The organism is Peristeroidobacter agariperforans (assembly GCF_004138335.1).
In the GTDB taxonomy this organism is placed as follows: domain Bacteria; phylum Pseudomonadota; class Gammaproteobacteria; order Steroidobacterales; family Steroidobacteraceae; genus Steroidobacter; species Steroidobacter agariperforans.
This window is the reverse complement of sequence record NZ_RYFW01000001.1, coordinates 2,993,142-3,050,812: the sequence shown is the minus strand read 5'-3', so window position 1 is coordinate 3,050,812 and position 57,671 is coordinate 2,993,142. Positions and strand designations below refer to the sequence as shown.

The 57,671-nt window shown below is 62.4% G+C and carries 50 protein-coding genes and 2 pseudogenes; 21 read left to right on the top strand and 31 right to left on the bottom strand.

Features of this window, described 5'->3' with window-relative positions; genetic code table 11:
* Positions 1 to 36 precede the first annotated feature (36 nt).
* A complete protein-coding gene (locus tag EK373_RS13220) occupies positions 37 to 2,283 on the bottom strand; it encodes a TonB-dependent receptor (RefSeq protein ID WP_129643098.1) in 2,247 nt (748 codons plus the stop codon).
* A gap of 172 nt (positions 2,284 to 2,455) precedes the next feature.
* Here EK373_RS13220 and EK373_RS13215 point away from each other — a divergent pair, with 172 nt between their 5' ends.
* A complete protein-coding gene (locus EK373_RS13215; RefSeq protein WP_129643097.1) occupies positions 2,456 to 3,226 on the top strand; it encodes an SDR family NAD(P)-dependent oxidoreductase in 771 nt (256 codons plus the stop codon).
* A gap of 12 nt (positions 3,227 to 3,238) precedes the next feature.
* Here the strand turns inward: EK373_RS13215 and EK373_RS33995 are convergent, their stop codons facing one another.
* Together EK373_RS33995 and EK373_RS13210 are read right to left on the bottom strand one after the other, a co-directional pair.
* Positions 3,239 to 3,364, bottom strand: coding sequence for a hypothetical protein (locus tag EK373_RS33995; RefSeq protein WP_269813544.1), 126 nt, complete (start codon positions 3,362 to 3,364; stop codon positions 3,239 to 3,241).
* Between the two features lie 195 nt (positions 3,365 to 3,559).
* Positions 3,560 to 4,672: a glycoside hydrolase family 43 protein gene (locus tag EK373_RS13210; RefSeq protein ID WP_198683267.1), complete on the bottom strand. Its 1,113-nt coding sequence runs from the start codon at positions 4,670 to 4,672 to the stop codon at positions 3,560 to 3,562.
* Between the two features lies 1 nt (position 4,673).
* On the opposite strand from EK373_RS13210, the gene EK373_RS13205 reads away from it, so the two are divergent.
* Together EK373_RS13205 and EK373_RS13200 are read left to right on the top strand one after the other, a co-directional pair.
* Complete coding sequence (locus EK373_RS13205) at positions 4,674 to 7,400, top strand: TonB-dependent receptor (RefSeq protein WP_198683266.1); 2,727 nt, start codon at positions 4,674 to 4,676, stop codon at positions 7,398 to 7,400.
* 79 nt (positions 7,401 to 7,479) lie between these two features.
* On the top strand, positions 7,480 to 8,895 hold the full coding sequence (locus EK373_RS13200) for a sulfatase family protein (RefSeq protein ID WP_129643094.1): 1,416 nt from the start codon (positions 7,480 to 7,482) through the stop codon (positions 8,893 to 8,895).
* Between the two features lie 49 nt (positions 8,896 to 8,944).
* On the opposite strand, the gene EK373_RS13195 is transcribed toward EK373_RS13200, so the two are convergent.
* On the bottom strand, positions 8,945 to 10,384 hold the full coding sequence (locus tag EK373_RS13195) for a sulfatase family protein (RefSeq protein WP_129643093.1): 1,440 nt from the start codon (positions 10,382 to 10,384) through the stop codon (positions 8,945 to 8,947).
* 99 nt (positions 10,385 to 10,483) lie between these two features.
* Here EK373_RS13195 and EK373_RS13190 point away from each other — a divergent pair, with 99 nt between their 5' ends.
* Positions 10,484 to 11,518: a glycoside hydrolase family 43 protein gene (locus EK373_RS13190; RefSeq protein WP_129643092.1), complete on the top strand. Its 1,035-nt coding sequence runs from the start codon at positions 10,484 to 10,486 to the stop codon at positions 11,516 to 11,518.
* On the opposite strand, the gene EK373_RS13185 is transcribed toward EK373_RS13190, so the two are convergent.
* Together EK373_RS13185 and EK373_RS13180 are read right to left on the bottom strand one after the other, a co-directional pair.
* Positions 11,519 to 12,304 (bottom strand): LytR/AlgR family response regulator transcription factor, encoded by a 786-nt coding sequence (locus tag EK373_RS13185; protein WP_129643091.1) that lies wholly within the window; start codon positions 12,302 to 12,304, stop codon positions 11,519 to 11,521.
* Positions 12,301 to 13,386 carry a sensor histidine kinase gene (locus tag EK373_RS13180; RefSeq protein ID WP_198683265.1) on the bottom strand — a complete coding sequence of 362 codons (1,086 nt, stop codon included), beginning with the start codon at positions 13,384 to 13,386 and terminating at the stop codon, positions 12,301 to 12,303. Before EK373_RS13180 ends, EK373_RS13185 begins: the two co-directional genes overlap by 4 nt.
* Positions 13,387 to 13,706: 320 nt before the next feature.
* Here EK373_RS13180 and EK373_RS13175 point away from each other — a divergent pair, with 320 nt between their 5' ends.
* Positions 13,707 to 14,777, top strand: a complete 1,071-nt coding sequence (locus EK373_RS13175; RefSeq protein ID WP_129643716.1) for an NAD(P)-dependent alcohol dehydrogenase — start codon at positions 13,707 to 13,709, stop codon at positions 14,775 to 14,777.
* On the opposite strand, the gene EK373_RS13170 is transcribed toward EK373_RS13175, so the two are convergent.
* The 7 genes from EK373_RS13170 to kdpF form a co-directional block, all read right to left on the bottom strand.
* Positions 14,696 to 15,316: a porin family protein gene (locus EK373_RS13170; protein ID WP_157994349.1), complete on the bottom strand. Its 621-nt coding sequence runs from the start codon at positions 15,314 to 15,316 to the stop codon at positions 14,696 to 14,698. The genes EK373_RS13175 and EK373_RS13170 overlap by 82 nt on opposite strands.
* A 175-nt stretch (positions 15,317 to 15,491) precedes the next feature.
* Positions 15,492 to 16,190 (bottom strand): response regulator, encoded by a 699-nt coding sequence (locus EK373_RS13165; protein WP_129643089.1) that lies wholly within the window; start codon positions 16,188 to 16,190, stop codon positions 15,492 to 15,494.
* Complete coding sequence (locus tag EK373_RS13160; protein WP_129643088.1) at positions 16,187 to 18,883, bottom strand: DUF4118 domain-containing protein; 2,697 nt, start codon at positions 18,881 to 18,883, stop codon at positions 16,187 to 16,189. Before EK373_RS13160 ends, EK373_RS13165 begins: the two co-directional genes overlap by 4 nt.
* A 14-nt stretch (positions 18,884 to 18,897) precedes the next feature.
* Positions 18,898 to 19,476 carry a potassium-transporting ATPase subunit KdpC gene (kdpC, locus tag EK373_RS13155; RefSeq protein ID WP_129643087.1) on the bottom strand — a complete coding sequence of 193 codons (579 nt, stop codon included), beginning with the start codon at positions 19,474 to 19,476 and terminating at the stop codon, positions 18,898 to 18,900.
* Positions 19,477 to 19,483: 7 nt separating this feature from the next.
* Positions 19,484 to 21,532 carry a potassium-transporting ATPase subunit KdpB gene (gene kdpB / locus EK373_RS13150; protein ID WP_129643086.1) on the bottom strand — a complete coding sequence of 683 codons (2,049 nt, stop codon included), beginning with the start codon at positions 21,530 to 21,532 and terminating at the stop codon, positions 19,484 to 19,486.
* Positions 21,533 to 21,537: 5 nt separating this feature from the next.
* Positions 21,538 to 23,283 (bottom strand): potassium-transporting ATPase subunit KdpA, encoded by a 1,746-nt coding sequence (kdpA, locus tag EK373_RS13145; RefSeq protein ID WP_129643085.1) that lies wholly within the window; start codon positions 23,281 to 23,283, stop codon positions 21,538 to 21,540.
* A complete protein-coding gene (gene kdpF / locus EK373_RS13140; RefSeq protein WP_129643084.1) occupies positions 23,280 to 23,372 on the bottom strand; it encodes a K(+)-transporting ATPase subunit F in 93 nt (30 codons plus the stop codon). Before kdpF ends, kdpA begins: the two co-directional genes overlap by 4 nt.
* A gap of 264 nt (positions 23,373 to 23,636) precedes the next feature.
* On the opposite strand from kdpF, the gene EK373_RS13135 reads away from it, so the two are divergent.
* From EK373_RS13135 to EK373_RS13120, 4 genes are all read left to right on the top strand, one after another.
* Entirely contained in the window at positions 23,637 to 23,957 is a 321-nt protein-coding gene (locus EK373_RS13135; protein ID WP_129643083.1) for an EthD family reductase, read from the top strand.
* A 112-nt stretch (positions 23,958 to 24,069) separates the two neighbouring features.
* Positions 24,070 to 24,546 (top strand): carboxymuconolactone decarboxylase family protein, encoded by a 477-nt coding sequence (locus tag EK373_RS13130; protein WP_129643082.1) that lies wholly within the window; start codon positions 24,070 to 24,072, stop codon positions 24,544 to 24,546.
* Positions 24,547 to 24,640: 94 nt separating this feature from the next.
* Complete coding sequence (locus EK373_RS13125) at positions 24,641 to 25,357, top strand: alpha/beta fold hydrolase (protein WP_407676195.1); 717 nt, start codon at positions 24,641 to 24,643, stop codon at positions 25,355 to 25,357.
* A gap of 75 nt (positions 25,358 to 25,432) precedes the next feature.
* Positions 25,433 to 28,360, top strand: a complete 2,928-nt coding sequence (locus EK373_RS13120; RefSeq protein ID WP_129643080.1) for an ATP-binding protein — start codon at positions 25,433 to 25,435, stop codon at positions 28,358 to 28,360.
* On the opposite strand, the gene EK373_RS13115 is transcribed toward EK373_RS13120, so the two are convergent.
* Positions 28,308 to 29,324: an SMP-30/gluconolactonase/LRE family protein gene (locus EK373_RS13115; RefSeq protein WP_129643079.1), complete on the bottom strand. Its 1,017-nt coding sequence runs from the start codon at positions 29,322 to 29,324 to the stop codon at positions 28,308 to 28,310. The genes EK373_RS13120 and EK373_RS13115 overlap by 53 nt on opposite strands.
* 122 nt (positions 29,325 to 29,446) lie before the next feature.
* Between EK373_RS13115 and EK373_RS13110 the strand changes: the two genes are divergently transcribed.
* The 3 genes from EK373_RS13110 (at position 29,447) to pdxR (ending at position 32,943) form a co-directional block, all read left to right on the top strand.
* Positions 29,447 to 29,977 carry a DUF488 domain-containing protein gene (locus tag EK373_RS13110; protein ID WP_198683262.1) on the top strand — a complete coding sequence of 177 codons (531 nt, stop codon included), beginning with the start codon at positions 29,447 to 29,449 and terminating at the stop codon, positions 29,975 to 29,977.
* A 128-nt stretch (positions 29,978 to 30,105) separates the two neighbouring features.
* Positions 30,106 to 31,383: a GDSL-type esterase/lipase family protein gene (locus EK373_RS13105; protein WP_129643077.1), complete on the top strand. Its 1,278-nt coding sequence runs from the start codon at positions 30,106 to 30,108 to the stop codon at positions 31,381 to 31,383.
* A gap of 87 nt (positions 31,384 to 31,470) precedes the next feature.
* Entirely contained in the window at positions 31,471 to 32,943 is a 1,473-nt protein-coding gene (gene pdxR / locus EK373_RS13100; RefSeq protein ID WP_198683261.1) for a MocR-like pyridoxine biosynthesis transcription factor PdxR, read from the top strand.
* A 25-nt stretch (positions 32,944 to 32,968) separates the two neighbouring features.
* Here pdxR and EK373_RS13095 read toward each other — a convergent pair whose 3' ends face one another.
* Positions 32,969 to 34,282: an MFS transporter gene (locus EK373_RS13095; RefSeq protein ID WP_129643075.1), complete on the bottom strand. Its 1,314-nt coding sequence runs from the start codon at positions 34,280 to 34,282 to the stop codon at positions 32,969 to 32,971.
* 471 nt (positions 34,283 to 34,753) lie between these two features.
* On the opposite strand from EK373_RS13095, the gene EK373_RS13090 reads away from it, so the two are divergent.
* Positions 34,754 to 35,011 carry a hypothetical protein gene (locus EK373_RS13090; RefSeq protein WP_129643074.1) on the top strand — a complete coding sequence of 86 codons (258 nt, stop codon included), beginning with the start codon at positions 34,754 to 34,756 and terminating at the stop codon, positions 35,009 to 35,011.
* Positions 35,012 to 35,194, top strand: a complete 183-nt coding sequence (locus EK373_RS34260) for a helix-turn-helix domain-containing protein (RefSeq protein ID WP_129643073.1) — start codon at positions 35,012 to 35,014, stop codon at positions 35,192 to 35,194.
* Here the strand turns inward: EK373_RS34260 and EK373_RS13080 are convergent.
* The 14 genes and pseudogenes from EK373_RS13080 to EK373_RS13020 all read right to left on the bottom strand — a co-directional run bounded on the left by EK373_RS13080 (position 35,151) and on the right by EK373_RS13020 (position 45,065).
* A pseudogene (locus EK373_RS13080) lies at positions 35,151 to 35,617 on the bottom strand (hypothetical protein). The gene EK373_RS34260 and the pseudogene EK373_RS13080 overlap by 44 nt on opposite strands.
* A 478-nt stretch (positions 35,618 to 36,095) precedes the next feature.
* A pseudogene (locus EK373_RS34255) lies at positions 36,096 to 36,313 on the bottom strand (DODA-type extradiol aromatic ring-opening family dioxygenase); the annotation flags it as partial.
* A 127-nt stretch (positions 36,314 to 36,440) separates the two neighbouring features.
* Positions 36,441 to 36,731 (bottom strand): EF-hand domain-containing protein, encoded by a 291-nt coding sequence (locus tag EK373_RS13075; protein ID WP_129643072.1) that lies wholly within the window; start codon positions 36,729 to 36,731, stop codon positions 36,441 to 36,443.
* Between the two features lie 34 nt (positions 36,732 to 36,765).
* Positions 36,766 to 37,215 (bottom strand): CBS domain-containing protein, encoded by a 450-nt coding sequence (locus tag EK373_RS13070; protein WP_129643071.1) that lies wholly within the window; start codon positions 37,213 to 37,215, stop codon positions 36,766 to 36,768.
* Between the two features lie 81 nt (positions 37,216 to 37,296).
* On the bottom strand, positions 37,297 to 38,256 hold the full coding sequence (locus EK373_RS13065) for an SRPBCC family protein (protein ID WP_129643070.1): 960 nt from the start codon (positions 38,254 to 38,256) through the stop codon (positions 37,297 to 37,299).
* A 2-nt stretch (positions 38,257 to 38,258) separates the two neighbouring features.
* The gene (locus EK373_RS13060; protein ID WP_129643069.1) at positions 38,259 to 38,852 is read right to left on the bottom strand and encodes a hypothetical protein; all 594 of its coding nucleotides are present in this window, start codon (positions 38,850 to 38,852) and stop codon (positions 38,259 to 38,261) included.
* A 46-nt stretch (positions 38,853 to 38,898) separates the two neighbouring features.
* A complete protein-coding gene (locus EK373_RS13055) occupies positions 38,899 to 39,330 on the bottom strand; it encodes a lysozyme inhibitor LprI family protein (protein WP_129643068.1) in 432 nt (143 codons plus the stop codon).
* Between the two features lie 3 nt (positions 39,331 to 39,333).
* Positions 39,334 to 39,873, bottom strand: a complete 540-nt coding sequence (locus tag EK373_RS13050) for a hypothetical protein (protein ID WP_129643067.1) — start codon at positions 39,871 to 39,873, stop codon at positions 39,334 to 39,336.
* Positions 39,870 to 40,217, bottom strand: coding sequence for a hypothetical protein (locus EK373_RS13045; RefSeq protein WP_129643066.1), 348 nt, complete (start codon positions 40,215 to 40,217; stop codon positions 39,870 to 39,872). Before EK373_RS13045 ends, EK373_RS13050 begins: the two co-directional genes overlap by 4 nt.
* A 175-nt stretch (positions 40,218 to 40,392) precedes the next feature.
* Entirely contained in the window at positions 40,393 to 41,025 is a 633-nt protein-coding gene (locus EK373_RS13040; RefSeq protein ID WP_129643065.1) for a 2-dehydro-3-deoxy-6-phosphogalactonate aldolase, read from the bottom strand.
* Positions 41,022 to 42,254 carry an MFS transporter gene (locus tag EK373_RS13035; RefSeq protein ID WP_129643064.1) on the bottom strand — a complete coding sequence of 411 codons (1,233 nt, stop codon included), beginning with the start codon at positions 42,252 to 42,254 and terminating at the stop codon, positions 41,022 to 41,024. The genes EK373_RS13040 and EK373_RS13035 overlap by 4 nt, the downstream gene beginning before the upstream one ends.
* Before the next feature lie 2 nt (positions 42,255 to 42,256).
* Complete coding sequence (locus EK373_RS13030; RefSeq protein ID WP_129643063.1) at positions 42,257 to 42,979, bottom strand: IclR family transcriptional regulator; 723 nt, start codon at positions 42,977 to 42,979, stop codon at positions 42,257 to 42,259.
* 5 nt (positions 42,980 to 42,984) lie between these two features.
* A complete protein-coding gene (locus EK373_RS13025; protein WP_129643062.1) occupies positions 42,985 to 44,157 on the bottom strand; it encodes a mandelate racemase/muconate lactonizing enzyme family protein in 1,173 nt (390 codons plus the stop codon).
* The gene (locus EK373_RS13020) at positions 44,154 to 45,065 is read right to left on the bottom strand and encodes a dihydrodipicolinate synthase family protein (protein WP_129643061.1); all 912 of its coding nucleotides are present in this window, start codon (positions 45,063 to 45,065) and stop codon (positions 44,154 to 44,156) included. Before EK373_RS13020 ends, EK373_RS13025 begins: the two co-directional genes overlap by 4 nt.
* Before the next feature lie 230 nt (positions 45,066 to 45,295).
* Here EK373_RS13020 and EK373_RS13015 point away from each other — a divergent pair, with 230 nt between their 5' ends.
* The 7 genes from EK373_RS13015 to EK373_RS12985 are packed head-to-tail and all read left to right on the top strand — an operon-like array spanning position 45,296 to position 55,521.
* Entirely contained in the window at positions 45,296 to 47,941 is a 2,646-nt protein-coding gene (locus EK373_RS13015) for a TonB-dependent receptor (protein WP_157994348.1), read from the top strand.
* Positions 47,942 to 47,953: 12 nt separating this feature from the next.
* Positions 47,954 to 48,685: an SDR family NAD(P)-dependent oxidoreductase gene (locus EK373_RS13010; RefSeq protein WP_129643059.1), complete on the top strand. Its 732-nt coding sequence runs from the start codon at positions 47,954 to 47,956 to the stop codon at positions 48,683 to 48,685.
* A complete protein-coding gene (locus EK373_RS13005; protein WP_157994347.1) occupies positions 48,669 to 49,583 on the top strand; it encodes a 2-dehydro-3-deoxygalactonokinase in 915 nt (304 codons plus the stop codon). The genes EK373_RS13010 and EK373_RS13005 overlap by 17 nt, the downstream gene beginning before the upstream one ends.
* A complete protein-coding gene (locus EK373_RS13000; protein ID WP_157994346.1) occupies positions 49,576 to 50,508 on the top strand; it encodes an SMP-30/gluconolactonase/LRE family protein in 933 nt (310 codons plus the stop codon). Before EK373_RS13005 ends, EK373_RS13000 begins: the two co-directional genes overlap by 8 nt.
* Positions 50,505 to 51,488, top strand: a complete 984-nt coding sequence (locus tag EK373_RS12995) for a glycoside hydrolase family 88 protein (RefSeq protein ID WP_129643056.1) — start codon at positions 50,505 to 50,507, stop codon at positions 51,486 to 51,488. The genes EK373_RS13000 and EK373_RS12995 overlap by 4 nt, the downstream gene beginning before the upstream one ends.
* On the top strand, positions 51,485 to 52,690 hold the full coding sequence (locus tag EK373_RS12990; protein WP_129643055.1) for a mandelate racemase/muconate lactonizing enzyme family protein: 1,206 nt from the start codon (positions 51,485 to 51,487) through the stop codon (positions 52,688 to 52,690). The genes EK373_RS12995 and EK373_RS12990 overlap by 4 nt, the downstream gene beginning before the upstream one ends.
* Before the next feature lie 11 nt (positions 52,691 to 52,701).
* Positions 52,702 to 55,521, top strand: coding sequence for a glycoside hydrolase family 88 protein (locus EK373_RS12985; protein WP_129643054.1), 2,820 nt, complete (start codon positions 52,702 to 52,704; stop codon positions 55,519 to 55,521).
* Between the two features lie 13 nt (positions 55,522 to 55,534).
* Here EK373_RS12985 and EK373_RS12980 read toward each other — a convergent pair whose 3' ends face one another.
* On the bottom strand, positions 55,535 to 56,608 hold the full coding sequence (locus tag EK373_RS12980) for an alpha/beta fold hydrolase (protein ID WP_129643053.1): 1,074 nt from the start codon (positions 56,606 to 56,608) through the stop codon (positions 55,535 to 55,537).
* An 87-nt stretch (positions 56,609 to 56,695) separates the two neighbouring features.
* The gene (locus tag EK373_RS12975) at positions 56,696 to 57,523 is read right to left on the bottom strand and encodes an alpha/beta fold hydrolase (RefSeq protein WP_129643052.1); all 828 of its coding nucleotides are present in this window, start codon (positions 57,521 to 57,523) and stop codon (positions 56,696 to 56,698) included.
* Between the last annotated feature and the right edge of the window lie 148 nt (positions 57,524 to 57,671).

Below are 57,671 nucleotides of genomic sequence, written 5' to 3'. Positions count from 1 at the left end.
GGCCGCGCGGCTGCGGCGGTCGACAATGCTTATCTCCTACAGATCGTAGTTGACGCGCAGGCCGATCGTCCGCGGCCGCATGGTGCCGAAACGACTTGCCAGGAACGCTTCGGGATGGATGTAGGTGACCGAGTCGTCGTTGAACAGGTTCTCGACGTACGTCGTCAACGTCAGCTGACCCAGGCTCGCACCGAGTGTCAGGTTCACGTTGTTATAACTATCCGTATATCCATACGTTGGCAGCACTCGATTCGGCGCGCCAGGAACCCGCGGGAACGAGCTCGGGAACGAGTCGACATGTTGGAAGGCCGCCCCAAAGAACCCACGCGCGCCAGCGGTGACATCAAACCCATAGTTCAGATACGCCGCACCTTGAAATTTTGGCGCGGCCAACCTGGCATCGGGCACCGCGCCGGAAACGGCAGCCTCTTGCGGCGTCAGCTTCGTCACGTGGGCTCGATTGAACGAGCCGCTCACGCCAATTTGCAGGCCTTGCAGCGGCAGCGCCGTGATCTCGAACTCAAAGCCCTTGCTGCGCGCTTCGCCGATGTTGGTGGCGAACTGCACCGAGTCCGACACTCGGTTGGCCTGCACCTGGATGTCGCTCCAATCGATCAGGTAGGCGGCGAGATTGGAGGTCAGGCGGCCGTTGAACCAGGTGCTCTTCGCGCCGATCTCATAGTTCTGGATCTTGTCGGTCTCGGCGCCGTTCGGAATGACCAGGTCATTGGGATCGACCACGCTCCTGCGGCCGGCAAAGCCATTGACCACGGGCGCGCGAAAGCCGGTCGAGACCGTTGCATAGGTCGTCACTTCCGGCACCGGCTGGAACGATGCGCTGACCTTGTACGAAGGCCGAGTCTCTTTCGCTTTCACACCCGTCGTGGCAGCGATCGGCACGACCACCAGCGGCCCGGAGAATCCGGGCGTCAGCGCCGCGCCGAGATAGTTGCTGTTGTAGCCGCCTTCGACGTATACCTGCGAATCCAGGCCGCCATAGCGCAAGCCGCCGGTCAACCAGACCCGATCGCTGATGTGATAAGTCAGCTCGCCGAAGCCGGCGATCTCGTGCGACAGCGCATGGTTGTATTGGCGCTGGTAGTACTCATCGGGCAGCCCGGTGATGCCACGCGCCGCCAGGTACTCGGGCGAGGAGCGATAGAAATAATCGACATCGTGACGCCGGTCGAGGAAGAAGCCGCCGATCACCCAGTCGAACTTGCCGCCAGGATCGGAGGCGACCCGCAGCTCTTCGACGAAGGTGTCCTGATAACCGTACGCGTCCAGGCCGAAGGCAATCGCGCCGTTGAACGTGCCGGCGAGATCGACGAAGAACTTCTGATCGAAGGTCGAATACGTCGAGGAGCTGGTGAGCAACGCGCCGTCGAACTGATATTCGATCGTTGCATTGAACGTGGTGAGCTCGCCGACGAACAGGTCCGGACGATCCGAGTTGCGCTTACGCTCGCCGAGCGCGGGGTTGGTGAGCGACGAATCCTTCGGATTGCTGTCTTCGTACGAAGCCAGCACGCGAACCGACAGTGCATCCGTAGGCTTCCACAACAGGATGGCGCGACCGCCCCAGTCGACCAGCGTGTTCGAGTTCTCGATGCCGGTGCCGATGTTGTCGAGATAACCCTCTTCGTCACGATAGAAGCCGACGACACGCAGCGCCAGCTTGTCATCGACCAGGGGCGCGTTCAGCATGCCGTTATAACGTTGCCGCAGCGAGCCGCCGTCGGTCACGCCGGTATCGACCATGGCGGCGGCGTCGAACGAGCTCAGATCCGGACTCTTGGTGAGAATGCGCAGCGCGCCGGACAACGAGCCCGATCCGAACAATGTGCCCTGCGGACCGCGCAGGAACTCGATGCGCTCCACATCGAACAGATTCGGATCGAGCACCGTGGTGTTGCCGATCGTCGAGATCGGCAACTCATCGATATAGATGGCCACGGTGTTCTGCAGATTCGCGCCGTAGCCGTTGGTGGCGATACCGCGCGCGGTGAAATTGTTGAAGTTGGCAGTGGGCTTGTTGAGCACGACGCCCGGGGTTTCACTCGCCAGTCCTTCGTAACCGACGATGCCTTTGGCGGTCAGATCGTCTTGTGAGAATGCGGTGATGCTGAGCGGCACATCCTGCAAACGTTCGCTGCGGCGGGTGGCAGTGACAATGATTTCTTCGAGCTGAGTCGCCCCCTCGCCCGAAGCCTGTGCCGCAGCCAGTGTCGGTATCACGAACAACGCGACCGCCGAGGCGGACGCCAGCAGACCAGACGCCATAGCTCCCCCTGCAAGAAACGCCGGTCTTGGTGCCAGCGCATGGCCAGGATCATGCTACCGGCCGCGCCTGTCGTCAATACTCACTCACTTGTGTGTGAATATCTTGAAGCGGTGCGCAGCCGCCGGGCGCTGTTGCGCCCCGCTCTTGCTGATTGAGCTACGATGTCGCCGTATGGCTAAAGTCTTCATCACCGGCTCGTCTCAAGGCCTCGGCCTGATGACCGGCCAGTTGCTGGCCGAGCAAGGACACTCGGTGGTACTCCACGCACGCAATCAAAGCCGCGCGAAAGAAACACTCGCCAAAGCGCCTCGCGCAGCCGGCGTCGTAGTCGGCGATGTTTCGACGCTCCAGGCAATGCGCAGCGTTGCTGAACAAGCGAACCAGTTCGGCTCGTTCGATGCGGTGATCCACAACGTTGGCATCGGCTATCGCGAGCCGCGTCGTGTCGAGACGGTAGACGGGCTTTCTCAGCTGTGGGCAGTGAACGTGCTCGCCCCTTATGTGCTCACCGCTCTCATGCCCAAGCCGCAGCGCTTGGTTTATCTCAGCTCTGGCATGCACCTCGGCGCCAGCGCCAAACTCGACGATATCCAGTGGTCCAAGCGCGGCTGGGATGGCAGCCAGGCTTACTCAGACACGAAGCTTCACGATGTTCTGCTCACGTTCGCAGTGGCGCGGCATTGGCCAGATGTTCTTGCGAACGCGGTGTCGCCGGGTTGGGTGCAGACTCGCATGGGCGGCCCCGACGCAAACGACGATCTGGATCAGGGCCATCTGACTCAAGCCTGGCTTGCGGTCAGCGATGATAAGGATGCGCGCGTCAGCGGCGGCTACTTCTATCACAGGCAGCCCGGCCGCTTGAATCCCATAACGAAGAATGCGTCCCTTCAGGATCAGTTGCTCGACTACTGTCGCAGCGTCTCCGGTTTGACTCTGACGTAACGAAGACACTCGTCACTTCGGCTCGGGATCGGGCGGCGCGGTCGTCGTCTGCTCCGTCGCGCTGTCCGTTGCGTACGGACGTTCCTTATCGGGCGTCGTCTCGGGCAGCGGTTCTCTCGCCGAGGGATTCGAGTCCATGGGGCGGCCTTCCCCGGGGCTTTCATTATTTCTCGTCGGATCATCGCCGGCCGGCTGTCCGCCCTTGCTGCATGCAGCGAGCGCGAGGAATGCCGCGGAAATGCAAAGGAGCTTACGCATACAGTTGCTCTCGGTTGAATGCGTATTCAACTGCGCGCTTCACGGCAAGTTCCGCACACCTCACGCCGACGATGCCTACGGTCGGCGCGTAGGACAGCGCCACTCCCCAGCGCGCTCGGCATCCAGTTCGATGGAGGGCTCACCCGCCGCGGTCCACTGGATTTCGCTGATATGCATCGCGCGGCAGCGGTCCCGTTTTCCGTCCGGCAACACGTTCCATGCGTGATAAGCAATGACCGTGCGCCCGCGAAGTTGGAGGAGCGACTGATGACCCGGACCGAACCAGCCGACAGGCTGCGCGGGCGTCTTCAACAAAGGCTGCGTGCTTGCATCCTTGCAAGGTCCTAACGGCCCGTCGCAGCGCGCGTAGCCGACCGCATAGTCCGGCTTGTCGTATGCATTTGCTGAATAAAACAAGTAGTACGCGCCCTCTCGCTCGAACATGGTTGGCGCCTCGATCACGTGGCCTTCCCAAGGTTGATCGTTGCTCACGCCAAGCCGTTTCGCTTCGCCGACCGTGGCGAGCCCGGTCGAGTCCAGCTCACGCGCGAAGATCCATGTCGGCCGGTCACAGCAGTTGCCGTCGTTTTTGTAATAGAGATAGAGACGGTTGCCATCGCGAAATGGACTCACGTCGATCACGCCTTCCGCGAATTCATCGCAGATCAACGGCGTATCGCGCGGAACGAAATCACGATCGGGCCGCGCACTGACGGCAGTACCGATGCACAGACGTCCGATCCCATCTGGCCGTGTGACCGATTTGGAACGTGCGCTGAAGTACAAAACGTAGTGCGAGTCCACCCGCAGCATTTCGGGCGCCCACACATCGGGCTTGATCGGATTTACCCATGCCGGCAGGCGCGCGAGCCCTTCCGTCGGCGCCGACCAATGCTCGAGATCGTCGGATGAGGACACCTGGACCCGGACGCCGTCGGAGTTTGTCGCATACGCATAGACGCGACCCTCAGCTTCCAGCAGAAACGGATCGGGGAAGTTCCGGCGCAGCACCGGACTGCTGTCCGCCAGGGCGGGCGGCGATGAGTAAATTCCTAGCAAAATCAGCGTGGTAAGTAGCCGACGTATCATTGGTATGATAAATCTTCTCAAAGGATTCTCTTTTATCATACTAATCAGTATATTCAACCCGCAGCCACGACGCTGCACCAGACCGATATCAGGGGGCACTGTGAAACGGAATGTCTTTTTTTACACGGCATCGGCCGTCGGCTTGCTGGGCGCACACTTCGCACACGCGCAGTCGACTCCGCCCGCGCAGACCGGCGAATTGGAAGAAGTTGTCGTCACCGGCATCCGCGGCAGCCTCGAAGCCGCCGCCGAAATCAAGCGCGAATCCGTGCAGGTCGTCGATTCGATCGTCGCCGAGGACATCGGTAAATTTCCCGATCCGACCACTGCCGCCGCGCTTCAGCGCGTGCCTGGCGTACAAGTGTCGATCGGCAACAACAACGAAATCGTCGGCGTGCTGATTCGCGGCTTGAGCGACATCCAGACGACGCTCGACGGCCGCGAGCTGTTCTCGGCGAACAGCCGCAACTTCCAGTTCCAGGACCTGCCGGCCGACGCGCTCGCGCGTGTCGATGTGATCAAGTCCACCACTGCGGATCTGATCGAAGGCGGCATCGCCGGCGTCACCGATCTGCGGCTTCACAAGCCGTTCAATTTCGATGAGCCCACCGCGGTGCTCGGCGCTCGCGCCAACTACTCGACCAACGTCGAAGAAGTGAATCCACAGCTGAGCGTGCTGTTGACGGATCGCTGGAACACAGGCATCGGCGAGCTCGGCGCGTTGCTCAACGTGTCATGGAGCGAAACCGACTACAGCCGCCCCGTCACCTACGCGCCGATTCGCCGTTCCACCGGCTTCCGCTTCAATCAGCCGGGCTTCATGGTTCAGAACGTGGCCGGCGGCGTGAACCACTACGGCACATTCGAGCGTCCGCAAGCCAACGCCGCGTTCCAGCTGCAAGCGACCGACGAGCTGCAGTTCTACGCGGACGCGGTCTTCACCGGCTACCGCTCCGAGAATCAGTCGGCGTTCGTGGAAACGCAGTTCTTCAATAGCCCCGCCACGGGCCTGCAGGCCCTCGGCGATCCGAGTGACTGCTTCCTCGCGCGCGTCGGGCCGGACGGCCTCAACCCCAATGCGGTCCAGCTGCAGGCCGGCAACTTTACGGTGCAGACCCTGTGCAACGTCAACAATGCGACGTTCACCAATGCCACCGCATTCTCCAGCGCGCAGTCGCGCGATCAGGAAACCAACAATTATCTCGGCGCACTGGGCGCTCGTTGGGAAGGCGAGCGCCTCGACCTGAAAGGCGAGGTATCGTTCCAGGATGCGAAGTTCGAGGAAGAGGTCTTCATCGTCGACATCGGCAAACGAATTCCCGTGACCAACGTGAATTCGAACTTCAACGAGGGCGGCCTGTACGATGCTCCCGGCAATCCGCTGGGCTCGGCCGACGGCATGTACTTCCGCAATGGCCTCAACCAGAACTTCAACAAGTCCAACGGCGACCTGCTCGCGGTACAGCTCGACGGCGGCTATCGTCTCGATTCCTTCATCACCAAGCTGCAGGCCGGCGTGCGCTACGCGGATCGCGGCGCCGAGTACGATCAGGCACGGGTCAACCGTGGCGCTCCCGGCGGAGATCTCGGCACGCTGGTCAGCTCGACCGGACTGGGCGATGAGTTTTATGCCTCCATGCCCGGCATTCCTCGAATCAATGGCGGCCAATCGATGTTGTTGCCGAACCCGGACTACCTGCGCACCGACGCGGGACGCGACCGCCTCCGGCAGATCTTCGGCTTCGGCCCCGGCGACCCGGCCTACTCGCCGGAGCGTCATTTCGAAGCGACCGAGAAAACCTACGCTGCGTATGTGCAGGCGAACTACGAGTTCAACGTCGGCGACTCGATCATCGATGGCGTGTTCGGCGCGCGCCCTACGCGCACCGAACGCACGATCACCGGCGCTCGCCCGTCAACGACCGGAGTGACGCCGCTGTCAGCGGACACGACCGATACCGAAGTATTGCCGAACTTCAGCGCACGCTGGGTGATCAATGAGGACTGGCAGGCCCGCTTCAACTATGCGAAGACCATGCGGCGCCCGAACTTCGACAGTCTCAATCCCGGCATCGACTACATCGTCGCGACCAACCCGAACGTCATCAATTCGGGCAACGCGGGCAATCCCGAGCTGAAGCCGCAGATCTCCGACAGCTTCGACGCCACGCTCGAGTACTACTTCAAGTCGGGCTTCGTGGCGGGCGGCGTGTATTACCGCGACATCAAGGACCGCGTCATCAACGCCGTCACCGCGGAGGTGATCGACAACATCACCTACAACATCTCCCGCCCGCGCAACGTGTCGGCAGCGGAATTGCAGGGCCTCGAGCTCAGTGGCCAGATGTTCTTCGACTTCCTGCCCGGCGCCTGGGCTGGCTTCGGCGTATTCGGCAACTACACGTGGGCCGACACGGAAGTGACCGGCGACGACCCGCTCAAGGGCTTCCCGCTGCAGGGTGTTTCGGAGCACAACTTCAACGCCGGCCTGTTGTACGAGCGCTCCGGACTGTCGGCACGCATGGTGTACACATATCGCTCGAAGTACTACGACGAGGACATCACGGGTGGCAACGGACTCCGTCCCATCGAAGCGGATCGTGTCAACGATCGCACGTATAACCCGGTATGGCTCGGCTATGTCCGCGCAGCAGGCCGTCTCGATATGAGCGTCGGCTACGACATCACCGAGAGCGTCCGCGTCGATCTCGGTGGCACCAACATCCTGGGCTCGAAGTATCGCAGCTACATGGGCGAGTCGTTCTTCAACCGCGACTACCGCTACGACGATTCGACCTACACCCTCGGCATGAGGGTGCGCTTCTGAGGTAGCAGCGCTCGTTCGGATAGTCACTCAGCCCTCCTCCGCTCACGCAAGGAGGGCTCTTTGTTTGTGAGATGCATCCATGATGGAAAATGTTTCTTTGCTTGCGCGGCGAGCACTTGCTATCGCCGCGCTGTTTTTCTGCGGCTTTGCCGGCGCCGCCGAGCGCCCGAACGTGGTGCTGTTCATCGCCGACGACCTGGGCTGGAGCGACATGGGCGCCTATGGGAACCGCGACGTTCGCACGCCCAACATCGACAAGCTCGCTACCGAGGGCACCCGGTTCAACCGAGCATTCGCGGCGTCGCCGACCTGCGCGCCCTCGCGCTCGGCGCTGTTCACCGGCCTGTACCCGATGCGTAACGGCGCACATGCCAATCACAGCATCATCGAGCCGAACGTTCGCACCTGGCCGCAGTACCTGTCCGAGCTCGGCTACCGGACGGTGATCGCCGGCAAGACTCACATCGGTCCGCGCGAGCAGTACCCTTTCGAATACTTGCCGAATTCCAACGTCAGCCCGCCGGGCAAGCCGGAGGTGCTCTACACCGATCTCGGCGTGCCGGCGATCGAAAACCTGTTGAAGACGCACGACAAGAAGCAGCCGCTGGCGCTGATCGTCGCGGCCCACTCGCCCCACGTGTATTGGCTCGAGAACCAGGGCTACGATCCCGCGAGCTTCACGCTGCCGCCGTATCTGGTCGACACACCGAAGACACGCGAGGCGATGGCCCGCTATTACACCGATGTTTCGCAGGCGGACAAGGAAGTCGGGCAGGTGCGCGCTGCGCTCGATCGCTACGGTTATGCGAAGAACACAGTCTTCATGTTCACTTCCGACCAGGGACCGCAGTTCCCGTTCGGCAAGTGGTCGCTGTATGAAGCCGGCATGCGCGTGCCGCTGATCGCTGTGTGGCCCGGCAAGACGGCACGGAACGCGACGAACGACGCCATCGTGTCGCTCGTCGATGTGCTGCCAACAGTGATCGAACTGGCCGGCGGCTCGGCTCCGACCAACATCGATGGCCGCAGTTTCGTGGATGTACTGCAGGGCCGCGCCACTCGTCATCTCGACGCTGCATTCGCGGCTCACACGGGCGACGGCAAGATGAATCGTGCGCCGATGCGAGCGATCCGCACCGATCGTTACAAGTACATCGTCAACCTGGCTCCCGAAATCCCCTACGGCAATCACATCAGCAATGCTAACGGCAAGGACGGCCGTGACTACTGGGACAGCTGGGTAGAGCTCGCCAAGACCGATCCGGCCGCGGCACGCATGGTTCAGCGCTTTCGCCAGCATCCGCCGGAGGAGCTATACGATCTCTCCAACGATCCTTTCGAGCTCACCAATCTTGCACAGGATGCCAACTACGCACACACGCTCGTGGAGCTGCGCGGCAAGCTCGATACCTGGCGGTTACAGCAGGGAGAACGTCTCGATTTCGTGCCGATGCCGGAAGATGCACGGCACGGCGAGCTGAAGTATCGGGAATAGAAAATCGAAGCCGGCGCGGAGTGGAACGTTCCACTCCGCGCCCGCGCCTTCATTGCGGCAATGTCTTGCGCCAGCGCACGACCTTCTCGGTGAGCGACTGGGCGATCTCCGGGTTATCTTTCGCGACGTTGCGCGACTCCGACGGATCGGTCGCGAGGTTATAGAGCTCGGCACCCGTTCCATCCCCACGCGCCAGCAACTTCCAGTCTCCCGAGCGAATTGCAAACGGGGGACTCACGTCGCGGTCGAGATGTGGCCGTGGCGACTTGCCGGGCACACCGAAGCCACCGTAGGCGTAGTAGAGATCCGGTCGTGACTCGATCGGCGAGCCGGTCCACGCAGTTGCGAGACTGACGCCATCGAGCCCAGCCGGCAACTTCGCGCCGCCGAGTTGTGCGAGCGTTGGAAACAAATCGACGCCGTTGGCGATGGTCGTCGAATCCTGCTTGCCGGGCGCGATGCCCTTCGGCCAATGAACGATCAACGGCTCCCGCACGCCGCCTTCGTACAGGCTGCCTTTGCGGCCGCGGAAATGGATCGCATCGCCCGGCGGCGTTGCGCCGTCCTTGTAGTACTGCCCGGCCCCGCTCGGACCGTTGTCGCCCGTCAGCACGATGAGCGTATCGTCCAGCTTGCCGCTCGCACGCAGCTCGTCGATGAGCCGACCGATCTGCGCGTCCATCGCTACGAGCACGGCAAAGAAACGTTCCTCGTCCGCGTCGTCGCCCTTGCCAGGCACCGCCTGCAACTGCACGTCGTCGGGATGCCACGGATCGTGCACGTCATCGAGCCAGAGCTGCACGAACCAGGGACGCTCGGCGCTGCGCTCGATGAAGTCGAGCGCCTTGGAGACATAGCGCTGCGTGAGCGTGGACTTCGGCGCCCACTCGATGGGGCCGTGCCCGAGCGCGGCGCTCTGCGATGCGAGCTTGGCGGTATCTTCTTTCATCAACACGCGCGGACCGAGGCCCTCGAACTGCGTGTAGCTTTCATCGAAGCCGTACTCGGTGATCGGGGGCGCTTCGCCGATGTCGCGTCCACCGCCCAGATGCCACTTGCCGATGTGAGCTGTCGCATAGCCCGCATCATGGAGGGCGCGAGGCAGCGTCGGCAGCTTCGGATCGAGCCAGTTCGCCTGGCCCATTTGCTCGTTGTGCTTGCGGCTGCTGATGAAGCTGACGATGCTGGTCTCGGCGGAGAACCTGCCAGTCATCAAGCCGGCGCGCGAGGCCGAACAGATCGGCGACGCGACTGTGAACTGCTGCATGAGCAAGCCTTGCTGCGCGAGGCTGTCGATGTTCGGGGTCTGGGCTTTGCGGTTGCCGGTGACGGAAAAATCGGCATAGCCCAGGTCGTCGACCAGGATGAAAAGGATGTTCTTGGGCCGCTGAACCTGCGCCTGCCGCTGCGGCGGCGGCGTGGCGCAACTCGCGAGTACCAGGCAACAGCACGCCAGTAGCGTGCGAACCGACGCATTCCGTCCAATCATCTCGTCTCCCCCGCTCGTAATCCCGGAATCTATCCTTGCACATTCCGACGGTAATTATAAGATAAATACGTCTTATGAACGGCTGAAAAGGGGTCGGCGATGACAGGATCGGGTTGGTACAAAGCGGCGGGCGTCCTCGCGCTGGCGGTGCTCGCAGGCTGCGCAACTCCGGTTATGGCGGCCTCGCCGAGCGCCACCACTTATACCAATCCGCTGTTGCCGTCTGGCCCCGATCCCTGGATCACGCAGGTCGATGGGGTTTATTACTACACGCACACGCTGGGCAATCGCATCGCCCTGTGGCGCACGGACAATATCGCCAGGCTTGCGGAAGCGAAGCCGGTCGTCGTCTGGACCGCGCCGAAAACGGGTCCCAACGCGCATTCCATCTGGGCGCCGGAACTGCATCGCATTGACGGCAAATGGTTCCTCTACTACTCCGCGACCGCGAGCGGCTTCACCGATGACACGCATCGGGGCGTGTTCGTGCTGGAGAACGGCAGCGCGGATCCAATGAACACCGACTGGATCGATCGTGGCCGCATCAACACGGCTCGCGCCGGCATCGATGGCACCGTGTTCTCTCACGGCGGCAAGCGCTACTTCGTGTATTCGCCGTACACCGAAACGGATACGTCCCTCGCGATCGCGGAGATGAAGAATCCGTGGACGCTGACCGGCAGCGAGACCATCATCGCGCGCCCCGACCAATCCTGGGAACAGCAGGGCGGGCGCAAGATCGTCGAAGGCCCGGAATTTCTGCCCGGCCCCAAGGGTGATTTGTTCCTGACCTATTCGGCGAGCGCTTGCTGGTCCGACGGCTATTCGCTCGGTCTGCTGCACGCGGCGCCGGGCTCCAATCCTCTCGACGCATCGGTCTGGAAAAAATCTCCTCAGCCCGCGCTCAAGGCCGCCAACGGCGTCTATGCGACCGGACACAACGGCTTCTTCGTCTCGCCCGACGGCAAAGAGAACTGGATCATCTATCACGCCAATCCCGGCCCGGACATGAAATGCACACCGAAGCGCGCGCCCCGCATCCAGCGCTTCGACTGGAGCAACGACGGATGGCCGCAGTTCGGCGAGCCAGTGGCCACGGGAGTGGCGCTGCCGGTGCCCTCGGGATCAAGGTAATTACATCTGACGAAACAGGTGCAGGTAGCTGCGACTGACTGGCAGCACCTCATCGCGCCCTTTCAAATGAATATCCGCGGTTTCGTTCGGGCCGCGGGTGACATGACTGATGGCGCGCAGGTTGACGACGACAGAGCGATGCACCTGCGCGAACTGCGCTGAATCGAGCTGAGGAATCAGCTCCTTGAGTGGCGTGCGGATCACCGCTTCGCGGGGCTGGCCCGCATCGTCACGCCACGCGACTTGCGCGTACTTCTCCTCCGAACGCAGATAATCGATATCGTCCACGGCGATCAATCGAACGGTTTGGCCTACGGACGCACGCAGCCAGCGCAGCGTCGCCGGTTGCTTTGTTCGATCGAGGCTGGCCGCGAGTTGCTGCAGCAAAGCTTCGGTGTTCATCGCCGGTTGCGCGGCGTGCAACCGCTCCTTCAAGCGCTCGACAGTTTCAGACAGACGCGCTGATTCAACTGGCTTCACCAGATAGTCAAGCACGCCCTGCGCAAACGCCTGCACGGCGTATTGATCGAATGCTGTGACAAACACCAGATGCGCGCGGCGGCCGATGTGCTGTGCCGCCTCCACACCGGTCTTGCCCGGCATCTGCACGTCCAGAAAACAAATATCCGGTCGATGCGCTTCGAACTGATCGATCGCCTCGCGCCCGTTGCGTGCCTGGGCCACAATTTTCAGCTCGGGCCAGAGTTGCAAGAGCATGCGCTCGAGCGCTTCCCGCAGCAGCGGCTCGTCATCGGCGATGAGGGCGGTCGGATGTTGAAGGCTCATGCAGGTCGGGCCGGGAAGCTCAATTCGGCGCTGACGCCCCGCGGCTGGATCTCCGTCAGGTTCAATTGCGCATCGCCGCCGAACGCGAGCTGCATTCGCTCACGCAACGTGGAGAGCCCTGTGCCGAGTCCGCTGCCCGGCGTTTTCAGCCCCACCCCCGTGTCGATGACGCGTACGAGGCAGCGGTCGTCGCGCAGCCAGACATCGACGTCGATGCGTCCGCCTTCTTCGCTCGGATCGATGCCATGCTGTAGGGAGTTCTCTACGAGCGTGAGCAGCGTCATCGGTGGACATTGCAACTTCGATGCGCCCGGATCGATGCGCAAAGCAAATTGCAGTCGATCGGGCATGCGCATCTGCATGAGCTCCAGATACGCGCGCACCAGTTCCACCTCCTCAGCCAGCGTCGTCATTGCCGCATGCATGCGCGGCACGGCGGCGCGAAGGTAAGTAATGAGATTCGCCAGCACCTGCGATGCTCGAGGCGAACCCGCATCTACCAGTGCCTGCACATTGGCCAGGGTGTTGAACAGGAAGTGAGGCTTTACCTGTGCCTGCAATAGTCGCATGCGTGTGTCGAGCACCTTGCGCTCGAACTCGCTGCGCTCCAGTTCGAACGCGAGCGCCTGATCGCGAGCAAAGATGTCTCGCTGTTGAAGCATGGCGGCGACCGCGACCCACGGCGCTATCAGCAGGCCTTCCACCATCAGCACCATGAGCCCCCTCATTTGAGGATCATCGTGCGCCGAATGAATATCGACCGCCATCGATACCGAGTGCGCCAGTAGCGCGCCGACGGGCACCGCGATCATGACACCGATGACCTGGAGCACCCAACGCGGCAGCCGCAACTGTGCCGGCCACTGTTCGAACAGTCCGAAAGCAAGCATAGCGGTCAACCCCACGGTCACCGCATGGGCAATCGTGACGAGAACCGGCGGCGCCGAGGACACCAGACTGTTCGCCGCACCAAACAAAATCGACAAGCCCAGCGTGAGCGACAGCCGGCGCCAGCCGAACGCGAGCGCCACGCCTCGCGGCCGATCCTGCATGACGCGTGGGTGTTCAAGGGCGGAAACCATGAGGCCACTATAAATCCTGAGCGATGCGCTCGCCCGCAATTTTCCCCGTCGGCGCCCCCCTCCCGCCGCCACTCGTCCATACCGATCGTCACTCGCCAGCCCGGGATCGTCACCCGTCGCATGCCACTCGTTTTCTCCGCAACGCGCTTTCATAGTCCGGCCGAAACCGACAGGGAGAACACCCCATGACTACGAAAAAGCGGATCTTCATTGGCCTGGCCGGCGTGCTCGCACTGGCCATCACGTCGCTCGCAATCCTGCTGAGCCATGACGCGGAGTGCCCGACGCCGACCAGCGCTGCTCGAGGCCCGCAACCTCTGATGAAGGCGGTCATGCAGCGTTGCTATGGCGCGCCTGAAATGCTGACGCTCGAGGACATTCCAAAGCCGACGCCGGCCGACAACGAGGTGCTGGTTCGTGTGCAAGCGGCCGCGGTCAATCCGCTGGATTGGCATAGCGTCGCGGGATGGCCGTACGTCATGCGTCTCGGCGGCGGCTTGGGTACGCCCAACGACCCGCGCACCGGTGTCGATTTCGCGGGCACGGTCGAATCGGTAGGCAAACAAGTGACGCGGTTCAAACCGGGCGATGAAGTGTTCGGCGGACGCGGCGGTGCTTTCGCCGAGTACGTCGTCGTTCCCGAAGACCGCGCCATTGCAGCCAAGCCGGCCAATGTCACATTCGAACAGGCAGCCGCCATTCCCGTGGCCGCCGTCACCGCTCTGCAGGCACTACGCGATCAAGCGCACGTGCAAGCCGGTCAAAGGGTACTGATCAACGGCGCCTCGGGCGGCGTCGGCACATTCGCGGTGCAGATCGCGAAATCATTCGGCGCAGAAGTCACGGGTGTTTGCAGCACGCGCAATGTCGAGCTCGTGCGCTCGCTCGGCGCGGACCATGTGATCGACTATAAGAAAGAGGACTTCACGAGCTTGAACAAGCGTTACGACGTCATCATCGACAACGTCGGCAATCATTCGCCGCTGGACCTGCGCCACGTGCTCACGCCCAACGGCACCGTCGTCATCGTCGGCGCTCCGAAGCGAGGCCCCTGGATCGGCATGTTTCTCGGAGTCATCAAAGGCATCGTACTGTCATGGCTGGTCGACGAGAACTTCGTGTTCTTCGTGGCGCAGCTCAATCAAGACGACCTCACTTTCCTCGCCAGGCTCGCTGGCGAGGGAAAGATGACATCCGTGATCGACCGGAACTTTACGCTCGGCGAAGTGCCGGCGGCGATCGAGTATCTGGCGGGATGGCACGCTCGAGGCAAAGTCGTCGTGCGCGTCCCACCAGACTCGAATCAATCTCAGAACTGGAAGCCGACGCCGAACGTGGTCTCGAACGTGTTCAACGAATCGTCGAAGCGATCGATGATCTTATCGAGATAGCGATAGCGCGCGTCCAGCCGCAGCGAGACATTGTCGGTGATGAAATACTTGGCGCCGACGCCGGCATTCAGGGTGAAGCCATTGTCGTCGTCGATGCGCACCGGGCCGACACCGTTGACCGTTCCAGTGAGCGGTCGGTCGAGGTCCGCGCTGGCGTAGCCGATGCCTGCGAGCACATACGGCACGAAGCGGCTGCTCGGATTGAAGTGATAGATTGCATCGACATCGAACGTGGTCAGATCGAGATCGGTATCGCGCCCGGGCAGGCCGGTCACCGAGCTATTGGTCTGGCCGAGCGACAATTCAAGGCCCCAGGCATCGGTGAAGTTGTAACCGTAGCGCAAGCCATAAGTCACATCGTCATCGAGCTCGGGCGTGCGCCCATTGATGCGCCGATCGCTCAGATCGTCGCCGAACGTCTCACCGACATACGCATGAACTTCCTGGCTGCCCGCGGTCACCTGCGCCATCGCCGGCACGGCGGCAAAGGCAAGTGAACCAACAGTTGTTAAGGCAATCAGACTCTTCTTGGTCAACATCATCATCTCCTAAACTTTTATTCACCATCGCATCGCTGCGACGTGGACCAAGAGTGCGCCCGCAACGTGGCGCGATAAACAGCTCGACGCGCCACAGCGTGTTGCTCGGGATTCAGCAATGCGTGGGGAACTTGCACCAAGATTCGCACCACCCGTCCAAGACGGGTGCGAGCGATCAACGCGACGGCATCACCAGTCGATAACCGATGCCGGCCTCGGTGACCAGATACGCGGGGCGCGCCGGATCGGGCTCGATCTTCTGACGGATGTTCTTGATGAACACTCGCAGGCTGCGGGTATCGCTCTCCCGGTCCGGCCCCCAGACTTCGCGGACCAGCTGATTTTGCGTGACGATGCGTCCCGCCTCGCGCGCCAGGCACTGCAGTACGCGAAACTCCATCGGCGTGAAGTGCACTTCGCCATTCGGCGTGATTGCCAGACGCTGGCCGAGATCGATCGCGAGATTGCCGAGCTTCAACACCGATGTTTGTTCGGCGCCCCGAGCGTTCCGACGTAGCGCCGCTCGCGCACGCGCCAGCAGTTCCGGTGCGCTGAAGGGCTTTGTGACATAGTCATCGGCGCCGGCATCGAGCGCAGCGATCTTCTGCTCTTCCATCGTGCGCGCGGACAAGACCAGGATCGGCACCGGCGACCACTTCCGAATATTTCGTATCAACAATTCACCGTCGGCGTCTGGCAGACCGAGGTCGACGATCAGCAGGTCGGGCTTGTGGCTGCGCGCCTCGATCTCGGCGCGGGCCGCCGTATCGGCTTCCACCACTCGATAGTTGGCCGTTTGCAGCAGCGTACGCAGGATGTCGCGAATGCCCGGCTCATCCTCCACGATCAGTACACGATATTGCGATTGGGTCACGGCATCGACTCTTTCACGGGCACAGCGAGTATAAAGCGCGCCCCGCCGCCCGGCCGCTCAGCTGTGCGGATGTCGCCACCATGTGCTCGCAGGATCGCGCGACAGATCGACAAGCCCAGGCCGGCGCCGATGGTGGCGCCCTCTTCACTGCCACGCTGGAACTTATCGAACAAGCGCGCTCGATTCTGCTCCGGCAAGCCCGGCCCATCGTCATCGAAGGTGATCTCCACCGCTTCATCGTTTGCCGTAGCCGAAATGAGCATGCGCGTTTGCGGCGGCGTGTATTTCGCGACGTTATCCAACAAATTGGCGAATACCTGCACGATGAGGGTCGCGTCGACGTGCACCGGGGGCAGATTCTCCGGCAAGCGCAACTCGATCTGGCGCGGCTCCAGTCGTCCTTGCATGCGGCTCAGCGCCATGCCAATCAGATCGTCGAGTGTTTGCCAGTCGCGATGCAGAGTCAGGCGGCCGGATTCGAAGCGCATCAGGTCGAGCACGTTCGACACCAGCTCCGTCATATCGCGTGCCTTGTTCTCCACCGAACGAGCCAGGCGTTCGCGTTCTGCAGGCTCCAGGCTTGAGGAGCGCTCCGCAAGCACACTGGCGGCGCCGGCGATCACCGACAGCGGCGTGCGTAGATCATGCGAGATGGAGGCCAACAACGTGTTACGCAAACTCTCCGTTTCCGCTTCGACGCGCGACACCTCCGCCGCCTCCGCCAGTCTTGCACGCTCGACCGCAAGGCCGATCTGAGCCGCGAATGTTTCCAGCAGGTGCCGCTGCTCCGGCAACAAGACCCGTCGCGGATTGGTTGGCAGCACTGCGAGCACGCCCAGGCGCTGCTCTTCGCTGCCCAAAGGAAGATATAAGGCTGGAGCCGCCGGCAACGTGTCCGACCCGATTCCTGCACGCCGACCGTGCTCCAGTACCCATTGCGCAATCGACAAATCGCCGCCGACGAACGAGCCCGCTTCGGGCCGTTCTCCAGGCAGACGCAGCTTGGCATCAGCCTCCGGCAACAGCACGACTGCTTTGCATCGAAACACTTCCGCCACGTGGCGAACCGCCACCCTTGCCATGGCGTCGGCGCCACGCGTCGCCGCCAACTCGCGGCTCATTGCGTACAACAGAAAGGTGCGTCGCTCGCGCGCGCCGGCAACGCGTGTTTGCTGGCGCACGCTGGCCATCAAATTCGAGATCACCAGCGTAACGATCAGCATCACGGCGAACGTCACCAGATACTGGGCATCCATCACTGAAAACGCAAAGCGTGGCGGAATGAAACAAAAGTCGAATGCCAGCACATTCACGACCGCCGACAGCACCGCGGGACCGCGGCCGAATCGGATGCCGACGATGGTCGAGCCGAGCAAGTACACCATCACCAGGTTGGTCGGCTCGAAATTCTCGAACATCGCGAACGCAATCAGCGTGCAGATTGCGTTGACGACCAAGGCCCAGGCATAACGATCCCAATGGATGGGCGTAGCCACCGCAACGTCGTCGCCACGCATTGCTCGAGGAGCTTGCGTCGACTGCTCCAGCGTGCCGATGGTCATGACATCGAAGCCCCGTGCGCGCCGGGCGAGCTCGGTCGCAGTCGATGGCCGCAGCCAGGCTCGCCAGCCGCGACGCTTCGGGGCGCCGACCAGGATCTTCGTGGCGTTTCGAGTGGCCGCATATTCGAGCAACGCGCTGGCCGCCGTTGGCCCATCCAATGTCACAGTCTCGGCGCCGAGCGACTCGCCGAGCCGCAACAGATCGATGCGCCGATTGCGCTCTTGTTGGGAGAGCTTCAACAGCTCGGGCGTTTCCACGTACACGACCGACCATGGCGCGTCGAGCGCATCGGCCAACCTCTTGCCAGCGCGCACCACCTGCTCCGCCTGCTCATCGGGACCGATGGCGACGAGCACTCGATCGCGCGCCATCCAGGCGCGCGAAGCTCGGTCCACTACGCCGGCGGCCCGCGCCGACGCGTCGACGCGATCGGCCATGCGACGCAATGCCAGCTCGCGCAGCGCGATCAGGTTCGACTTGCGAAAGAAACGATCGATCGCATGCCGTGCGTGCTCCTCGACGTAGATCTTGCCGGCCTGCAGACGCTGCAGCAGATCGTCCGGCGGCAGATCGATCAGCTCGACTTCGTCGGCTTCGTCGAACACGCGATCTGGGATGGTCTCGCGCTGCCGAACGCCAGTGATCTGCGCCACCAGATCGTTAAGACTTTCCAGATGCTGGACGTTCACCGTGGTCCACACATCGATGCCGGCTTCCAGCAGTTCCTCGATGTCCTGCCAGCGCTTGGCGTGGCGCGGCGGCGGCTCGCCCTCGATCAGGTTCGAATGCGCCAGCTCATCGACCAGGATGATGGCCGGCCGTCGACGAAGCGCGCCATCCAGATCGAACTCATGGCGAGTGATTCCCCGATAGCGCATTGGCAGCGCGGGCAACTGCTCGAGCCCTTCCAGCAAACGCTCGGTCTCGATGCGTCCGTGCGGCTCGACATATCCGACGACCAGATCGGCGCCCGCAGCGCGCGTATTACGCGCCGCTTCGAGCATCGAATAGGTCTTGCCCACCCCCGCCGCGCCACCGAAAAAGATCCTCAGTTTGCCACGACGGGCCTTGGCTTCCGCTGCTTGCACGGAAGCCAGCAACTGATCCGGATCGGGCCGCGTTTCTACCACCGTACACCTGTAGATCAGCTTGCCCTCTTGCCGTCCAACGCCAGGTTCAACAACAAGACATTCACGCGTGGCTCGCCCAGGATCCCGAACGCTCGCCCCTCGGTCGCTTCCTTCACGAGCGCACGAATCTCATTCTCCGGGCGGTTGCGCATCCGAGCGACGCGCGGCACTTGATACTCCGCAGCTGCCGGAGAGATGTGTGGATCGAGGCCGCTACCCGACGCGGTCACCAGATCGATCGGGACAAGCGCCTGGTTGCCGGGATCCAATGCGCGCAGCCTGGCGATTCGGTCGCTGATCGCGCTCGCCAGCGCCGGATTGGTCGGGCTTTGGTTCGAGCCGCTCGACGCCGCCCCGTTGTACGGCTGCGGCGCGGTCGCAGAGGGTCGGCCAAAGAAATATTTCGGATCCGAGAACGGCTGCCCGATGAGACGCGAGCCGAGCAACTTGTCGCCTTCGCGAATCAGGCTGCCATTCGCCGCATCGGAGAACGCGGCCTGAGAGATGCCCGTGACCAGCAGTGGATAGACCAGCCCGGTCACCACCGTCAGCAGCAGAAACGAGACCAATGCAGGCCGAAGCTCGCTCATGATTTGCGCCTCACACCAGGCCGAAGGCCAAGAGTAACAGGTCGATGACCTTGATGCCGATGAAGGGCACGACCAGGCCGCCGACGCCGTAGATCAACAAATTCCGCCGTAGCAGCTGAGCTGCAGATGTTGCCCGGGTTTTGACTCCGCGCAACGCCAGCGGCACCAGGAACACAATGATGATGGCGTTGAAGATCACCGCCGAGAGGATGGCGCTCTGCGGACTTGCCAGCCCGATGACGTTCAGCGCACTCAGCGATGGATAGGTCGCCGCGAAGGCCGCCGGAATGATCGCGAAGTACTTGGCGACATCGTTAGCGATGGAAAACGTCGTCAAAGCACCGCGCGTCACCAGCATTTGCTTGCCGACGTCGACGATCTCGATCAGCTTGGTCGGATTGGAATCGAGGTCGACCATGTTGCCGGCTTCCTTCGCGGCCTGCGTGCCCGTGTTCATGGCCACGGCCACGTCGGCTTGCGCGAGCGCCGGAGCGTCGTTGGTGCCGTCGCCGCACATCGCGACCAGGCGGCCCTCATTTTGATTGCTACGAATCAGCGCGAGCTTCTTCTCCGGCGTGGCTTCGGCGAGGAAATCATCCACGCCCGCTTCGGCGGCAATCGCAGCGGCAGTGAGTCGATTGTCGCCCGTCACCATGACGGTCTTGATGCCCATCTGACGCAGCTCGGCAAAGCGCTCGCGAATGCCGCCCTTCACCACATCGCGCAGCTCGATCACACCGAGCACGCGCTTGCCATCGGCGACCACAATAGGCGTGGCGCCGCGACGCGCGATCGTGTCCACCGACTCGCTGAGTTTGGTCGGCCACACGCCGCCTTGTTCTTCGACAAACCTGCGAATTGCGTCAGCCGCACCTTTACGCAGGCCACGTCCTTCTAGATCGACGCCGCTCATGCGTGATTGCGCCGAGAATTTATGGAACGTGTGCGACACATTCGCCAGATCACGGGCGCGCAACTGAAACTTCTGCTTGGCGAGCACGACGATTGAGCGGCCTTCGGGCGTTTCATCCGCGAGCGACGCCAGTTGCGCCACGTCCGCGAGCTCCTGCTCGGTGACACCCGGCGCCGGCACGAACGCCGATGCCTGGCGATCGCCCAACGTGATCGTGCCCGTCTTATCCAACAGCAGCACGTCAACGTCGCCAGCAGCCTCGACCGCACGGCCCGACGTGGCAATCACATTCGCGCGCACCATGCGATCCATGCCGGCGATACCGATTGCCGACAGCAGCGCGCCGATGGTCGTCGGAATCAAACAGACCAGTAACGCGACCAGTACAGTGAGTGTCACAACCGAGCCCTGTCCGGCCGCATTCACCGCGAACTGCGAGAATGGCGCGAGCGTGCCGGTGGTAAGCAGGAACACCAGCGTGAGCATCGCGAGCAGAATCGATAGCGCGATCTCGTTCGGTGTCTTGCCGCGCCTGGCGCCCTCGACCATCGCGATCATGCGATCGAGGAAGCCTTCGCCTTCCCTCGCTGTGACGCGCACGACGATCCAATCGGACAGCACGGACGTGCCGCCGGTCACCGAAGAGAAGTCGCCGCCTGCTTCACGCAGCACTGGCGCGGATTCGCCAGTGACCGCGCTCTCGTTTACCGAAGCGACGCCTTCGACGATCTCGCCATCCGCAGGGATGGTGTCGCCAGCCTCGACCAGCACCAGGTCGCCCCGGCGCAGCGTACTCGCCTCGACCGATTTGTACTCGGCGCGATTGTTGGCGGTGAGTTTCCTGGCGTAGGTGTTCTTGCGCATCGATCGCAAGGTCGCGGCTTGCGCCTTGCCGCGTCCTTCGGCCAGCGCCTCTGCGAAGTTCGCGAACAACACCGTCAACCACAGCCAGGCCGCGATCGTCAGGATAAATCCAGGGCGACCCGCCCCTTCCATCTGGCCCATGGCCGCGCCGATGCCGATCATCGTGGTGAAAATGCTGCCGACGAACACCACGAACATCACCGGATTGCGTACCTGCACTCGCGGACTGAGCTTGCGGAACGATTCGACGATGGCCGAGCGGAGAATCGCTTGCGTAACCATGAGGATCAACCTTTGCCAATCATCTGCAAGTGCTCGACGATGGGACCGAGCGCGAGCGAAGGCAGGAATGTCAATGCGCCAACCATCAGGACGACGCCGATGAGCATCGCGATGAACAGTGGCGTATGCGTCGGCAACGTGCCCGCGGTAATCGCTACGTTTCGTTTGCCAGCGAGACTGCCGGCGATCGCGAGCACTGGAATCATTATCCAGAAGCGCGAGATCCACATCGCCACAGCCAGCGCGAGGTTGTAGAACGGCGTGTTCGCGGACAGCCCGCCGAACGCACTGCCGTTGTTGTTACCGGCCGAAGAGAACGCATACAGGATCTCCGAGAAGCCGTGAGCACCCGGATTCGCGACGCTGCCCGTGCCGGCGGGAACCGCACTCGCTATCGCGGTGCCGAGCAGCACCACCACGCAAGGGAGCAACAGCACGAGCGAAGCCATTTTCACTTCGTATGCTTCGATCTTCTTTCCCAGATATTCCGGCGTACGACCCACCATCAAGCCGGCGATGAACACAGCAACGATTGCAAACATCAGCATGCCGTAGAGCCCGCTACCGGCGCCGCCGAACACGACTTCGCCCAGCTGCATGAGCCACATCGGCACCAAGCCGCCGAGCGGCGTGTACGAGTCGTGCATCGAGTTCACGGAACCGTTGGACGCCGCCGTGGTGGCAGCCGCCCACAACGCGGAATTCGCGATGCCAAAACGCACTTCCTTGCCTTCCATGTTGCCGCCAGAGTGCGTGGCCGAGCTCACCTGGTCCACACCCAGCGTATCGAACCGCGGATTGCCGGACTGCTCGGCGCTGAAAACACCGAACGCAAGCGGCAGGAAGATGATCAACATCGCCGCGTACACCGCCCATCCCTGGCGCGTGTCATTCACCATGCGGCCGAACGTGTAGCACAGCGCGGCGGGAATCAGCAGGATCGCCAGCACTTCGAGAACGTTTGCGAGCGGGGTCGGGTTTTCCAACGGGTGAGCGGAATTCACATTGAAGAAGCCGCCGCCGTTGGTGCCCAGTTGTTTGATCGCGATTTGACTCGCGGCCGGACCCATCGGAATCGTTTGCTGCGTCACCTGCGTCGACTGGACGGTGACCGGCTCCACCAGCTCGACCGTCTCGTACGCGGAAAAATTCTGCACTACGCCCTGCGACACGAGCGCCAGCGCCAGGAGCAGCGACAAGGGCAACAGCACATACAGCGTGCTGCGCGTCATATCGACATAGAAGTTGCCGATCTGCTGCGCCTGACGGCGTGCAAAGCCGCGAATCAACGCCACCAGCACCGCCATGCCGGAGGCGGCAGAAATGAAGTTCTGCACGTTCAGCGCCAGCATTTGCGTGAAGTAACTCATCGTCGACTCGCCGCCATAGCCCTGCCAGTTGGTGTTGGTGGCGAAGCTCACAGCCGTGTTGAAAGCCGATTTGGCTTCCACACCCGCGAACCCTTGCGGATTCAGCGGCAGCACGCCCTGTGCAAGCTGGATGATGTAGACGGCCACGAAGCCGATGAAGTTGAACAGCAGCACCGCGAGCGCATAGCGTTTCCAGGACGACTCTACGTTCGCATCGATTCCGCACAAACCATAGATGCCGCGCTCCACCGGCCCCAGCACGGGCGAGAGCCAGGTGCGCTCGCCCTGATAGATCCTTGCCATGAAGCTGCCCAGCGGCTTGACCAGTGCGGTGAGCGCGATCGCGAACAACGCGATCTGGAGGGCTCCTAGCTGGTTCATGCGAACCTCTCCGGGAACATCAACGCGACCACCAGGTACACGCCCAGGCCCAGGGCCAAGGTCAGACCGATCCAGTTCATGACGCTCATTTCTCGGAACCTGGCTCCAGCAGCACCGCGAGCTTGTAGAACAGCCAGGTCGCGGCAACCAGCAGCAAGACCCAAAAAGCGACGGCTCTGTCCATGACTGACTCCAGTGCAACGGCGACCACGCCATGGTGCGCGTGCCGGTTACTCTCGGGCAGACCAAATCCTGTGAAGATTTTCTGCCGGCGGGCGACGCGGTGAAGGTGACTTTCGAATGCGATTGAGCGCAGGATAGGCCCCACCACAGCGCAGTGACGGGAGACAACGATGATCAAAGTCAGTGTGATGTACCCGAACAAAGCAGGCGCTCGCTTCGACCATGCCTATTACAAGGACAAGCACATGCCCCTGGTGCAGGCTCGCATGGGCGCCGCGTGCCGGTTTTATACCGTGGACAAAGGCTTGGGCGGCGGCAGTCCCGGCGAGCCGGCAACCTACGTAGGCATGTGCCACATCTACTGCGATTCGGTCGAAGCGTTCCAGGCGGCATTCGGTCCGCACGCCAAGGAAATCATGGCGGACATTCCCAACTACACCGACCTGCAGCCGATCGTGCAGATCAGTGAGGTCGTGGTCGGCCAGCCTTAGTACAAGGGGCACGCGCGGCGCGTGCAAACTGCCCCGCACTTCTCCAAGAACCGATGCCTCGATTTTCCGAGGATGGTTGTTGCGCGAGCAACCATCCCCGGAGTAATCGACGATGCAACGTATCAACTACGCCCAGCAGTCCCCCGAACTGCTGAAAAAATTCGCCGCCTTCAATCTCGCTCTCAAGGAAAGCACGATCGAGGAATCGATTCTCGATCTGGTAACTCTGCGCGCTTCGCAGCTGAACGGCTGCGGCTTCTGCGTGGACATGCACGTCAAGGAAGCCAAGATTCACGGCGAGCGCGAGCTGCGTCTGCATCACGTCGCAGTCTGGCGGGAGTCCACTTTGTTCGCGCCTCGCGAACGCGCTGCCCTGGCGTGGACCGAGATTGTCACCAAGCTGCCCGAGCAAGGCGTACCGGATGACATCTACGAGCGTGTGCGTGGCCAGTTGTCGGAAAAGGAAATCTCCGATCTGACCTTCGCCATCGTGGCGATCAACGGCTGGAACCGCCTGAGCGTCGCCTTCAAAACCGTCCCCGGCTCCGCCGATGCGCTCTATGGCCTGGACAAGGCTGGATTGAAGTAACCCCCGCGCCGTGCACCAGACTCAGATCACGAGGAACACTCTCATGAAAATCCTGACCGCGATCACCGCCACCGCCGCTGTGCTGACGGGCTCGATGGCCGCGTCGCAGCCCGCCAAGCCGACGATCCTTCTGGTGCACGGCGCGTTTGCGGACGCGTCCAGCTGGAACGGCGTCATCTCGATTCTGAAAAAAGACGGCTATGACGTCGTTGCCGTCGCGAACCCGTTGCGCGGAGTAAAGAACGATGCGAAGTATGTCGACGACATCGCAAACGGCATCAAACAACCGGTCGTGCTGGTCGGCCACTCGTATGGGGGCTCGGTCATCACCGAAGCCCAGGCATCGAACGTGAAGGCCCTGGTCTATGTCGCCGCCTTCGCGCCCGATGTCGGCGAATCGGCGTCCACGCTGTCAGGCAAGTTCCCGGGCAGCACGCTCGGCGCGGCGCTGGCCACACCGGTCACGCTCGCCGATGGCGGCAAGGATCTCTACATTCAACAAAGCCGCTTTCACGACCAGTTCGCCGCTGACGTCTCGGCCGCGCAAGCTGCGTCGATGGCGGCGGGCCAGCGTCCCATTACCGAAGCGGCGCTCAATGAAGCGACCGGCGCAACTGCCTGGAAGACGATTCCTTCATGGTTCATTTATGGCGATGGGGATAAGAACATTCCCCCGCAAGCTCTGCAGTTCATGGCTGAGCGCGCAAAATCCAGGTATACGGAAGTAGTCCACGGCGGCTCCCACGTGGTCATGACCTCGAATCCAAAGGCCGTCGCGAAAGTGATCGAGCGCGCGGCGACCAACCTGTAGAGCCCGCAGGCACGGTGTCGGCGCCGGCCGTCACTCCTGCGTGCGGCCGGCACGAATCGGTTATGCTCCGTCGCCATGATCGGCTCAGATAACGGCGCCGTCTGCTTCGGGCCGTTCCAACTCTCCCCGTTGACCCGGAAACTGGAGCGCGACGGCGTAGCCATCGCACTGGGCGACCGCGCGCTCGACATTCTGATCGCACTGGTCGAACGCGCCGGCGAGATCGTCAGCCACCGCGACTTGATCTCACGGGTGTGGCGCGACCTCGTGGTGAGCCCGGGCAATCTCCGGGTGCACATGACGACCTTGCGCAAGGCGCTCGGCGACGGTGAAGACGGCGCGCGATACATCGCGAATGTAGCCGGACAAGGCTATACGTTCGTTGCACCGGTGAAGCGCACACGTACTGCGCCTTCGACAGCAACAGCCTCGCCGCCTCACTCCACCATCATCGTCGAGCGGCGCGTGCTGCCGCCGGCACTTGCTCGCATGGTCGGTCGCGACGATGCGGTTCGAACGATCGTCGCCGACCTGCGCACCGATCGCTTCGTCACCATCGTTGGCGCAGGCGGTATGGGCAAGACGACAGTGGCCATTTCGGTCGCTCACGCGATGCTGGAAGAGTTCGCGGGCAAAGTGTGTTTCGTCGACCTCGGCGCGCTCGCCGATCCCAAGCTGCTCGCGGCAACCATCGCATCGACGCTCGGCCTCTCGATTCAAAGCGCCGACCCGCTCGCAGCACTGATGACGTTCCTGCGAACGACCCGAATGCTGTTGATCCTCGACAATTGCGAGCACGTGATCGATGGGGCCGCCCCGCTGGCCGAGATGATGTTCAGCCAGGCGCCCGAAGTTCACATTCTCGCCACGAGTCGCGAGGCGCTGCGAGTCGAAGGTGAGCACGCCCATTGGCTGCGCCCTCTCGAAAGTCCGCCGGCCGATGCAAAGGTGACTGCGGCGACGGCTCTGACATTCCCTGCCGTGAAGCTGTTCGTCGAACGCGCCATGGCGAGCGACAGTCGTTTCGAGTTGACCGACGCGAACGCGCCGATCGTGGCCGACATCTGCGGCCGGCTCGACGGCATCGCGCTGGCGCTCGAGTTCGTCGCCGGGCGAATTGGCACCCACGGTCTGGAAGGCACGGCAACGTTGCTGAACAAGCGTCTGGGCCTGCATTGGCAAGGGCGTCGCACGGCGCTGCCGAGACATCAGACGCTGCATTCGCTGCTCGACTGGAGCTACAGCCTGCTGCCGCCCGCCGAGCAGCATGTGCTGCGCAGACTGTCACTGTTCGTCGGCACCTTTACGCTGGAAGCGGCGCAAGCCGTGGCCTCAGACGCGGAGCTCGATGAAGCTCAGCTCGCCTCCATCGTCGACCAGCTGATCGCAAAGTCGCTGGTGTCGGCGATCAAGACCCACGAAGGCGCGACCTGTTACCGCCTGCTGGAAACGACCCGCATCTACGCGATCAGAAAGCTCGAGGAGTGCGGCGACGAAATGGACGTCACTGCCGAGCGTCACGCCCGCTATTTCACTCAGCTGCTGAATCTCGCTGCCGGCGGCGACTGCCGACGCACGCGTCATGAGCACTTGGGCAACCTGCGGGCAGCGCTCGAATGGTGCTTCGGCGCACGTGCAGGAAGCAGTGAGTCTCACAGAACCGCACTCGGCATCGATCTGGCGGCAGCCTCCGTCTCCACGTTTCTGGATCTTTCGCTGTGGAACGAATGTCGCAAGTGGAGCGAGGCGGCGCTGGCAGTGCTTCCAGCAGCGACGCGTGGCGACAAACGAGAGCTCGTGCTGCAGGAAGCGCTGGCGATCTCTTCGTTGTTGACCAACTCAATCGAAGCGCGCTCGGCCATCGATCGCGGCCTCCAGATCGCGCGACAGCTGGGTGAAACCGCGATTCGTTTCCGACTGCTCGGCGCACTGCACGTCTACGTGCTGCGCATGACCGACTTCAAGAGCTCGCTGACGGTCGCTGAGGAAATGGATGCCGTGGCGAGAGACACGAATGACGTGTCCCGCCGCGTCATTGCCGATTGGATGCTCGGCTCATCCCAATACGTGCTCGGCAATCCGGCTGTATCGAAGCAGTTGTTCGAGAGCGGCTTCTCGCACGGCATCCGCGCCACCGATGCCGATCAGCAACTCGCCGGACTTTACTATCGCACTCGCGCGTTGTACGGGCTCGCTCGCGTGCAATGGCTCTGCGGGTTTCCCGACCGCGCGTTGCAGTCGGCCAGGGAATCCATGATCGAGGCGGCCGAAACCGGCTCGCCGATCAGCGTGAGCTATTCGCTGGTCTACTCCTGTTACGTGTTCCTGTGGTGCGGCGACCTGGAGACCGCGCAGGAAATGAATGAAACAGTGATGGCGCAGCCGCATTGGCAAGGCCGCCTGATGTGGTTTCATGCCGAGGCGCTGGCCTTGAAAGGCGAGCTGCTGGTCCGGCGCGGCAATCTCGAAGCAGGCATCGAGATCCTCCGCGACACGCTGGCGAACATGCAATCCACCAGCCAGAAGAATCTGATGCTGTCGGTCACCGCCTGTTGCCTCGCCGAGGCACTGGCCAACACCGGACGCGCGGAAGAGGCGCTCACGGTCATCAACGATGCAATAGCCCTTGCACCGGGCGGCGCCGAGACCTGGGATGCGCCTGAGTTGTTTCGTATCAAGGCGATCGTGCTTCTATCGATGCCGCGGCCCGACGAAATGCGAGCCGAGAATTGCCTCATGCAATCGCTCGCGCTGGCGCGTCATCAAGGAGCGATCGGCTGGGAACTGCGCACGACGATCACGATGACGCGGCTCCGCGTTGCGCAGGGTCGAGCGAGGGAAGCTCGTGAGATGCTCTCGAAGATCTACGATCAGTTCACCGAAGGCTTCGAGACGCAGGATCTCAAGAGCGCGGCGGCTCTGCTGGCAGAGCTCGCCGCCGCGACAAACATCACCAGCCCTTCACTTTCGTCCGCAAGCGGACCAGGTTTTTATCTGCAGTGATGTACAGCGTGCTGCCGTCGTCGCCGAAGGCCAGGTTGGCCGTCGGCACGCCGGTGGCAAGCGTCCCCAGGTGTTTGCCGGCTGGCGAATAAACGAGCACGCCCCCCGGGCCGGTGGCCCACAGCGTGCCATCGCGGCTGACCTTCATGCCGTCGGGCAGGCCCGGCTTCTTCTCCTGCGCCGCCTTGGTCGCATCGAAGAAAACTTTGCCCGCGCCGAGCGTGCCGTCGCTCTTGACCGGATAAGCCATCACGATCGCCCTGGTCGGATCGGAGTTGGCGACGTACAGCGTCTGCTCGTCCGGTGAGAACGCAAGTCCATTGGGCCGGCTCAGCTCGCGAGTCAGCAGCGTGAGCTCGCCACGCGCGTTCAATCGATAGACGCCCTGGAAACCCAGCTCTTTGCCCGGATCGTCCGCCTGCTTCGGCAAGCCATACGGCGGATCGGTGAAGTACAGGTCGCCGTTCGACTTGAACACCAGGTCGTTGGGGCTGTTGAGGCGCTTACCCTGATATTTGTCTGCCAGCGTGACGAACTTGCCGCCGCTCAGCTTGGCGATGCGACGATCGCCGTGCTGGCACATGACCAGCTCGCCGGCCTTGTTGAAGGTCAAGCCATTGGAGCCAGGCTCGCGGCCGGTGAACGGCTCGCTGCCGGTGTAGCCGGACGGCTGCAGGAATTTGTTCAGGCCACCGCTCTCGGACCATTCCCAAATCATGTTCCGGGGGATATCCGAGAACAGCACACGGCGGTTGGGAGCATCCCAGATCGGGCCCTCCGACCACTCGAACTTCTTCTCGGCGAGCAGCTCGATCGCGGCGCCCGGCTCGACCAGCTTGTCGAACGCCGGATCGAGGCGCTCGACCTTGCCGAGCACCGGAACCTCTTTCGCCATCACCGCCTCTCCCGACACGACCGACAGACCGAGCACCAAGGGTATCGCAAGCAATATACGACGGATCATCGAATCGGCCCCTCCTGGTTTTGGGCAGGATGATACCGCTACCGGGCGGGACCGACGCAAGGGCGATCGCTCGGAACCGCAGCGGCTCTGCACCGTTTGGAATCCGGAGGTACGGGGCAAGAGTGAAGACCACCGTCTGGACTCTCGGTCATTCCACCCATTCGTGGGACGAGTTCGTCAGCCTGCTGCAGGCCTATGAGCTGCAAGCGGTCGCGGACGTGCGCCGGCTGCCCGGCTCGCGGCGTCTGCCGCAGTTCGATCAGGACACCATGGCGAAAAATCTCGAGCGGCTGGGCATCGCCTATCGATGGTTTCCAAAGCTGGGCGGCCGACGGCGAACTCATAAAAATTCGCCCAACACCGGCTGGCGCAATGCTTCGTTTCGAGGCTACGCAGATCACCTCTCGTCCGAGGAATTCGCGGAAGGACTCGCGGACCTGATCGATCTCGCCAAACAAGAACGTACCACGCTGATGTGCGCCGAAGCCGTGTGGTGGCGCTGTCACCGCCGCTTGATTGCCGACGTACTGATCCTGCGCGGCATCGAGGTCATCCACATTCTCGACGCCACGCATGCAACGCCTCACACGCACACGCCACCGGCCCGCGTCGTCAAAGGCGAGCTCACTTATCCGAGCGACGACGAAGAATGATCGCGAGTGCGCCGGCAGAGCGTACCTAACTGGCTTTATCCGACTGCATCGAAGTGGAGCTACCCCGGGGGCGGCTCGCGTATGCAGACTTTGCGCGGCGAAGGGAACGGATAAACAGGAGGTTGCTCATGAAGAAAGTAACAGAGTGGTCGCGTCGACAGCTGATGCGAGCGGCGGCCGGCGTACTCGTCGGTCTTGCCAGCATCGCTGCGGTCAGCGCGCAAACGATAGAGCCAGCGTCCGCCGACTTCGATGGCCCGCGATGGGTGGCGACGTGGAGTGTTCCGCCGATGGCGCATGGTTCGGCGCTCGGTGCGGGCTCGCGATCGTTCGACAACCAGACGGTGCGGCAGATCATTCCTGTCAGCGTCGGCGGCAGTCGTGTGCGGATAAAACTATCGAACGAATACGGCGTCGGTGCTTTGATCGTTGGCGCCGCGCACGTTGCAGTTCAATCCACCGGCGCTTCGACCGTGCCGGGCACGGATCGCGCGCTGACATTCCGTGGACAGGCCTCTGTCGTGATTCCGGAGGGTGCGGCGGCATTCAGCGATCCCGTCAACTTCGCCGTGCCATCGAACGCAAGGCTCGCGATCAGCTTGTATTTCCCGCAGAACACCGGCTTCGTGACCTATCACGAGAATGCCAATCAAACTGCGTACACCTCCGCACCGGGCAACTTCAGCGATGCGGTCGACCTGCCCGTTCAGGACGACACGTCGGTGTCGCGCTATGTCCTGACGTTCGTCGAAGTGCTCTCCTCGAGAAGTGTCGATGGACTTGCGATCATCGGCGACTCGATCAGTGAAGGTTCGACCACGACACGCGATGCGAACCGCCGGGTCAGCGACGTGTTGTCACGTTGGTACAATCCGCCGGTCGGCCCTGGACGATTGGCCGTGCTGAATCAAGGGACCGGCTGCGGACGCTTGCTGTTCGATACCTGCGGTCCGAAAGGCCTGGCGCGGTTCGATCGTGAAGTGCTGAATGCCACTGGCGTCAATCAGGTGGTGATCGAACTGGGCTACGTCGACATCATCTTCCCCACCGCCTTCGGTGTTCCCGAAGAGATCGTCAGCGCCGACCAGATCATCGCTGGCTTGAAACAATTGGTCCGCCGCGCTCGACTGGGCGGGCTGCGTGTCTACGGCGCCACGATTCCACCGAACGCCAGCACCCCGTTCCCCAATGTCCACACGCCGGAGAACGAAGCCAAACGCCAGGCCGTGAATCAGTGGATCCGCACCAGCCGACAGTTCGACGCGGTCGTGGAGTACGACGTAGCGCTGCGCGACCCGAGCAATCCCCTGCAACTTCTGCCTGCGTATGACTCGGGCGACGGCATTCACCCGAATGACGCCGGACACGAAGCCATGGCCCGCGCGATTGCGCTTTCCCTGCGCTGATCTCAAGATGAGCACATAGGAAACAAGCACCGACTCCAGCGACGGAGTCGGTGCTTCTGTGTGCGCCAACGCCAAGGAATGCGCGTCATGGTCAAGACGGTCACACTGCCCCTGCGCATCGAACCCTCGCTCGGCCAGACACTGCAGGAGCAGATCTATTTCTGTATTCGCCGCTCGATCGTCGAGGGCCTGCTGCCCACCGACAGCCGCCTGCCTTCGACGCGCACCCTGGCGGTCGATCTGGGCGTCTCGCGCACCACCGTGCTGCTGGCGTTCGAGCAACTCAAGGCCGAAGGTTACCTCGTGCCGAGGCCAGGCTCCGGCATCTATATCGCGAAGGAGTTGCCGGACCGGCGACCTGCTCTGCGCGTCGTAGCGACGGCGTCGACAATGAAACATCCATTGCTCTCAGCGCGCGGCCGATCTCTGGCGCGCACCCGCCCTGTCGATCGACGTTCGCCTTTGCCGCCCCGGCCATTTCGAGTGGGCACACCAGCAGTCGATTTGTTTCCTGTCCGACTCTGGTCGCAGATCGCGCGCCAGTGCGTCCGCTCGTTGTCGCCCGCGCGCTTGGATTACTCGCGACTGTCCGGGCTGCGTCGCTTACGCGAAGCGATCGCCGAACAGATGCGCTCGCGAGGGACCAGTTGCGATCCGGAGCAAGTGCTGGTCGTCGCCGGCGCTCAACGCGGCATCGATCTCGTGTTTCATCTGCTGCTCGATGTCGGCGATGCCGTATGGATCGAAGATCCCGGTTATCCGGGCGCACACAGCGCCCTGCTCTCGGCCGGCGCCAAAGCTGTGTGCGTGCCGCTAGATCGCGAAGGCATGATCATCGATCGCTCGACGCCTGACAGCAGTCGCGTCCGCCTCGCGTATGTGACACCGTCACATCAATTTCCGCTCGGCATGCCCATGAGCCTGGCGCGACGGCACGCGCTGCTGGCCTGGGCCAGCGAATCGCTGGCGTGGATCCTGGAAGACGACTACGACTGCATCTTCCATTACGACACTCGCCCGCTGCCCTGCTTGCACGCCCTCGACCCCGACGGCCGTGTCATCTACGCCGGGTCGTTCAGCAAGACTTTGTTTCCAGCGCTGCGGCTGGGCTTCCTGATCGTGCCGAGCGACATCGTGGATGGCTTCGTTACGGCGCGAGTCGCGAGCGATGTTCATCCACCGCTGCTGGAACAACTCATCCTCTCGGAATTCATCACGCGCGGTCACTATCAGCGACACGTCCGTCGCATGCAGCAAGAGTATGCGGAGCGCTTGCACGCACTGCGCACGTCCATCGACCGCACCGGCGCCGCCCTGCGCCTTCGACCCGTTCACTCCGGCTTGCACGCCGTTGCGGAGCTCGAGGGAGTCGATGCCGAGCGCGTCTGCACTCAGGCGGCCGCACGCAAGGTCGAAGTCGTGCCGCTCTCTGCATATCACTATGGGAGCGGCCCGAGTCAGAACGGATTGCTATTGGGCTTCGGCGCCTGCAAGCCGGCGGCGATCCGAGCCAGCATGTGGCAACTTGCCGCTGCGATCGACGCTGCTCGTCGAGCGTGATCGCAGCGACAACTCGAGTGCCTGGTTACTGCGTTTGCTCGGCCGGCCTGTAATCCGCCGCGCCGGTTTGATCCACCGGCCGGTACCCCGGCGCCAGCCAGTGCACCACCAGCAGCGCGATCAGGTAAACCGAGCCGCAGACCATGAAGATCGGCGTGTAGTCGCCGACGGTCTGCAATACCTGGCCGACGAACTGAGCAAAGAACATTCCGCCGATACCGCCCAGCATGCCGCCGATGCCGATGACCGTGCCCACCGCGGAGCGCGGGAAGACGTCGCCGGGAAGCGTGTAGAGGTTTGCAGAGAAACCCTGGTGTGCGGCGGTGGCGAGGCCGATGAGCGCAACAGCCGCCCACAAGCTCTCGACCTTGGTCGCGAAGACGATCGGCAAGGCGCACAGCGCGCACACCAACATTGCCGTCTTGCGTGCACGGGCCAGAGAGCTGCCACGCGCTAGCATTCGAGAGGACAACCAGCCACCCGCGACCGAGCCCACGTCGGAGGCGAGATAGATCGCCACGATGGGTATGCCGAACGACTTCAGATCGAGGCCGCGCGTGCGCGACAGGAAGTCCGGCAGCCAGAACAGAAACATCCACCACACCGGGTCGATGAGGAATTTGCCGAGCGCGTAGGCCCAGGTCTGGCGCATGCGCACGACCTGCGTCCACGGCATCTTCGGGCCCACGTCGGGCGGATCGCTCTCGATCAGCGCCAGCTCGCCCGGTGTCACATGTTTGTTCTCGCGCGGCGCCGTGTACAGCATCCACCAGGCAGGCAGCCACAGCAGCGTTGCCACACCGACGATGACAAAGCTGGCGCGCCAGCCCATTGCCAGGTCGACGACGATGAAGGGGACGATCAGCGGCGTCAGGATCGCGCCGATGTTGGTGCCGGCGTTGAAAATGCCGGTCGCGAGCGCACGCTCCTTCTTGGGGAACCACTCGGTGACGGCCTTGATGCTCGACGGGAAGCCGCCGCCCTCACCCACGCCGAGCAGGACACGCACCATGATGAAGTGCGTGAGATTGCGAGCCGCCGCGTGTGAGATATGCGCGATCGTCCAGAGCGTGAACGCAACTCCCATGCCCCATTTGGCGCCGATGCGATCGACGAACCTGCCGAAGAACAGATAGGACAACGCATACGCCGCCTGGAACCAGGTGACGATGTTCGCGTAGTCGCGCTCGCTCCAGCCAAACTCCGGTTGCAGATAACCGGGCTTCAACACACCGATCATCTGACGATCGATGTAGTTGATGATCATGGCCACGAACAGCAGCGCGACGACTAGCCAACGATATCGACCCGGCCCGAACGCCGATTGTCTTTCAGACATGCAAACCCCTGATTGTCTTCAGTGAACAAAGCCCTGAAGCGCGCCCCCCGGCGCTGCAAGTTCCTCTTGCGCCATGCAAGCTATGCCATGCTGCCCAACTCGTTCCGGAATTGCCATGTCCGGCAGTTCGATTCGTCGGGCGGACCGAAGGCGCAACGGTTCCCCGCTATCACCTGTACGGAGAGGTGGCGAGCGGCGCCGGCGACTGGTTCGTCAACGTGGAGCCGTTGGCCGACCGCTGCCGCGCCAACGGCTGGCGCATCGAGCCGCACAGCCATCCGCATTTCGGTCAAATCGTATTCGTGCGCGGCGGCGCTGGGCTCATGACAGTGAAACCGATCGCCGGCCATTCGCGAGTCCCAGCGTGCTCATCGTGCCGGTCAACACGGTGCACGGCTTCGACTATGGCATGGATTCGGACGGCTGGGTACTCACCGTCGCCGAACCTACCTGCGCAGTCTGCTCGACCGCATGCCCGAGCTGCGCGCCGTATGGAGCGAGCCTCGCATCCTGTCGCTGGCCGTCGACGACGAAGAAACATCCGATATTCGCAGCGCCCGGTTACGGCTCGACCGTGAGCTCGACGGTCAAGCGGCCGGCAACGTGATCGCGGCCGAAGCCTGCCTGCTCACTGTCCTGGTTGCAATCCTCCGGCGCGGCGAAACCGCCACTGCGCTCCGCCAGAACACCAGCGGAAACGCCGCGCTGGTGCGGGAATTCCGCGAATAAATGGAGCGGCGCTATCCCGAAGGCTGGACCGTCGCGCAGGCCGCCTATTGGCTGGGCTTTCAGGATCCCGCCTATTTCCCCCGCTTTTTCACCCGCATCTGCAACGAGTCGCCCAGCAAATACCGGGAGCGCAAGCGTCTCAGCCCAGGCGACGCTTCACGATCAGCGCCAACGGGATCGTGAAGAAGTGCGACATAAAACCGCCGATGATCACCACGGGATCGAAGTCGTCCGGGTGATTGTCGGAGGCCAGCATGATGGCCGCGTGCATCACGATCCATGCTATTACGGCATAGATCAATGCTAGAAATGTTGCCTCGTAACCGCGCTCGCGGAAATACGGCCACAGCCACGCGAACAACACGCCCCAGGCGATCGAGAACCGGAAATGGATCCCGGCGCCGACGAGGTAGGCGATCCATCCGAGCGATTCCTGTATCTGCTTGCCAAATACCAGCCCGGTGGCATTGCGTGGAATTCCGGCCAGTGGCATCAGGTTCTGCGCGCGACCCAGACTGCCGCTTCATAGATCCAGATGACGATGCCGCCGACCAGACCGGCGATCACGCCGGCCCGCGTCGTGAGCTCACGCTCGAGTTGCTCCATCAAAAGCCCACCGACAGCGTCATGCCGAAGTAGCGATCGAAGTCGCGTGGAATCGACTCGGCTACCGCTCCGCCGCCGCCCACCGAGCAGATAACGGAAACCTGCGGTCAAGGTCAGGTCATCGACCGGGCGAACGTTGAGGTTGCCAAACACCGCTTTGTTGACGGTATCGACTTTGGTGAGCATGTCCGCGAGCACATAAGCCGTCGCACGATTGACGACGACCGAAGCCGGCGTCGGGAAGCTCACGTTGCCCGCAATGTTAGAGCGCACGCCCGCGATCGTCACATCGCGCTCCACCGCGGAGTCGTAGTAGTACAGGCCGAGCAGGTAATCGAAGAAGCCGCCGCCCGGTGAGGTCAGGCGGAACTCCTGACTGAAGGTGTCGTTCATCTCCAGGTTGTTACTTTCGCCGCACACGCCGTCGCGGCACGCAAAGTCCAGCGTATTGACCAGCAGGTCATCCAGCAGCAGCGTGGAGTGTGAAAGCCGAGTAATGATCGAAGAAAAACGAGGTGACGTGATCGTTGAAGATCACCACCATGGCGTCCGGCCGGGCCGCGACCAGCCAGTCGCGCACCACGTCGAGATCCTGAAAGATGGGCCGCCAGGCGGCCTCTCCCGTAATCCCCGGTCGTGTGCGAAACCAATGGTCGGGGTGTGCGAAACACCGATGCCGCCGATGAGGGTGGCCATGCGCTGGAATCGATCTCATTGTGAAACGGCGGCGCTAGGTCGACCGCCGCGCTGCCGCCTCACAATGTACGAATCTCAGTTTCGCTTGCACTTTCCGTGCGCCACCCTCACCGCGAGATCTGCTCCATCAATAAGGACGCTGCTCCTTCTCAGTCTTCGTGTGGTCCTTGCCGGCCGCCGCCGTGTACTCCTTCTTGCTCAAGTAGCCGTCCGAATCGCGGTCCAGTGCCGTGAAGTTCTGAGCCAGCGTCGGATCGCCGGACACCTCGTTCTGAGTCAGGCGATCGTCGCGATCGGCATCCATGGCCTTGAAGGTCGCGCTGGCTTGCTTGTCGGTGTGCTTATCGTCGTCATTGGCATAGGCGGTCGTCAGTGTCAGCAATGCCGTCGCCGACACGATCAGGATTCTGGACATCATCTTCAGATCCTCCGATTGGGTGAAGCACGAGCCTTCACAGACCCGGGCTGAGGTAACGGCTATCACCGCGCACTTCGCGCTGGCTCACACGACGCAGCGTCTGTGCGCCACTGTCCTCATCCACGTCGACGATGTCGGACAGGCTGATGATGCCTTCGATGCGTCCCTGCCTGCCGGTACAAATGATCCTGGACACCTGATAGCTCTCCATGAGATCGCGCGCCTCCTGGATCTCGTCCGAAGCGCTGCAACTCACGACATCCCACGTCATGCATGCTTCTACAGGAGCATCGAGCGGCAGCTCTTCGGCGACGGCTCGAATTGCGATATCGCGATCGGTAAGTGTCCCGACGGGCCGCATGGCCTCGTCGCATACCGGCAGAAAGCCGATGTTGTGGTCCCGCAATTTCCTGGCCGCTTCGCGTATCGAGGTCTCGGGCGAGATGCACTCGACCTCGGTCTTCATGATTTCATGACAGCGCATAGCTGTTCCTCCTTCAGACGCCCGCACAGCTGGCATCCGCAAAATCGCTAGCGGCTCGAATCGTTCCAATCGAGCAGCGAACTAGGAACGTTCGCTACGGCCCTTGTAGAAGCCAAGCAGGGTGGCCATGAAGTCCTTGCCGAGGATCGTCGCCGCCGGAACGGCATAGAAGTTGATCCGGGTCGTCACGCGGTAGTGAGCCACAATCTCGAGCTCGGTCCGCTCCCCCGGCAGGGGACGCAGGTTGAACGTCGTGTCGCCGATGTCGAAATAGCGACCACCGATGGCCACGTGCTCATCCATCGCGCCAGGCGGGAATGACTGTTCGTCGAAATGGTAGCGCCAGGTGATCGACTGCTGTTCCACTCGCTTCGTGACGGCTGCCCGGAAATTCACTCCGCGCTCCCACTTCGAGTATCGAACCTCACCCTCGGGGCTCGGGACATTGATACCCTCCACGGGCCGAGGGACTCCGATCAGATGCGTAAGACTGAAAGGCAGCTCGGCCGGCTGGATCGCTCGCGCCGTGAGAATTTCATTCCAGACGGTGGCCGGCGGCGCATCGATCAGAATACTGCTGCGAAGCTCGCGGCTTTGGGTGCGATGGTCCACTCCGCTCTCGGCCACGAGGATGAGCAACGGAAGCAGTGCTACCGCCTTCAGTTGAGATTGGTGTGTTTTCGTAGCTCGAAGTGCGCACTCCATTGCGACACCGCCGACACTGGCGCAAACCAGAAAAAGAGGCGTCAACAGTGCGATACAGATCGACCCTTCCAACAGCGTGATCGCGCAGCCGAGCAGCATGAGAAGCACGGTCCCCCAGGGCGCAAAGATCGCGAACGCCCAGGAAGCGGACGCGTGTCTCGCGCCGTAAACCGTGATCGCCCCTACCACCGTCGGCGTCCCTACCAGGAAGGCGATGGACATCAGGCCCGAAACTCGCGACGGCAGTGCACCGAACAGCACCCGCATCAACACGCCCAACGCCGCCCCGCCGATGAGCCAGATCATCCACGGCCGCAGGAATTTCTCTTCGCTCATGTCTATTGACTGATCTCGCCATCCACGAAGATCAATCCCTGCTCGTGCATCTTGTCCAGGGGGAATTTCTCGCATTTAAATGTCTTCACAGAGCCCCCTTTCTCGAACCGCTCGGATGGAACCGACCAATATCCGCAGACCGTAAGATACGCAAGCGACTGGCTGCCACTGGCATGCACGGAGGTCAGTCCCCAACCGGTGCAATAGTTGGCAAACCAGGAGCTCAGCAGCAACTTGTTGTTCAGTCTTATCCGCACTCTCGCAGAGTGCGTAGCTGAGCACATTCCAGTTTCGCCCGGAGGCTGCGCCTCCAACAGAGCTTCGATCGAACGATTGCCGTGCTGACACGCAGCAGTGATTCGTAGGGGCTCGTCAGATAGCGAATGTTCCGCCATTTCCGGAACATTGATCCGCGTGGTGCTCCCAATGGGCCGATTGGCTGAGATCCCAAACCCGCTCTCCGAGCAGGAGACAAACAGCTTCTCCAGCACCAGCATATCCGGGGCGTCCGAGGCAATACCGTCCGGGTCCACGAAATCGACGGCCAACGCCGATCCTGGAACTGCGATCACGAGTGCCAACAGGGCCAGACGCATGACATTCCTTGATCTACTAACGGCGACGATGAGTCGCGCGGGATGGTCACTGCAGGCACGAGTCGCAGCCTAGCGAAAGCGACTTGAGCTGAAGGACTCGCTGTTCATTCAGTTCTGCCGCGCATGCCCACACGAACAGCGCCTTCTGCCTTTCGGGCGCGCTGAACGCTTGCGCACTCACCGATCGGACCTCGCACTCGCTATCCTTGAACGCGACCCATTTGGCCTGCGTCTGCTCAAAGAGCTCTCTGTCTCGCACGAGGCGGCTGCGAATGCTATCGAAGCTCGTCTCGAGCTCCTGCTCCGACTCGGCGAAGAAGTGCCTTACGCACTCAGCGGCGGCGTGCTCGGAGATTTCGAAGCAGTCCGCTGACTTGCGCGCGACATAGGTATGGTCGCCAACCGTGTGAGTGTACTCGGCGCCCCACGCAAGGGCCGGAAACAACAGCAGAAGAACTAGAAACCTTCGAGTGTTCATCCATTACTCCTGACCTTCCCGGGTCCAGCTCGGCTCGATCGAGAACACGAAGGTGCCGAAAACGCTCTCGCGCACATTCAGCAGAACATTTGCACCCTGCTGCAACGATTCGTAGTCACGATCACTGACGCAAAGACGGCTTGGCCAATACTCGGCCAGATAGACCTCACTGCGACATCGCCTGCCGCCACGCTCGATACTCAGCACGGTGGCTGAGATTTGAGTATCCGGGCCCATCATTCGCAGAGTCAAAGCCGGCAGGCCGAGGCCCCCAGCGACACTCAGACAGGTGGCGACCAGAAGCACCAGCACCGGGCTCGCCAGCCGTCCCCGTCTTGTGTACAGGTGCCGAACCCGCCGCCACATCCTTACTCCGAGCACGAGTCCAATGATGCTGATCGGAGCAATCAACAGCCAGGTGCTCGGCTCCGCGAAGTACCAGGCCTTTATTCCATAAATACCGAGACCGCAGCTCACCCACGTAGCCACAATCACGTGGAGGGGAGGTTTGTATTTCTGCACCGAGCTGGCGCCGCCGTTCATTCCGCCCAGCCGCTGCGACCGCGTACAGCCCACCACACCAGGCGCGCATACCCAAGCACGCAAAGAAAGCTGCCCAACGTGTACACAGCGGCCTCTACAACCGCACCCTGGGGGCCATATTGCAGCTCCATTGTGGATGTCATCAGGCTGGCGAACGCAAACATTGCGATGATGATCGCGAAGCCCGCGAACGCAAGCGGCCCACCGGGCAAACGGCGCACAAAGGTGGCAGCGAAAGAAAGCGCCCCCAGCAGGAGCACACCGGCGACGCCAATGATCATCGCAATGATCCCCACCGCGATGACCGCTGCTTCGTTCTGCATGAATGTCGCGATGGCTTCCATGTCCCTGCTACGCCAACGTCATTGGAGCGCTTTATTTTGCCGGCACTCTAAGTAGACGTCAGGAATGAAGCAATGAATCGTGACAGGTTCGCCGGGAATCGGCGTCGCGATCCTCCAGCCGGAACGCGCACTGTTAAATTCGAGCAGCCGTTTGCTCCGTAGATCGGCGCAGAGCTCAGCCGGCAGTCAAGGCGTCGACGAACTTCCGCGCTCTGATCGAGACCTGCTCCGGCGTCAGCCCCGGAGTGTATAGCGCTGACCCCAGGCCAAACCCCGCAGCGCCAGCTTTACGCCAGCCGGACAAGTTATCTGGCGTGATCCCGCCAACAGGAAACACACGAACGCCTGAAGGCAGGACAGCGCGCATCGCCTTCAGCACTGCGGGACTCGAACCTTCTGCCGGAAATAACTTGAGCGCGGTCGCTCCAGCACGAAGCGCTGCGAACGCTTCACTCGGCGTAGCAATTCCTGGCAAAGAAACCAGACCGGCGCGAGCGGTCCGAACGATCACATCGATGCTAGCATTGGGCGAGATGATCATCGTGCCGCCCGCCGCCTGAACCGCATCCACTTCTCGCTCTTCCAGCACCGTGCCCGCTCCCACGACGGCTCGGCCGGCGAAGGCCTGCGCCAATCGTGCGACGCTGTCGAGCGGATCGGGCGAATTCAGCGGCACTTCGAGCAGCGTGAAGCCGGCATCGAGCAGCGCCTCACCGATGCTCACAACCTCGTCAGGCCGGACACCGCGCAGGATCGCGATCAGTGGACAACGACGAACGGCGGCATCGAACGCAGCGACATGGCTCATTGCTTGCCCCTGGTCGACAACCACGCAACCAGCCAGGCCATGGGATGCAACATGCCCATTAACAAGAAGACGCCGTCGTAGTCACCGGTGCTGGCGAGCTGGCCCACCACATAGGTCGATGCGAACCCACCGAACGCGCTGCCTGCCGCGATCAAACCGAACACCGTGGCTACAGTGCGCATCGGAAACAGATCGACCACCAGCACGCCGATATTCACCTGGAACACCAAATGCGCGAACGCGACCAACGCGCCGAGCGCCAGGGTCGGCGCAGTGCCAAGCTTCAAAGCGATCAACATGCCGAGCGGCGCAACCAGCGCCGCGCATCCCATCGCGATCAATCGACTGCGAGCGGGAGCGATGCCGCCGCGGATCAACCGTCCGGAAAACCAGCCGCCGCCGATACTGCCGAGATCGGCGGCGAGGTAGACGATCCAGGCCAGGCTCGCGACCTGAATCAACGTCATGCCGCGAGCGTCGGTCAGATATTTCGGGAACCAGAACAAATAGAAGTACCAGACCGGATCGGCGATCAACCGCGCCACCGCGAGGCCCCACACCCTGCGATCACGCAATATCGGTCCCCACGCGATCGGCTCGGTAGTCCGCGCCGGCTGAGCGCCGTCGGGGCTGCGATAAACGAACAACCACACCACGAGCCAGACAAAGCCAGCGGCGCCAGTGATAACGAACGCCGCGCGCCAGCCGTACCGCAGAGCCAGCCAGGCGATCAACGGGGGCGCGATGGTCGCGCCGATCATCGCACCGGCGGTGTACACGCCCAGAGCGAAGCCGCGCTCTGCCGGAGGGAAATGTTCCGCGACTGCCTTGGGCCCCGCCGTGTACACGCCGGGTTCGCCAACGCCAAGCATCAAGCGCGCGAAGCCGAGCTGGCCCGCATTGCGCACCCAGCCCGTCGCCATGTTGGCGAGCGACCACCAACCCAGGAACAACGCGAGCGACACCTTGGCCCCGAGCTTGTCTGTAACCCAGCCCGCGAACAGATAGGAGATCGCGTAAGCGATCAGAAAGTACTGAACGATGCGGGCATAGCCGATATCGTCGATGCCGAGATCCTTCTGCACGCTCGACGCCAGAATCGACAGCGTCTGCCTGTCGACATAGTTCAGGACCGTCGCCGCGAACAGCATCGCGAGGATGGCCCAGCGCAGCTTGCTAGCGCGCACACCTGCTTCAGCTTCGTTCGTCGCCACCGCAGGTGATTGCATTGCTATCCGCCGATTTCGTTAGCCGCTGCGCGCAGCGCATCCACGAGGGGCGCTGTCGCAGCTTCGGGAATCCAACCTGACATCGCGACGCCCGCATGAGCAGGGTCACCGGTCGACACCGCGACGACGTGATGATCACGAGCGTCCGCAACGTGCACGCGCGCATAACCCAGGCGGCGCACTTCAGCGAGCTTCGCCAACAGCTGCTCGATGCCTTCCGGAAACATGGGGATCTCGCGATCCTTGTACAGCTCGCGCACTTCGTCGTCTTCGTGCTCGGACAACAACACGATGCCGATGCCGCTGGTCGTCGCCGGCAACAGGCCGATACGGCCGAGACCGCGCGATGCTTCAATACCCGGAGGCGCGTGGAACAGATAACTCACATTGTCCTGCCACAGCACGCCCAACGCGACGGTGTGACCGAAACGTCGCAAGCCTTCCAGCACGGGCAGAGCGTTGCGAATCAAACCAGACGCGAACAAGCTCTGCGCCGCGAGCACGTGCATGCCTGGACCGGCGGTGTATTTGCGATCGGCGGTCTGGCGCGCAATGCCCAGGTAAGCGAGCGTCTTGAGCAGCCGGTTTACCTTGACGGAATCGATGTTCAGCCGGCGCGCGAGCTCGCGAGAACCGACCGGGTCGGGTGAAGTCGCCAGCGCCTGCAAGGTGGCGATACCGTCGATCAGGCTCTTGTTGGGCTGAGCGTTGAGTTTGGGCCGCATAGCCATCAGCCTGCGACCCGCTCCGCGAAATCCCACAACCGCGCATTCGGCGCCGCGCCCAGTCCAGGCGCGGTCGGCAACAGATAGGCGCCGTCCGCGTACCCCATGTCGCTATCCAATAGCTGCAGATTTCTTTCGAACACCGAGTGCTGCCATTCATGTTTCCACAGATGGCGCAATGTTGCCGACACCTGCAGGCTGGCCGCAAGAAACAAACCGGTGCCGATGGTGGCGTGAGGCGCAATGGTCGCGCCGCGCTCCGCCGCCAATGCGGCGATCCGGCGGAATTGAGTAATGCCTGTGTGGCCCATCTCGGGCTGGAGAATGGCCAACGGACCCGCGGCGAGCCGATTGGCCGCTTCATACGCCGTGTACCACTCTTCGCCCGCAGCCACGGCAATCCGGCTTTCGCGCGCGACTCGAGCCAGTCCGACATGATCCTCGGGTTTGACCGGCGCTTCGACAAAGAACGGCCGGTGCGGCTGGAGCGCAGCGATCAACTCGAGCGCTTCCTCTGCGGTGAACTTCCAGTGCAGGTCGACCATGATCTGCGCATCCGGCCCGAGCGCCGCGCGCAGCGCCGCCATTTCCGCCACGATGCCTTCATGACTGACGACCGCAGCGAACTTGAATGCGCGATGCCCCGCTGCGTACTTTTCTTTGGCAAGCGAGACGCGCTCCTCCAAGGTCGCCGCCGGCAGGCCAGATAGATAACCCGGTACGGTCGGATTGGCCGTTGGCCCGAGCAGATCACGAATCGGAACGCCCCGTTGCTTGCCGTACAGATCCCACAGCGCTATATCGATCGCAGCGATCGCATCGACATGAAAGCCGCCGCTGCAGCCGCGAACGCGCATCAATCCGTACAGCTCGTCCCAAACTTGTTCGACATCTGCGGGATTGGCGCCGATGGCCACCGGCGCGAGCAGATCATTGATGATCTCGCAGGTCGCGCGTGGCGCGCAGATGCCGTAGGTTTCGCCCCAGCCAACCGATCCATCGTCGCAAGTCACCTTCACGACGATCGAACGATCGACGGTCGGATAGATCGTGCCGTTGCCCCGGCGCACCACATAACCGCGCGAATTGACGCTCTCCCCGGGCGCCAGCGGCCCGAGATAAGGCGTGTCACGCGGAATGGTGACGATGAACGTTTCGACCGCAGCGACTCGGCTCACTGTTGCACAACCTCGGGCGGCAGCAGATCGGCGAGCCGCTTCAACAACGCGTCCAGCTCTACTCGATCGAAACGATCGAGCTCCGGCCCGGGCGCACGCACGAAGGTATTCTCGATCAAGCCGCGGCGCTTGAGCACTTCCTTGGTCAATCGCCAACGAAAAATGGCCTGCATATTCAGCAGCGGCAGAGTCCGCTCGAACAGATCGCGCGCCGCCCGCTGTTCGCCGTGCAGGAATTTATCGAACATGGCGACGTGCAGCTCGCTGATCTCACAAGCCGGCATCGTGCCCTTCGCGCCGCGCGTCAACTCGTCGATGACATAGCGAGCGCCCGCACCGCCAAACACGGCGAGCAACGAGTCGCCGGCCAGGTCGGTCAATTGCGTGATGCGCTGACCCGAAGGCGGCGCCTCTTCCTTCACGTAACGAATGCCCTCGACCTCGCGCGCCAGCACCGCCACTTTATCGAGCGACAAACCGATGCCCATCGGCGCAGGTGCGTTTTGCAACATGATGTCGATGCCCGAGCCGGCATGGACGTCGCGATAGAAATCCCGCATGCCAGCCGGATCTTCGGCAAAGACCTTCGGCGTCAGCACCATGGACGCGACCGCACCCGCCTTCGCACCGGCCGCGGCATAGGCCACCGCATCGTCGGTCTTCACGGCGCTGGCGCCCACGATGAATGGCACGCGACCGCCAATCCACTGGCCGATCAACTGCGTCATATGCAGTCGCTCGTCGCGGCTGAGCATGTCGTACTCGCTCGCGAGTCCGGGGAACACGATGCCCTGGGCGCCCGAGGCGACGATGTAGTCCACCACCCGACGGGTGCCGACTTCGTCGATATCGCCCGAGGCTCTGAAGATGGTGGGAAGGATCGGCAGCACGCCGCGCACGATCGCCATAACCGGGATTCTCCTGTCCGACGGTCGTCGACCGTCCAAAGTGTTGCTATATGTGTAAGCGTCTCTTCCCGGCTGACGGATGTCAATGGGCTAATTCGTCGGCATTTGCGCACCCTCGGCAAATCTGCACGGCTTGATTTGAAATGATCGTTGCTATATTAGTATCACCTAGAACGACGCCGCATACTCACTCATCGGCCCGCGGCGCGCCATGGTTAGGGGGAACGGTCATGACGAGGAAGCTGAAGAATCGGTTCGTTAGGGGTCTGGCGGCGCTCAGTCCGACGCTGTTGGTCGCGCCGGTGTATGCGCAGTCCACCGCTCCGGCGGGTGATTCCGTCGAAGAAGTCGTCGTGACCGGCATTCGGGAGAGCTTGAACCGGGCGCGCGACATCAAGCGCGAGTCGACGCAAATCGTCGATGCCATCGTCGCGGACGACATCGGCAAACTCCCGGATCGCAACGTCGCCGAATCGCTGGCTCGTGTCTCTGGCGTACAAGTGGATCGCGGTATTGCCGAAGGCACCAGCGTCTCGGTGCGCGGCCTTCGCCAGAACGTTTATTTGTTCAACGGCCGCCAGATCGTCGACCCGACCGGTCGCGGCGGCGCCGGCCTCGATACGCTTGGCAGCTCGACGTACGGTTTGTTGTCGCTCGTGCCCTCCGAGCTGATCTCACGTTTGGAGCTGACCAAGCTCGCCAGCGCAGATCAGATCGATGGCGCGCTCGGCGGCATCGTCGACGTGCAGACCCGCAAGCCGCTCGAAGGTCCGGATCAGATTGCGGCCAAAGTCGGCGGCACTTATTACGATCAAGCCTCGGAAGACGGCTACGAAGCGTTCGCGCTGGCATCACACAAGTTCGCCGGCGATACGCTCGGCGTTCTGGTCTCCGCCTCGTTCAATCGTCGCAATCTTTCCCAGGAAGGTCTCGATACGTTCTCGGGTTACTCGCGCTTCACCGATAGCACCGGCACCGTCCGCTTCGGCAATGCCGATGCCCGTCCCGAAGAAATCGCCGAGACCCGTAAGAATGTCGGCCTGTCCGGCATGGTGCAGTGGCAACCGGCCGATGGCGTCGAACTGACCGCCGACACCTTTTATTCCAAGCTCGATTCCGATCGTAACCGCTGGTGGCTGTCGTTCACGCCCACCGCCGGGCTGAGCAACGCCGAGTATTCGCCGAACAACATTCTGCTGAAGGGCCGCGCTACCGGCCCGGTGCTGACCAACACCGAATTCCTCGATACCGAAGCGAACATCTGGTCCTCGGCCCTGAGCGGCAAGTTCGACATCAACGATCGGCTGCGCGCCAGCGCCGAACTGGCGTACACCGAGTCGGAATCGACCGCGCATCAGATCTACTTCCGCATGCAGCCCATCGTTGGCGTCAGCCCCACGGTGGATTTCGATTTCACCGCCGGCGATCTCGGCTCTTATCAGATCAGCGGCATCGACCTGACCGATCCCAGTCAGCTGCGCTACACCATCCTGTTCGACAACTTATATGACGTCCGCAGCGAAGACACCGCCGCGCGCACCGACTGGACCTACGATCTGGATGCCGGCGCACTGAAGTCGATCAGCGTCGGCGCCCGCTATGAAAACATCGACTCCGAGCAGAACCCGCTGCGTGCCGACATCCGCCCGACCGGCGGCATTCCGGCGACTGCGCTCTCTTCCTATTTGACGCTGCACTCCAACCCGGGCTTCGCCAGCGGCGAATTCGAGGGGTTGCCGCGCTCTTATCTGACGGCCAATCCCTCGGTCAGCAGTTGCTCGGCCTTCGGCGACGTGCCGGCGATTTCTCAGAACGTGCAATGTCTCGATCCACGCAACAACACCAACGCGTTGTCGAGCACGTTCGAGATCAAAGAGAAGTTCACCTCGGCGTACACCAAGGTCGATTTCGGCACCGAGCTCGGCTCGGCGAACCTGAGCGGCAACATCGGCGTGCGTTACCTGCACCGCGAGCTGGAATCCATCGGCAATCAGATTGCACCGACCGGCGGCGCGACCGCGAGCACGTTCGAGCGCAACGACAGCGACTTCCTGCCCTCCGCGGTCACGAAGCTCGAGCTCACTGACGATCTGGTGTTCCGACTCGGCGCGGCCCGCGTCATCGCCTATCCGAACACCGCAGACCTCAACAGCGGCGTCACGCTCGCGAACAACGCGGTGTTCGTCGACGGCGTACAAACGGTGCTCGGCACGGGTACGGGAGGCGCGCCGGACCTGGATCCGTTCAAGGCCGACCAGGCCGACCTGTCCGCCGAATACTATTTCGGCGAGCAGGCGCTGGTGTCGTTGGGACTGTTCTACAAGGACGTGTCGACCTTCATCATCCAGCAGCAGAGCCCCGAGACATACGGCGGCGTCAATTACCTCGTGAACCGCAAGGTCAACGGCGAAGGCGCCGAAGTCAAAGGTGTCGAGGTGCTGGTGCAGCTACCCTTCTACTTCCTACCCGAGGCGTTCGACGGCTTCGGCATCATCGCCAGCTACTCCTATATCGACTCCAGCACGCCGATCAAGGACGTGGCCGGGCGAGTGCTGCCGCTGCCGGGCTTGTCGCCGAACAACGTGAACTTCGTCGGCTACTTCGAGCGCGGGCCGTTCAGCGCACGTCTCGCCTACAACTGGCGTGATGACTATCTGGTCGGTCTGTCGGCGGCAGCGACTGGCATCTACAACAGCCCGTACACCGACCTGTCGGCCACCCTGCGTTACGACGTGAACGATGCCGTCTCGCTGGGCTTCGAAGCGAACAACCTTCTCGACGAGAAGCAACGGACTTACGATGGCGTCGACGAGGCGCTGCGCACCAACTTGTTCTTCGGGCGAATCTACAAGGCCAGCGTCAGCTTGAAATTCTGACGGAGGTTTGCCTTGAAGACTCTGAGCGGGCATGTGGCGCTGGTGACCGGCGCCGCGAGCGGAATCGGCGCAGCCATCGTCGCCCGCCTTCAGGCCGAAGGCGCACGCGTCGCGGGACTGGATGTGAAGTCGGGCGCGGTCAGCGATCTCAACCTGATCGCTGACATGCGCTCCACTGCCGCACTCGAAGCGGCCGTGGCCGAGACGACGAAATCGCTCGGAGCACCCGACATCCTGGTTCACGCCGCGGCCGCGAGTTTTCCGGGCGGCGTGTTCGATACCGATCCGCAAACGTTTCTGGAGCTGTACGACGTCAACGTCGTCGGCGCCGTGCGGCTGCTGCAGCTGTGCACACCAGGAATGTTGCCTCGGGGCGGCGCGGTGATCGTTTTGTCTTCGATCAACGCCGACTACGCCACACCGACGCTCGCCGCTTACGCCGCAACCAAAGCGGCACTCAATAACCTGGTGAAGACCGCAGCGCTCGAGCTTGCACCCAGCAAAATCAGAGTGAATGCCATCGCACCTGCCAGCATCGACACTCCTCTGCTGCGCGAATCGTTCGCTCGCGCCGCCGATCCTGAGGACGCCCGCGCAAAGAATATCGCGCGCCATCCGCTGGGCCGATTGGGTAACGCCGAGGAAGTCGCCGAGTTGGTTTTGTTTCTAGCATCCGATCGCGCGCAATGGATCACCGGGTCCGTTTATCCGATCGACGGAGGAGCCGGTGTCACGAGGAGCTAACACGTTCGTTGGCGTCAACTGGGGCAGTACGAACTTTCGTGCTTATCTCATTGGCGCTGACGGCTCAGCCGTCGACGAGTACTCGGCACCTGCCGGTGTGGTCAACCTCGATCGCACTGGCATGGCCGCGACCATGGATGCACTCGCCGCGCGCTGGCCGAACAGCGGCCCGGTGTACGCGTCCGGCATGATTGGATCGAACGTCGGCTGGAAGGAAGTTCCTTACGCCGAAGCGCCTGCGGGCTGTGCGGATCTCGCTGCCGCAGCGGTGGCAACTGAGATTGGCAGCGTCCCGGTTCACATCGTTCCTGGCATCACCTGCCGTCGCAGCTTCGACGGCGAGCCCGACATCCTGCGTGGCGAAGAAGTCGAGATGATGGGCCTGGCTTCGCTCGGCACGGTCGACGGTTGGGTCGCGCTTCCGGGCACCCATACGAAATGGGCGCGGCTCGAACGCGGCCGCGTCGTCGAATTCTTCACCAGCATGTCCGGCGAGATCTTCGACCGGCTGACGGCGAAGGGGCTGCTCGCTTCCATCGTCGAGGGTGAGGCGCAAGATGGGCCGGTGTTTCTCAATGGCGTCGCCGCGGGTCGGGCTCGCAAACTGAGCCTGGGCACCCTGTTGTTTGGGGCGCGGGCGAAGGTCGTGAGAGGGTTCCTCTCCAAGCCGGATGCCGCTTCATACATTCGCGGCATGTTGATCGGCTCGGAGATTGCCGACGCCATGGCCGTGTATCCGACCGCGGGCGATGCGGTCGTTCCCTTGGTTGGCAGTCGCGTCGTGTGTGCGCTCTACGCGAGTGCACTGAGTGCAGCCGGCATCTCCAGCGCGATCGTCGACTCGCGCATCGCCTGCCTGCGCGGGTTCAAAGCGGTTCATGAGTTGCGTCATGGCTGAGAGTTCAATTGTCGTTCGCCTCGTCTGCGACGCTGGCGCGGCGATCGGGGAGTCGCCAGCATGGCAGCTAGATCACCCAGGCGCGCGCTCTTCGCAACGGCCAGAGAGCCACGACTCATTGGCGACTGCGGACGTCGGCAGCGTGTGGTGGACCGACCCGGTATCGCGACGCCTGTTGCATTGGATTGATGGGCATACCGTACGCCAGGCCGGCGCTGTCGCGAACGGCTATCTCGAGTCCATCGCGATGCCGTCCGCCCTCTGGTCACTCGCCACGTTGCCCGATGAAACGTTGGCCGGCGCGCTCGACGATCGTTTCTGCTCGATTTCGCCGGGCGGCGAAGTCACCGCAGGCCCGGCCGCAACCATCGACCTGGGCTGTCGCTTCAACGATATGACGATCGATGCCAACGGCGGGCTCTGGGTCGGCATGATGCATCGGGGCATTCTCGCCACACGCGGCGCGCTCTTTTATGCGCCTTCGCTGCACGAAGCACCGAAGCGCGTCGCCTCAGGTCTCGGCGTGCCGAACGGGATGAAGCTTTCCGCTGACGGACGAACACTCTTCGTCGTCGACACGCTCGAACGTACGCTGCTCGCCTACCCTGTCGACGCTGACACTTTGGGCGAACCCGTCATACTAAGCGACTTCCTCGGCCTGGCTGGCAAGCCTGACGGCATGACGCTCGCGCCAGATGGAACATTCTGGGTCGCGATGTGGGGTGGCAGCAGCGTCGTGCAACTCGCCCGCGACGGCGCGTACTTGCGCCAAATCGACGTGCCCGCGCCTCACATCAGCAGTGTGTGCTTCGCCGGACCGAATCGATTGTTGGTCACCACTTCGCGAATGCGCCTGAGTCCGCAAGCGCTGCTCAATCATCCCGGCTCGGGCGCCCTGTTCGAAATATTGCTGGAACGCCCATGAAAAGTGACGCATTGACAGCGGCGGCCGCGGTCGCCATGCGCTGGAACTATCGCGTTTGGGGTTTTGGCGAAGCTATCGCTCTGCGCGGACTGCTGCGAGCAGGCGACGTGCTCGGCGACTCGACGCCGTTCGGCTTCGTTCACGGCATCCTGCGCAGCTGGTTGGGCAAAGGTGTCGCTCGTAGCAACGAAGATCACGTCGGCGCCGGTCGCGAACTGATCGCACTCTATCAACGAACCCAGGACGAGCAATTCCTCGACGCCGCGCGAAAACTGGCCGCGCTCAACGCGAGCTTTCCGGCCGGCGCGAATGGCGAGCGATATCACCGCGGCGACACGCCGGGATGGCGTTGGCAGATCTGGGTCGATTGCATGGACGTCGACGGTCCGTTCCTGGCCGCACTCGCTCATGCAACCGGCGACGACCAATATTTCGATCAAGCCGTCGGCGAGCTGCTCGGCTACGCACGCACGCTGCAAACAGACAGCGGCCTGCTCTTTCACGGTTTCGAGCGTTACTGCGGAAGAAACGGCGAGCTGTGGGCGCGCGGCAATGGCTGGGCGCTGATGGGCTTGGTCGACACTCTGATCCTGCTGCCCCGATCCCATCGCGCATGGAACGAACTGCAACAGCGCACGATCGCACTCGCCGATGCTCTCGCCGACTCGCAAGATTCGAGCGGCATGTGGCACACGGTCATCAACGACAGCGACACCTATCTCGAATCGACGCTCGCAACGATGGCCGCGTATGCGCTGCATGAAGCGTTCAGGCACCGCGTGCTCGAGCCGTCACGTTACGAAGAGACGGAGCGCAAAGCTCGCGCCGCCATGCATTCGCAGATCAAGGACGGCACGTTGCAACTAGTCAGCGATGCAACCCCCGTCGGCGCGCGAGCTGTCTATGCAAGCCGGCCGTTCGGCACGTTCCCTTGGGGCCAAGGGCCGCTGCTGCTCGCGCTGTGTCAGGAGGCCGAATGAAAATTGTCAAAGTCGAAGCGTTCCCGATTCAAGCGGAACCCATCGACAGCCGCAGCTACTGGGGCAGTCGAGCGTGGGGCACCGAACGCGCCGCAGGCCAGGCGGAGCTGTCGACTGAGTACCCCGTCCCGCTGCGAAGAAAGTTTGTTTATTCACGCACCATCGATACCGTCATCGTCCGCATCGAAACCGACAGCGGCCACGTCGGTTGGGGCGAGGCCAAAGCGCCCGTCGCTCCGCAGGCGACTGCAAAGATCGTCGATCTGCTGCTCAAGGATATTTTGATCGGCGCCGATCCGCGCGACGTGCTCGTGCTCTGGGAACGAATGTATGCGGGCATGCGGGTTCGAGGACACCGCGCCGGCTTCTATATCGAAGCGATCGCCGGTGTCGACATCGCGCTGTGGGACCTGGCGGGTCAGGCCGCCGGCGCACCAATCTCAACATTGCTCGGCGGCAAAATGCGGGAAAGCGTGCGCGTTTATGCCTCCGGCATTCCATCGCTCCCCCTGGAGGCGCCCAATGAAGCCATCGCAGAGCTGGTTGAAGAAGCACGGTCACTTCGAGCCGCGGGTTACACCGGCGTCAAAATGGCGATCGGGCGCGGCGTGCGCGGTGACTTACGGGCGATCCGCGCGATCCGCGATGGAGTCGGTGACGATTTCAGCATCTACGCCGACGCCGCGGGTGTTTATTCGCGCGCCGATGCGATGCGGCTCGGCGAAGCGATGGAAGAGCTGGGCGTCGGATTCTTCGAAATGCCGATTCCTCCCGAAGACGTCGAAGGGTATGCGGAGCTGGCGCAACGGCTGAGCATTCCGATCGCGCTGGATTCGATCATGACCCGGCACGAAACCGTCGAGCTGATCCGCAACCGCGCGATCGATATCGTGCAGCCCGACGTTTGTCGCGCCGGCGGCATCACCGAATGTCGGCGCATCGCCGAGCTTGCCGATTGTTTCGGCCTCGCCTTCCAGCCGCACGTCAGCATTGGATCGGCCGTGCACGTTGCCGCCAGCGCGCACCTGGCCGTTGCCATGCCGAACAGCATCGTGTGTGAGTACTGGATCGGCAAGAACCCGATTGGCGCTGCCATTGCAGCCACCCCTGCGGAAGTGAAGAACGGTTATTTGTTTGCGCCAGCCGGCGCGGGTCTGGGTATTGAACTCAACGCCGAGCAGTTGCTTCGACACGCAAAGTAAGAGGATGAGGGATGAACGGCACTCGCGATCTGATCCGCTCTACGTTGTTTCTTGCCGCCTGCGTCGCCAGTGCCACAGCGGCGGCTTCGTCCACCGAGTCGTACCAGCTCAAACCCGCGGCGAACAACGCGATTACTATCGAACGTGCCGGCAAGCGCGCGGTGTATCAACCGGTGTTCACCGTCATCAAAGCCACGTCCGATCCGAAGCTCGGACTGTCAGGCTTTGCCTCGACGCCCGGCGAAAGCCTCGAAGGCGTGAACGTGGAGAATTACCCGCTGCCGCGCTGGCGAGCCGCTAACGGCAACGGCAACACGGACATTGTTTATGAAGCCGGCGCGGTTACTGAAGTTCGCGCCACCAGCAGCCGCGCTCTGGACAACGGCGGCACTGCATGGACCTTCGCTGCCAATCCTGATTTCACCTTGGAAGCCGAACTGCGCCCCATTGCTGGCGAAGCGCCACGTATCTCCTGGAAGTTCACCGCACGTACGCCGGGCTGGTACACCGTCGGCTACACCGGCGCACCAGCGAGCAATCCCGCCAGCGATGACGGCTTTCTCCAACCGCTCATCTGGCAGGAGAAGCGTTTTCCGCGCGCTCCGTTGATGACTGCAGAGAGCATGGGCGGCTTGCCCCTTACGCTGGTAACGCGCGATGGCGTGACTCGCGGCCTCAGCGTCGATCCCGCCGAAAGCCCGTATCGCCTCCCGACTATCGCAAACGCCCGCTTTGGCGTGATGCTTCGTAATCCCAAAGGCGAGGCTCAGCCCACCGCCTTTGCGCCGCTGTTGGGACAAACCGATTCGCACTTCGACGCCGGCGAGAGCGCAACCTTCTCGGTGCGGCCGCTGCTGGTCAGCGGCGACTGGTATCAAGCATTCACCGAAGCGGCACGCAGCTTGTTCGGCTTCAATGACTATCGCCAGAACTTCGAGCAATCGTTGAATGCAACGATCGATACGATGACCGAGTTCGCGATGGACGACGTGCACGCGGGTTGGGACGCCGATCTGCGTGGCTTCGACTACAACACCGACGTGAAGGGCACGGTGAAGGTCGTCTCGGCGCTGCACCCCCTCGCCGCTGCGCTCATTCAGGACGATCCCGAGGTGTATCGTCTGCGCGCGCTGCCGATCACCGAATTCTTGATGTCGCGCACGAAGTATCTCTATAACACTCTGCCGGATAGCGACGGACAGAACGCGGCTCGCGACATGAAAGGGCCTGCCGCCGAGGTTTCGGAATTAGCCGAGCTGTATCAGATGTCGCACGGCCAGAGCCCTGTGTTCCGACACTATGCTCTCGAACTCGCCGGCAAACCGCGCCAGCTGAACCTGCTGATGGTCAGCGATGGCGCGACCTTCTGGGACAAGCTGGCACTGTACCGGCTGACCGGCGACAAGACGCATCTCAACGCCGCGCGCTCCATCGCGGATAAGTACATCAAGGCTCGCATCAGTACGCCGCAACGTGATTTCAGCGATGTTCGTCTCCAGACCGGTGGCCAGTTCTGGTCCGACTTCGCACCGAAGTTCGTCGAGCTATTCGAGCTGTGGCAGGAAACGAAGGAGCCGCGCTATCTCGCCGCCGCTCAGGCCGGCGCCCGGACCTACGCGAGTTATGCCTGGTACTACCCGCGCGTGCCCGGTGGCGAAATCACTGTGGATCGCGGCGGCGCTGCCCCCGTCGGCTACTTCATGGCCAGCCCCGATTCGCCGGGCATCCCGACGCCGGAAATTACCCTGCCTGCGTGGCAAGTATCGCAGGTCGGCCTGACGCCGGAAGCGCAGACCACCTATCACCTCAATCCCGCAACGTTCCTTGCACACCATGCGGCCTATGAGCTGCGTATCGCTGCGGCAGCGAACGATTCTTTCCTGCACGACGCGGCCCGGTCGGCGATCGTCGGCCGTTACAAGAGCTTCCCGGGGTATGACATCAATGTGAGGTTCTCGAACGTCTATGCCCGCAGCGACTATCTGCAGCGTCCGTTCTCGAATCTCACCTACAACGAGGTGTACTTCAATCATGTCTGGCCGCACATCGCGCTGCTGACCGATTACTTGATGTCCGACTTCGAGACGCGCTCGCAAGGCGCCATCGAATTTCCGGCGCGCTACGCGCAGGGCTACGCGTACCTGCGCAGCAAAGTGTATGGCGACCGTCCTGGAAAATTCATGGGCGACAACAACGTTCGTTTATGGATGCCACGACGCCTCGTCACGAGCAGCGATCCGCAAGCCAACTATCTGACCGGCTACGGCAACGACCGCTTCTATCTGGCGCTCAGCAACGAGTCGCCCGACGCCCGCAAAGTCACGGTGACTTTGGACCGCGAGCGCGTGCCCTACCAGCCCGGTCGAGAGTACAGCGCTCGCGTCTGGGTCGACGGCAAACCCGCCGGCACGACAACAGTGGTCAATGGCTCGGTAACGCTGCCACTCTCATCGAAAGGACTGACGGCAATCGCCGTGGATGGCCTGCCTGTGTTCACACGGCTGCACACTGACTACTTCAATGCTCAGGCGGCTCCCAGCGATAAAGGCTTCCGCACCGATCAGACGCCGGTCGGAAACGCCACCGCGATGTTCCTTTCATTCGCCGGCCGGCACGACTTCTATCTCTGGACCTCCGCGTCCGACAGCGATGTGAAGTCGGCACGCGTCACGCTGAAAAGCGAGCGCGGTGAGCGCACACTGGTCGACCAGCGCCATCCCTTCGAGTTCAGCACACCGGCGGGCGATGCCAAGGCGATGGAATATCACTTGGAATTCGTCCGCACCGACGGCACGGTCGTCGATGGCGGCCGGCACTCGATCGAACGCTAGAACTGCGGAGCGCTCAGTGGCGCTCCGTCTCTTTCAAGAGCGCCGCAAGGTGCTCTTCCCACACCTTCGCGATCGTGTGCGTCCCGTGACCGACGGTCTGCGGGCTGAGCGGAATGACGATGGCCCTGCCCTTCGGCACGCGCTTGATCTCGCGTTCCAGGATCTGCAGCTCCGGCGGATTGATCAGATCGTCCGCCGAGTTGATCGCGAGCAGCGGGACTTTGATCTTCTCCAGCCCGGGCGACGGATCGTAGTCCTGCGAGGCTGAGACCTGATACAGCAAGTCATTGGCGTCGGCAGACTTCAGTGCGTCGGCCACATACGCATCGAGCACTTCGTCAGTCTTCTGCAGCGTCGGCATCTGTTGCTGACGGATGACCGGGTTGCTGCCCATCAGGAACAGCATCTGTACCGCCGTCCGCAAGGATGGCGGCTGCTGTTGGTAATTGCCCTGCTGCCACTGCGGATCGTTACGAATCGCGTCGATGACCACGCGGCGCCAGACCCGATTGCGGCCGGAGATCGGCCCGGGCAGGCTCGCCAGCGGCATCAGCGCATCGATCAAGTCCGGATACTGCTGGCCCCACATCCAGGTCTGCATGCCGCCCATCGACGTGCCCATCACCAGCCGCAGGTGATTGACGCCCAGTTCCTGCAGCAGCCGGTGCTGAGCCTCGACCATGTCGCGATAACCGTACTTCGGAAAGCCGGCGCGCAGGCCGTCGCTGGGCTTGCTGGATTTGCCGTGACCGATGCCGTCGGGCAGAACGATGAAATACTTCGTCGCATCCAGCACGCCGCCCGCACGAAACAGTCGCTCGGAGAAATCGGCGCGCAGAAATTGTACGCCACTGCCGCCCGTACCGTGCATGACCAGCACGGCGTTCTTCGCCTTGCCCTGTGCGTCACGCTCGAGCTTGCCGACCGTCCGGTAGTGCAGCCGCAGCTCGGGCAGCACCTGGTTCGAGTTGAAGCGGAAATTTTTGATGACGACGTCGCCTTCGACCGGTGCGGGGAAAGTCGTCTCCGCCCAAGCGACCGGCAACACGGACAAGCTCAACAGTAACAACAATCCGATTCGGACCATGGGGATGCTCCACTGGAAACTCGCAAGCATCCCCTATCGTGCCGGTCTTGCCCCCGCCGTGGCAATGACCGCCGATCGCGCATCGACTCACTTGCGAATGAAGGCCAGCAAGTCCTCGTTGATGATGTCCGCGTGCGTCGTGCACATGCCGTGCGGCAGGCCCTGATAAACCTTCAACGTGCCGTTCTTCACCAGCTTCGAGGACAGCAGCGCCGCATCCGCAATCGGCACGATCTGATCGTCGTCGCCGTGCATGATGAACACCGGGCACTCGATCTTCTTCAGGTCCTCGGTGAAGTCGGTCTCCGAGAATGCCTTGATGCAATCGTAGTGCGCCTTGATGCCGCCCATCATGCCCTGGCGCCACCAGTGGTCGATCACGCCCTGGAGGACCTTCGCGCCGGGGCGATTGAAGCTGTAGAACGGGCCGGCCGGCACATCGACGTAAAGCTGCGCGCGGTTCGCCGCGAGCGCGGCACGATAACCATCGAACACTTCCAGCGGCGTTCCGCCCGGATTCTTGTCCGATTTCACCATGACTGGCGGAACGGCGCCGATCAGCACGGCTTTCGCCACGCGCCCACCGCCACCATAGCGCGCCACGTAGCGCGTGACTTCACCCCCGCCGGTCGAATGACCGATGTGGATCGCGCCCTTGATGCCGAGATGATCCATCAACGCAGCGACGTCGGCTGCGTATGTGTCCATCTCGTTACCGTCGTCGGTTTGCGATGACCGGCCATGGCCGCGCCGATCGTGCGCGATGACGCGATAACCCTTGTTCAAGAAGAACATCATCTGCGCATCCCAGTCGTCCGCGCTCAGCGGCCAGCCGTGATGGAATACCAATGGCTGTCCTTTGCCCCAGTCTTTGTAGAAGATCTCGGTGCCGTCTTTGACTGTGAACGTGCTCATGGCGTGACTACCTGCGCAGTGGGAGGAGAAGCGTGATCGAAAGGCTAAGGGCTGCGCGCCCAACGTACATCTACCCGATGCGTTAAGTCGACGTCCCTCTTTGGGGTAGGCGCGAGCAGGCCGCCACACTACATGCTGAGAGGTTGTT

What these genes read in the sequence shown, in the direction of transcription:
- EK373_RS13200 (WP_129643094.1), top strand. Translation starts at nt 7,480, where the DNA reads ATGATGGAAAATGTTTCTTTGCTTGCGCGGCGAGCACTTGCTATCGCC.
- EK373_RS13065 (WP_129643070.1), bottom strand. Translation starts at nt 38,256, where the DNA reads ATGAGCGAAGAGAAATTCCTGCGGCCGTGGATGATCTGGCTCATCGGC.
- EK373_RS13120 (WP_129643080.1), top strand. Translation starts at nt 25,433, where the DNA reads ATGATCGGCTCAGATAACGGCGCCGTCTGCTTCGGGCCGTTCCAACTC.
- EK373_RS13105 (WP_129643077.1), top strand. Translation starts at nt 30,106, where the DNA reads ATGAAGAAAGTAACAGAGTGGTCGCGTCGACAGCTGATGCGAGCGGCG.
- EK373_RS13125 (WP_407676195.1), top strand. Translation starts at nt 24,641, where the DNA reads ATGGCCGCGTCGCAGCCCGCCAAGCCGACGATCCTTCTGGTGCACGGC.
- EK373_RS13060 (WP_129643069.1), bottom strand. Translation starts at nt 38,852, where the DNA reads ATGCGTCTGGCCCTGTTGGCACTCGTGATCGCAGTTCCAGGATCGGCG.
- EK373_RS12990 (WP_129643055.1), top strand. Translation starts at nt 51,485, where the DNA reads ATGAAAATTGTCAAAGTCGAAGCGTTCCCGATTCAAGCGGAACCCATC.
- EK373_RS13075 (WP_129643072.1), bottom strand. Translation starts at nt 36,731, where the DNA reads ATGATGTCCAGAATCCTGATCGTGTCGGCGACGGCATTGCTGACACTG.
- kdpB (WP_129643086.1), bottom strand. Translation starts at nt 21,532, where the DNA reads ATGGTTACGCAAGCGATTCTCCGCTCGGCCATCGTCGAATCGTTCCGC.
- EK373_RS13220 (WP_129643098.1), bottom strand. Translation starts at nt 2,283, where the DNA reads ATGGCGTCTGGTCTGCTGGCGTCCGCCTCGGCGGTCGCGTTGTTCGTG.
- EK373_RS13030 (WP_129643063.1), bottom strand. Translation starts at nt 42,979, where the DNA reads ATGCGGCCCAAACTCAACGCTCAGCCCAACAAGAGCCTGATCGACGGT.
- EK373_RS13180 (WP_198683265.1), bottom strand. Translation starts at nt 13,386, where the DNA reads ATGGTTTCCGCCCTTGAACACCCACGCGTCATGCAGGATCGGCCGCGA.
- kdpF (WP_129643084.1), bottom strand. Translation starts at nt 23,372, where the DNA reads ATGAGCGTCATGAACTGGATCGGTCTGACCTTGGCCCTGGGCCTGGGC.
- EK373_RS13055 (WP_129643068.1), bottom strand. Translation starts at nt 39,330, where the DNA reads ATGAACACTCGAAGGTTTCTAGTTCTTCTGCTGTTGTTTCCGGCCCTT.
- EK373_RS13195 (WP_129643093.1), bottom strand. Translation starts at nt 10,384, where the DNA reads ATGATTGGACGGAATGCGTCGGTTCGCACGCTACTGGCGTGCTGTTGC.
- EK373_RS13000 (WP_157994346.1), top strand. Translation starts at nt 49,576, where the DNA reads ATGGCTGAGAGTTCAATTGTCGTTCGCCTCGTCTGCGACGCTGGCGCG.
- EK373_RS12975 (WP_129643052.1), bottom strand. Translation starts at nt 57,523, where the DNA reads ATGAGCACGTTCACAGTCAAAGACGGCACCGAGATCTTCTACAAAGAC.
- EK373_RS13170 (WP_157994349.1), bottom strand. Translation starts at nt 15,316, where the DNA reads ATGTTGACCAAGAAGAGTCTGATTGCCTTAACAACTGTTGGTTCACTT.
- EK373_RS13020 (WP_129643061.1), bottom strand. Translation starts at nt 45,065, where the DNA reads ATGGCGATCGTGCGCGGCGTGCTGCCGATCCTTCCCACCATCTTCAGA.
- kdpA (WP_129643085.1), bottom strand. Translation starts at nt 23,283, where the DNA reads ATGAACCAGCTAGGAGCCCTCCAGATCGCGTTGTTCGCGATCGCGCTC.
- EK373_RS13215 (WP_129643097.1), top strand. Translation starts at nt 2,456, where the DNA reads ATGGCTAAAGTCTTCATCACCGGCTCGTCTCAAGGCCTCGGCCTGATG.
- EK373_RS13175 (WP_129643716.1), top strand. Translation starts at nt 13,707, where the DNA reads ATGAAGGCGGTCATGCAGCGTTGCTATGGCGCGCCTGAAATGCTGACG.
- EK373_RS13090 (WP_129643074.1), top strand. Translation starts at nt 34,754, where the DNA reads ATGCCCGAGCTGCGCGCCGTATGGAGCGAGCCTCGCATCCTGTCGCTG.
- EK373_RS13035 (WP_129643064.1), bottom strand. Translation starts at nt 42,254, where the DNA reads ATGCAATCACCTGCGGTGGCGACGAACGAAGCTGAAGCAGGTGTGCGC.
- EK373_RS13115 (WP_129643079.1), bottom strand. Translation starts at nt 29,324, where the DNA reads ATGATCCGTCGTATATTGCTTGCGATACCCTTGGTGCTCGGTCTGTCG.
- EK373_RS13040 (WP_129643065.1), bottom strand. Translation starts at nt 41,025, where the DNA reads ATGAGCCATGTCGCTGCGTTCGATGCCGCCGTTCGTCGTTGTCCACTG.
- EK373_RS12995 (WP_129643056.1), top strand. Translation starts at nt 50,505, where the DNA reads ATGAAAAGTGACGCATTGACAGCGGCGGCCGCGGTCGCCATGCGCTGG.
- EK373_RS13045 (WP_129643066.1), bottom strand. Translation starts at nt 40,217, where the DNA reads ATGGAAGCCATCGCGACATTCATGCAGAACGAAGCAGCGGTCATCGCG.
- EK373_RS13095 (WP_129643075.1), bottom strand. Translation starts at nt 34,282, where the DNA reads ATGTCTGAAAGACAATCGGCGTTCGGGCCGGGTCGATATCGTTGGCTA.
- EK373_RS13050 (WP_129643067.1), bottom strand. Translation starts at nt 39,873, where the DNA reads ATGAACGGCGGCGCCAGCTCGGTGCAGAAATACAAACCTCCCCTCCAC.
- EK373_RS13130 (WP_129643082.1), top strand. Translation starts at nt 24,070, where the DNA reads ATGCAACGTATCAACTACGCCCAGCAGTCCCCCGAACTGCTGAAAAAA.
- EK373_RS12985 (WP_129643054.1), top strand. Translation starts at nt 52,702, where the DNA reads ATGAACGGCACTCGCGATCTGATCCGCTCTACGTTGTTTCTTGCCGCC.
- EK373_RS13185 (WP_129643091.1), bottom strand. Translation starts at nt 12,304, where the DNA reads ATGAGCCTTCAACATCCGACCGCCCTCATCGCCGATGACGAGCCGCTG.
- EK373_RS13070 (WP_129643071.1), bottom strand. Translation starts at nt 37,215, where the DNA reads ATGCGCTGTCATGAAATCATGAAGACCGAGGTCGAGTGCATCTCGCCC.
- EK373_RS33995 (WP_269813544.1), bottom strand. Translation starts at nt 3,364, where the DNA reads ATGGACTCGAATCCCTCGGCGAGAGAACCGCTGCCCGAGACGACGCCC.
- EK373_RS34260 (WP_129643073.1), top strand. Translation starts at nt 35,012, where the DNA reads ATGGAGCGGCGCTATCCCGAAGGCTGGACCGTCGCGCAGGCCGCCTAT.
- pdxR (WP_198683261.1), top strand. Translation starts at nt 31,471, where the DNA reads ATGGTCAAGACGGTCACACTGCCCCTGCGCATCGAACCCTCGCTCGGC.
- EK373_RS13015 (WP_157994348.1), top strand. Translation starts at nt 45,296, where the DNA reads ATGACGAGGAAGCTGAAGAATCGGTTCGTTAGGGGTCTGGCGGCGCTC.
- EK373_RS13135 (WP_129643083.1), top strand. Translation starts at nt 23,637, where the DNA reads ATGATCAAAGTCAGTGTGATGTACCCGAACAAAGCAGGCGCTCGCTTC.
- EK373_RS12980 (WP_129643053.1), bottom strand. Translation starts at nt 56,608, where the DNA reads ATGGTCCGAATCGGATTGTTGTTACTGTTGAGCTTGTCCGTGTTGCCG.
- EK373_RS13190 (WP_129643092.1), top strand. Translation starts at nt 10,484, where the DNA reads ATGACAGGATCGGGTTGGTACAAAGCGGCGGGCGTCCTCGCGCTGGCG.